Annotated in this window: 50 protein-coding genes and 2 tRNA genes; 30 read left to right on the top strand and 22 right to left on the bottom strand. The window is 56.4% G+C overall.

The window, feature by feature from the left end; genetic code table 11:
• The first annotated feature begins 305 nt into the window (after nt 1-305).
• The 5 genes from H598_RS0120940 to H598_RS0120920 are packed head-to-tail and all read left to right on the top strand — an operon-like array spanning nt 306 to nt 5,208.
• Nucleotides 306-1,766: a cytochrome c oxidase subunit II gene (locus H598_RS0120940; RefSeq protein WP_028114752.1), complete on the top strand. Its 1,461-nt coding sequence runs from the start codon at nt 306-308 to the stop codon at nt 1,764-1,766.
• A gap of 33 nt (nt 1,767-1,799) precedes the next feature.
• Entirely contained in the window at nt 1,800-3,566 is a 1,767-nt protein-coding gene (locus H598_RS25170) for a cytochrome c oxidase subunit I (RefSeq protein ID WP_051252925.1), read from the top strand.
• On the top strand, nt 3,563-4,219 hold the full coding sequence (locus tag H598_RS0120930; RefSeq protein ID WP_028114751.1) for a cytochrome c oxidase subunit 3: 657 nt from the start codon (nt 3,563-3,565) through the stop codon (nt 4,217-4,219). Before H598_RS25170 ends, H598_RS0120930 begins: the two co-directional genes overlap by 4 nt.
• A gap of 9 nt (nt 4,220-4,228) precedes the next feature.
• Complete coding sequence (locus tag H598_RS0120925) at nt 4,229-4,876, top strand: heme-copper oxidase subunit III family protein (RefSeq protein ID WP_035416380.1); 648 nt, start codon at nt 4,229-4,231, stop codon at nt 4,874-4,876.
• Nucleotides 4,877-4,884: 8 nt separating this feature from the next.
• A complete protein-coding gene (locus H598_RS0120920; protein ID WP_028114749.1) occupies nt 4,885-5,208 on the top strand; it encodes a cytochrome C oxidase subunit IV family protein in 324 nt (107 codons plus the stop codon).
• Between the two features lie 8 nt (nt 5,209-5,216).
• Here H598_RS0120920 and catB read toward each other — a convergent pair whose 3' ends face one another.
• Nucleotides 5,217-5,846 carry a type B chloramphenicol O-acetyltransferase gene (gene catB, locus H598_RS0120915; protein WP_028114748.1) on the bottom strand — a complete coding sequence of 210 codons (630 nt, stop codon included), beginning with the start codon at nt 5,844-5,846 and terminating at the stop codon, nt 5,217-5,219.
• 99 nt (nt 5,847-5,945) lie between these two features.
• Nucleotides 5,946-6,497, bottom strand: coding sequence for a hypothetical protein (locus H598_RS25165; protein ID WP_051252923.1), 552 nt, complete (start codon nt 6,495-6,497; stop codon nt 5,946-5,948).
• Between the two features lie 175 nt (nt 6,498-6,672).
• Here H598_RS25165 and H598_RS0120905 point away from each other — a divergent pair, with 175 nt between their 5' ends.
• Nucleotides 6,673-7,512 (top strand): 23S rRNA (adenine(2030)-N(6))-methyltransferase RlmJ, encoded by an 840-nt coding sequence (locus H598_RS0120905; protein ID WP_028114747.1) that lies wholly within the window; start codon nt 6,673-6,675, stop codon nt 7,510-7,512.
• A gap of 56 nt (nt 7,513-7,568) precedes the next feature.
• Here the strand turns inward: H598_RS0120905 and H598_RS0120900 are convergent, their stop codons facing one another.
• Nucleotides 7,569-9,263 (bottom strand): sensor domain-containing diguanylate cyclase, encoded by a 1,695-nt coding sequence (locus H598_RS0120900; RefSeq protein ID WP_028114746.1) that lies wholly within the window; start codon nt 9,261-9,263, stop codon nt 7,569-7,571.
• Nucleotides 9,264-9,521: 258 nt separating this feature from the next.
• A complete protein-coding gene (locus tag H598_RS0120895; RefSeq protein WP_028114745.1) occupies nt 9,522-10,046 on the bottom strand; it encodes a DUF2058 domain-containing protein in 525 nt (174 codons plus the stop codon).
• A 204-nt stretch (nt 10,047-10,250) separates the two neighbouring features.
• Here H598_RS0120895 and H598_RS0120890 point away from each other — a divergent pair, with 204 nt between their 5' ends.
• The 3 genes from H598_RS0120890 to H598_RS0120880 all read left to right on the top strand — a co-directional run bounded on the left by H598_RS0120890 (nt 10,251) and on the right by H598_RS0120880 (nt 11,886).
• Nucleotides 10,251-11,378, top strand: coding sequence for a M14 family metallopeptidase (locus tag H598_RS0120890; protein WP_028114744.1), 1,128 nt, complete (start codon nt 10,251-10,253; stop codon nt 11,376-11,378).
• Between the two features lie 116 nt (nt 11,379-11,494).
• Nucleotides 11,495-11,571, top strand: a tRNA-Pro gene (locus tag H598_RS0120885).
• 238 nt (nt 11,572-11,809) lie between these two features.
• Nucleotides 11,810-11,886: transfer RNA gene (locus tag H598_RS0120880), tRNA-Pro, on the top strand.
• Nucleotides 11,887-12,323: 437 nt separating this feature from the next.
• Here H598_RS0120880 and H598_RS0120875 read toward each other — a convergent pair.
• Nucleotides 12,324-13,016, bottom strand: a complete 693-nt coding sequence (locus H598_RS0120875; protein WP_035416378.1) for an LrgB family protein — start codon at nt 13,014-13,016, stop codon at nt 12,324-12,326.
• A 4-nt stretch (nt 13,017-13,020) separates the two neighbouring features.
• Nucleotides 13,021-13,482 carry a CidA/LrgA family protein gene (locus tag H598_RS0120870; RefSeq protein ID WP_084144568.1) on the bottom strand — a complete coding sequence of 154 codons (462 nt, stop codon included), beginning with the start codon at nt 13,480-13,482 and terminating at the stop codon, nt 13,021-13,023.
• 100 nt (nt 13,483-13,582) lie between these two features.
• Between H598_RS0120870 and H598_RS0120865 the strand changes: the two genes are divergently transcribed.
• Nucleotides 13,583-14,473 (top strand): LysR family transcriptional regulator, encoded by an 891-nt coding sequence (locus H598_RS0120865; RefSeq protein ID WP_028114741.1) that lies wholly within the window; start codon nt 13,583-13,585, stop codon nt 14,471-14,473.
• Between the two features lie 122 nt (nt 14,474-14,595).
• Here H598_RS0120865 and H598_RS0120860 read toward each other — a convergent pair whose 3' ends face one another.
• Nucleotides 14,596-15,129 (bottom strand): outer membrane beta-barrel protein, encoded by a 534-nt coding sequence (locus tag H598_RS0120860; RefSeq protein WP_028114740.1) that lies wholly within the window; start codon nt 15,127-15,129, stop codon nt 14,596-14,598.
• A 164-nt stretch (nt 15,130-15,293) separates the two neighbouring features.
• The gene (locus tag H598_RS0120855; protein ID WP_028114739.1) at nt 15,294-16,133 is read right to left on the bottom strand and encodes a BrxR family helix-turn-helix transcriptional regulator; all 840 of its coding nucleotides are present in this window, start codon (nt 16,131-16,133) and stop codon (nt 15,294-15,296) included.
• Between the two features lie 325 nt (nt 16,134-16,458).
• On the opposite strand from H598_RS0120855, the gene H598_RS0120850 reads away from it, so the two are divergent.
• From H598_RS0120850 to H598_RS0120835, 4 genes are read left to right on the top strand one after another with little or no spacing between them, the layout of a single operon-like run.
• Nucleotides 16,459-17,475: a hypothetical protein gene (locus H598_RS0120850; protein WP_028114738.1), complete on the top strand. Its 1,017-nt coding sequence runs from the start codon at nt 16,459-16,461 to the stop codon at nt 17,473-17,475.
• 56 nt (nt 17,476-17,531) lie between these two features.
• Nucleotides 17,532-17,936: a hypothetical protein gene (locus tag H598_RS0120845; protein ID WP_028114737.1), complete on the top strand. Its 405-nt coding sequence runs from the start codon at nt 17,532-17,534 to the stop codon at nt 17,934-17,936.
• A gap of 1 nt (nt 17,937) precedes the next feature.
• On the top strand, nt 17,938-18,831 hold the full coding sequence (locus H598_RS0120840) for a hypothetical protein (protein ID WP_028114736.1): 894 nt from the start codon (nt 17,938-17,940) through the stop codon (nt 18,829-18,831).
• Nucleotides 18,832-18,839: 8 nt separating this feature from the next.
• Nucleotides 18,840-20,648 carry a hypothetical protein gene (locus H598_RS0120835; protein WP_028114735.1) on the top strand — a complete coding sequence of 603 codons (1,809 nt, stop codon included), beginning with the start codon at nt 18,840-18,842 and terminating at the stop codon, nt 20,646-20,648.
• A gap of 48 nt (nt 20,649-20,696) precedes the next feature.
• Here H598_RS0120835 and H598_RS0120830 read toward each other — a convergent pair whose 3' ends face one another.
• The 5 genes from H598_RS0120830 to H598_RS0120805 form a co-directional block, all read right to left on the bottom strand.
• Nucleotides 20,697-21,677 (bottom strand): Solitary outer membrane autotransporter beta-barrel domain, encoded by a 981-nt coding sequence (locus H598_RS0120830; protein WP_281171333.1) that lies wholly within the window; start codon nt 21,675-21,677, stop codon nt 20,697-20,699.
• 441 nt (nt 21,678-22,118) lie between these two features.
• Nucleotides 22,119-22,715 (bottom strand): aspartyl/asparaginyl beta-hydroxylase domain-containing protein, encoded by a 597-nt coding sequence (locus H598_RS25160; RefSeq protein ID WP_035416377.1) that lies wholly within the window; start codon nt 22,713-22,715, stop codon nt 22,119-22,121.
• Nucleotides 22,681-23,715 (bottom strand): methyltransferase domain-containing protein, encoded by a 1,035-nt coding sequence (locus H598_RS25155; RefSeq protein ID WP_051252921.1) that lies wholly within the window; start codon nt 23,713-23,715, stop codon nt 22,681-22,683. Before H598_RS25155 ends, H598_RS25160 begins: the two co-directional genes overlap by 35 nt.
• A 6-nt stretch (nt 23,716-23,721) precedes the next feature.
• Nucleotides 23,722-32,499 (bottom strand): Ig-like domain-containing protein, encoded by an 8,778-nt coding sequence (locus tag H598_RS0120810; protein WP_028114733.1) that lies wholly within the window; start codon nt 32,497-32,499, stop codon nt 23,722-23,724.
• 81 nt (nt 32,500-32,580) lie between these two features.
• Nucleotides 32,581-33,201: a phage tail protein gene (locus tag H598_RS0120805; protein WP_028114732.1), complete on the bottom strand. Its 621-nt coding sequence runs from the start codon at nt 33,199-33,201 to the stop codon at nt 32,581-32,583.
• A 74-nt stretch (nt 33,202-33,275) separates the two neighbouring features.
• Between H598_RS0120805 and H598_RS0120800 the strand changes: the two genes are divergently transcribed.
• On the top strand, nt 33,276-33,782 hold the full coding sequence (locus H598_RS0120800; RefSeq protein WP_028114731.1) for a GNAT family N-acetyltransferase: 507 nt from the start codon (nt 33,276-33,278) through the stop codon (nt 33,780-33,782).
• Here H598_RS0120800 and H598_RS0120795 read toward each other — a convergent pair.
• The 3 genes from H598_RS0120795 to H598_RS0120785 form a co-directional block, all read right to left on the bottom strand.
• Nucleotides 33,742-34,068 carry a DUF6916 family protein gene (locus tag H598_RS0120795; protein ID WP_156897132.1) on the bottom strand — a complete coding sequence of 109 codons (327 nt, stop codon included), beginning with the start codon at nt 34,066-34,068 and terminating at the stop codon, nt 33,742-33,744. The two genes, H598_RS0120800 and H598_RS0120795, sit on opposite strands and share 41 nt — an antisense overlap.
• Before the next feature lie 193 nt (nt 34,069-34,261).
• Nucleotides 34,262-36,052, bottom strand: coding sequence for a DUF3413 domain-containing protein (locus H598_RS0120790; protein WP_035416376.1), 1,791 nt, complete (start codon nt 36,050-36,052; stop codon nt 34,262-34,264).
• 205 nt (nt 36,053-36,257) lie between these two features.
• Nucleotides 36,258-36,485, bottom strand: a complete 228-nt coding sequence (locus tag H598_RS0120785; protein ID WP_028114728.1) for a YejL family protein — start codon at nt 36,483-36,485, stop codon at nt 36,258-36,260.
• 77 nt (nt 36,486-36,562) lie between these two features.
• Here H598_RS0120785 and yejK point away from each other — a divergent pair, with 77 nt between their 5' ends.
• The 4 genes from yejK (at nt 36,563) to H598_RS0120765 (ending at nt 40,653) form a co-directional block, all read left to right on the top strand.
• Entirely contained in the window at nt 36,563-37,585 is a 1,023-nt protein-coding gene (yejK, locus tag H598_RS0120780; RefSeq protein ID WP_028114727.1) for a nucleoid-associated protein YejK, read from the top strand.
• 292 nt (nt 37,586-37,877) lie between these two features.
• Complete coding sequence (locus H598_RS0120775; protein WP_035416375.1) at nt 37,878-39,248, top strand: YjiH family protein; 1,371 nt, start codon at nt 37,878-37,880, stop codon at nt 39,246-39,248.
• A gap of 215 nt (nt 39,249-39,463) precedes the next feature.
• Complete coding sequence (locus tag H598_RS0120770) at nt 39,464-40,171, top strand: SIMPL domain-containing protein (protein WP_028114725.1); 708 nt, start codon at nt 39,464-39,466, stop codon at nt 40,169-40,171.
• A gap of 11 nt (nt 40,172-40,182) precedes the next feature.
• The gene (locus H598_RS0120765; protein WP_028114724.1) at nt 40,183-40,653 is read left to right on the top strand and encodes a hypothetical protein; all 471 of its coding nucleotides are present in this window, start codon (nt 40,183-40,185) and stop codon (nt 40,651-40,653) included.
• A 63-nt stretch (nt 40,654-40,716) separates the two neighbouring features.
• On the opposite strand, the gene H598_RS0120760 is transcribed toward H598_RS0120765, so the two are convergent.
• On the bottom strand, nt 40,717-42,063 hold the full coding sequence (locus H598_RS0120760; RefSeq protein ID WP_028114723.1) for a dihydroorotase: 1,347 nt from the start codon (nt 42,061-42,063) through the stop codon (nt 40,717-40,719).
• 81 nt (nt 42,064-42,144) lie between these two features.
• Between H598_RS0120760 and H598_RS0120755 the strand changes: the two genes are divergently transcribed.
• The 4 genes from H598_RS0120755 (at nt 42,145) to H598_RS0120740 (ending at nt 45,949) form a co-directional block, all read left to right on the top strand.
• On the top strand, nt 42,145-42,963 hold the full coding sequence (locus H598_RS0120755) for a M23 family metallopeptidase (RefSeq protein WP_035416374.1): 819 nt from the start codon (nt 42,145-42,147) through the stop codon (nt 42,961-42,963).
• Nucleotides 42,964-43,135: 172 nt separating this feature from the next.
• Nucleotides 43,136-43,333 carry a hypothetical protein gene (locus H598_RS0120750; RefSeq protein WP_028114721.1) on the top strand — a complete coding sequence of 66 codons (198 nt, stop codon included), beginning with the start codon at nt 43,136-43,138 and terminating at the stop codon, nt 43,331-43,333.
• Nucleotides 43,334-43,397: 64 nt separating this feature from the next.
• A complete protein-coding gene (locus H598_RS0120745) occupies nt 43,398-45,143 on the top strand; it encodes a GGDEF domain-containing protein (protein ID WP_028114720.1) in 1,746 nt (581 codons plus the stop codon).
• The gene (locus H598_RS0120740; RefSeq protein ID WP_028114719.1) at nt 45,140-45,949 is read left to right on the top strand and encodes an SAM-dependent methyltransferase; all 810 of its coding nucleotides are present in this window, start codon (nt 45,140-45,142) and stop codon (nt 45,947-45,949) included. The genes H598_RS0120745 and H598_RS0120740 overlap by 4 nt, the downstream gene beginning before the upstream one ends.
• A 65-nt stretch (nt 45,950-46,014) precedes the next feature.
• On the opposite strand, the gene H598_RS0120735 is transcribed toward H598_RS0120740, so the two are convergent.
• Entirely contained in the window at nt 46,015-46,935 is a 921-nt protein-coding gene (locus H598_RS0120735; protein ID WP_084144565.1) for a polyprenyl-phosphate transporter, read from the bottom strand.
• Nucleotides 46,936-47,019: 84 nt separating this feature from the next.
• Between H598_RS0120735 and H598_RS0120730 the strand changes: the two genes are divergently transcribed.
• Nucleotides 47,020-48,150 (top strand): MalY/PatB family protein, encoded by a 1,131-nt coding sequence (locus tag H598_RS0120730; RefSeq protein WP_035416372.1) that lies wholly within the window; start codon nt 47,020-47,022, stop codon nt 48,148-48,150.
• Here the strand turns inward: H598_RS0120730 and H598_RS0120725 are convergent.
• Complete coding sequence (locus tag H598_RS0120725; RefSeq protein WP_028114716.1) at nt 48,147-48,725, bottom strand: VOC family protein; 579 nt, start codon at nt 48,723-48,725, stop codon at nt 48,147-48,149. The two genes, H598_RS0120730 and H598_RS0120725, sit on opposite strands and share 4 nt — an antisense overlap.
• The gene (yfcE, locus tag H598_RS0120720; protein WP_028114715.1) at nt 48,715-49,260 is read right to left on the bottom strand and encodes a phosphodiesterase; all 546 of its coding nucleotides are present in this window, start codon (nt 49,258-49,260) and stop codon (nt 48,715-48,717) included. Before yfcE ends, H598_RS0120725 begins: the two co-directional genes overlap by 11 nt.
• A gap of 214 nt (nt 49,261-49,474) precedes the next feature.
• Between yfcE and H598_RS0120715 the strand changes: the two genes are divergently transcribed.
• The 4 genes from H598_RS0120715 (at nt 49,475) to H598_RS0120700 (ending at nt 51,839) form a co-directional block, all read left to right on the top strand.
• Entirely contained in the window at nt 49,475-49,816 is a 342-nt protein-coding gene (locus H598_RS0120715; protein WP_028114714.1) for a hypothetical protein, read from the top strand.
• A gap of 103 nt (nt 49,817-49,919) precedes the next feature.
• Nucleotides 49,920-50,408, top strand: a complete 489-nt coding sequence (locus H598_RS25800; RefSeq protein WP_051252920.1) for a hypothetical protein — start codon at nt 49,920-49,922, stop codon at nt 50,406-50,408.
• Between the two features lie 31 nt (nt 50,409-50,439).
• On the top strand, nt 50,440-50,937 hold the full coding sequence (locus H598_RS0120705; RefSeq protein WP_028114713.1) for an ATP-dependent zinc protease family protein: 498 nt from the start codon (nt 50,440-50,442) through the stop codon (nt 50,935-50,937).
• On the top strand, nt 50,937-51,839 hold the full coding sequence (locus H598_RS0120700) for a DMT family transporter (RefSeq protein ID WP_028114712.1): 903 nt from the start codon (nt 50,937-50,939) through the stop codon (nt 51,837-51,839). The genes H598_RS0120705 and H598_RS0120700 overlap by 1 nt, the downstream gene beginning before the upstream one ends.
• Nucleotides 51,840-51,911: 72 nt before the next feature.
• On the opposite strand, the gene H598_RS0120695 is transcribed toward H598_RS0120700, so the two are convergent.
• Both H598_RS0120695 and dmeF read right to left on the bottom strand, forming a co-directional pair.
• Nucleotides 51,912-53,102, bottom strand: coding sequence for a class I SAM-dependent methyltransferase (locus H598_RS0120695; RefSeq protein ID WP_028114711.1), 1,191 nt, complete (start codon nt 53,100-53,102; stop codon nt 51,912-51,914).
• Nucleotides 53,103-53,271: 169 nt separating this feature from the next.
• On the bottom strand, nt 53,272-54,276 hold the full coding sequence (gene dmeF / locus H598_RS0120690; RefSeq protein WP_051252919.1) for a CDF family Co(II)/Ni(II) efflux transporter DmeF: 1,005 nt from the start codon (nt 54,274-54,276) through the stop codon (nt 53,272-53,274).
• Nucleotides 54,277-54,532: 256 nt separating this feature from the next.
• Between dmeF and H598_RS0120685 the strand changes: the two genes are divergently transcribed.
• Together H598_RS0120685 and H598_RS0120680 are read left to right on the top strand one after the other, a co-directional pair.
• Complete coding sequence (locus tag H598_RS0120685) at nt 54,533-55,306, top strand: methyltransferase domain-containing protein (protein WP_028114709.1); 774 nt, start codon at nt 54,533-54,535, stop codon at nt 55,304-55,306.
• Nucleotides 55,307-55,439: 133 nt separating this feature from the next.
• Nucleotides 55,440-56,687: a peptidoglycan DD-metalloendopeptidase family protein gene (locus tag H598_RS0120680; protein ID WP_245595633.1), complete on the top strand. Its 1,248-nt coding sequence runs from the start codon at nt 55,440-55,442 to the stop codon at nt 56,685-56,687.
• Nucleotides 56,688-57,219 lie beyond the last annotated feature (532 nt).

Here is a 57,219-nt window from a genome sequence, read left to right as displayed (position 1 = left end):
TTATGGTTGTTGGTGTGGCTCTACGGCCGGCTTTCAGTGGCCCGAATGATACCAGATAATGGCCTCTGCTCCATCGGAGTTGTTGATATATTAGCCGTATTTTGGCAAACACAGTGTTCTCAAACTGGCGCTAATGTGCCGAATTCAGTCGACATTCCAAGGCGTTTTTGTGGTGCCGATCGCGTCGTTGATTGGCAGGAGTGCGGTTCTGCTTCTAGTCTTAGTGGTTATCGCTAGGGCGGAAACGCTAAGCAGTTCAGAGTTCTGCCTCGGCTTCCATTGCAAGCGGTTTTTGGATGTCGCCTATGACCATTGCCATCGCGCTGATTGCTCTGTTGTTGGTGTCCCTTTGGTTCCATTTCGCCGGTGGCTGGAGCCTGCCCCCTCTTGCGTCCAACTGGAGCGACATTGACCTAACCATTGGCATTACCCTCGCCATTACCGGTTTGGTGTTCATCGCGGTAGTGGTGTTCATGGCCTACGCCGTCTACCGGTTTCGATATCGCCGCCACAGCCGCTCTCAGTATCAACCCGAAAACAAACGCCTGGAGTTGTGGCTCACCGGATTCACTGCCGTGGGCATTACCGCCATGCTGGTGCCGGGCCTGTATGTGTACTCCGACATCGTCACGGTTCCCGACGAGGCTCACCAGGTCGAAGTGTTGGCTCAGCAATGGAGCTGGCAGTTCCGCTTACCCGGAGACGATGGCGTGCTGGGCAAAACCGACATCAAGCGCATCGGTCCCGACAACCCGTTTGGCATCGATCCGGTGGACCCCGCGGGTCAGGACGACCGCCTGGTGGTCGGTAACCGGCTGCACCTGCCGGTCGGCATACCGGTTCAGGTACTGCTGCGCTCCAAGGACGTGCTGCATGACTTTTATGTGCCTCAGTTTCGCAACAAGATGGACGCCGTTCCCGGCATCGTATCGTCGCTGTGGTTCACACCGGTGAAGCTGGGGGAGTTTGAGATTCTCTGCGCCGAGTTGTGCGGCGTGGGGCATTTCAATATGCGAGGGGCCGTTGTCGTTCAGGAGCCTGAGCAGTTTCAGCAGTGGCTGACCGCCTTGCCGACCTTTGCCGAAGGTGCTGCGACCGCGGCCAATGCCGGGCTGTCGCCACAGGCCCGCGAAGGGGAGTCGTTGGCTCAATCCCAGGGCTGCCTGGCTTGCCATGGCTTTGAAACCAGTCCGTTGGCACCAAGCTGGCTGGGGCTGTATGGCAAGGTGGAATCTTTCACTGATGGTTCGCAGCGCGTGGTGGACGATGACTACCTGATCGAGGCCATCGTCGATCCCGGTGCCTCGCTGGTGCAGGGGTACACCAATGTGATGCCGCCCTATGCTGCCCTCACCGAACTGCAACTGGCGGCGCTCATCGCCTACATCAAGGAGCGGGGTGGCGTCGCAACGGATTCCGCTGAGCCGGCAGCGGCCTCGCCAGCCAGTCCATCGCCTTCGGAGCCCGCCGAGGTTGAGGCGACCGAGTTGGATGGTGCTCAGCTGGCACAGGTTAAAGGTTGCATTGCCTGCCACAGCCTTGATGGTCGTGCCGGCATTGGCCCCAGCTGGCTGGGACTGGCAGGCAGTGAACGCACTCTGGCTGACGGGCGGGTGGTGGTGGCCGACGAGGCTTACCTGCGCCGGGCGATGCTGGAGCCGGCGGCGGAGTTGGTACAGGGCTATCAGCCGCTGATGCCACCGATGCCGCTTACCGAAAATGAGGTGCAGGCCCTTATTGATTACCTGAAGCAGTTGTCGCCCTAAGGGGCGGTGGCTCGGTGAACAACGGGAGAGACCATGAGTCAGGAACAGGCGCACCCGGAGCCCACGGGGTTCTGGCAAAAGTACGTATTCAGCCAGGATCACAAGACCATTGCGATTCAGTACACCCTGACGGCCATCGCGGTGGGTATGGTGGCGCTGGTGTTGTCAGGCTTGATGCGCTTGCAGCTGGGGTTTCCCGAGACGTTCGATTTCATTGACCCGGCCTCCTACTACCAGATGATCACCATGCACGGCATGATCATGGTGGTGTACCTGCTGACGGCGTTGTTCCTGGGGGGATTTGGAAACTATCTGATTCCATTGATGGTGGGCGCGCGGGATATGGTGTTTCCATTTCTGAATATGCTCAGTTACTGGACCTACCTGGTGGCCGTATTGATTTTGATGGCCAGTTTCTTTGTTACCGGCGGCCCGACCGGGGCCGGCTGGACCCTGTATCCTCCCCAGGCGATCCTGCCGGGCACGCCCGGAGTGGACGGCGGCATTGTGCTGATGCTGGTGTCTCTTGCGGTGTTCATCGTTGCCGCCACCATGGGCGGGCTGAATTACGTCACCACGGTGCTGCAGGCTCGCACTCGGGGGATGACGCTGATGCGCATGCCGCTGACGGTGTGGGGGATCTTTATCGCCACCATTATGGCATTGCTGGCGTTTCCGGCGTTGTTTGTCAGCGCGGTGATGATGTTGTTCGATAAATTGCTGGGCACCAGCTTCTTTATGCCGGAGCTGATTTCTCTCGGCCAGGCGACGGAGTTTGGCGGCGGCAGCCCGATTTTGTTTCAGCACCTGTTTTGGTTTTTCGGTCACCCGGAAGTGTACATTGTGGCCCTGCCTGCCTTTGGCATTGTGTCGGATCTCATTAGCGTCAATGCCCGCAAAACCATCTTTGGCTATCGGATGATGGTGTGGGCCATTGTCATTATCGGCGTGCTCAGTTTTGTGGTGTGGGCGCACCATATGTACGTCTCGGGCATGAACCCCTATTTTGGTTTTTTCTTTGCCGTTTCGACCCTAATCATCGCCGTGCCTACCGCCATTAAGGTCTACAACTGGGTACTGACTCTGTGGCGCGGCAACGTGCGGATGACGGTGCCGATGCTGTTCTCCATCGCCTTTGTACTGACCTTTGTGTTTGGCGGAATGACCGGGCTGTTTCTCGGCAACGTGGTGGTGGATCTGCCGCTGTCAGACACCTATTTTGTGGTGGCCCACTTTCATATGGTAATGGGGGTGGCGCCAATTCTGGTGATATTTGGCGGCCTTTATCACTGGTACCCCAGCATCACCGGCCGCATGCTGCATGATGGACTGGGAAAACTGCACTTCTGGATTACTTTCCTGGGTACCTGGGCCATCTACTTCCCCATGCATTACCTCGGAGTGCTGGGGTTACCGCGGCGATACTACGCCTACGACAATTATGACTTTATTCCGCCGGAAGCCCATGCCATCAACGCTTTTATCACCGTGGCGGCGCTGATTGTCGGGGTGGCTCAGTTGCTGTTCCTGTTCAATCTGGCCTGGAGCTATTTCCGTGGCCCGCTGGCGAAAGCCAACCCCTGGCAGGCGGCCTCTTTGGAGTGGCAAACGCCGACCTTGCCGCCGGGGCACGGCAATTGGGGGCCCAGTTTACCTGTGGTGTACCGCTGGCCTTATGACTACGGCGTGCCGGGTCATCCGCAGGACATGGTGACTCAAACCGATCCTTGGCAGGCCGGGAAAATCACGCCAACGGATACCGAGGTCCCCTTGGCACCGAACTCGGGAGGTGGGGCATGAATCCGCTGCAAATGCTGGCGACCAAGCCCTGGGAGCAGGGCGGTCAAGAGCTGCCGACCATGAGCCGCGGTAGCGCCGGGTCGGTGGGCTTGTGGGTGACGCTGGCGGTGATTACGTCGCTGTTTTTCCTGTTTGTGCTGTCGTCCATCATGCGGTCTCAATCGCCAGACTGGCAGCCATTGACCGAGCAGCCCTGGCAGCCATTGTTTGATCTGAAGCCGCTGTGGATCAACACCCTGATATTGCTCGCCTCCAGCATGACCATGCAACTGGCGTACTTGAAGAAACAGCAAGGGGAGGGACGCTGGGCGCTGTTGGTGGCATTGGTATTGGCACTGGGGTTTATTGGTGGTCAGTGGTCGGTCTGGCAGAGTTTTGCCGCGGCCGGCTTCGGCCTGACCAGTGGCCCCAGTGCCGGTTTCTATTACCTGCTTACGGGCTTGCATGCGCTGCATCTGCTGGCGGCGCTGCTGGTGGTGGCGTGGCTGCTGCCCCAGTTGTGGCAACCACAGCGGGGGAGGGCGTCGTTGCGGCTGTTGACCCGCTACTGGCATTACCTGTTTGGGCTCTGGTGTGCGTTGTTTGCCTTGGTGAGTCAGCCTCCTGGTCGTTATGAAACTCTGGCGGCCCTGTGTGGCATTGCGGTGAATTAGGAGTTGAGCATGGCTGATTTTCGGCAGTTTGTGACCGATTGGTCGGCGGATAAACAGACCTTTCGCGTGCCCTGGGGCAAGGCGATGATGTGGATTTTTTTGCTTAGCGACACCTTTGTCTTTGGGTCTTTCCTGGTCGGGTATATGGTCGCCCGCACCTCTACCATTGAGCCCTGGCCGTTGGCAACCGAGGTGTTTGCGCTGCAGGTCGGCGCGACCTCGGTGCCGCTGCTGCTGATTGCCATCATGACGTTTATTTTGATTACTTCCAGCGGCACCATGGCGATGGCGGTAAATTATGGCTATCGCCATAAGCCGGTCATTGCGGCACGGCTGATGTTGATTACCGCCATTCTGGGTGCCAGCTTTGTGGGCATGCAAGCCATTGAATGGACCAAGCTGATCAGCGAGGGGGTTCGGCCCTGGGCCAACCCCATGGGGGCATCTCAGTTTGGGGCGGCCTTCTTTATGATCACCGGTTTTCATGGCTTGCATGTGTCCATTGGGGTGATTTTGTTGTTGGTGGTGGCCAATCGGGTGCGTCGCGGCGATTACCTGGCCAGCGGTGACTATGGCATTGTCGAAACCACCGGATTGTACTGGCACTTTGTGGATCTGGTGTGGGTGTTCATCTTTGCGTTTTTCTATCTGTGGTAAGGGAGGCGATGATGGCGATGCAACAACCGGCTCAGCATCCGATAGGCCTGTATTTTAAGGTCTGGGGGCTGCTGTTTGTGCTCAGTGCGCTTTCCTACAGCGTCGACTATATGGCGCTGCAAGGCATGCTGCGCTGGAGTTTGATTCTGATATTCATGGTGCTAAAGGCCGGCCTGATCGTCGCGGTGTTTATGCACATGATGTGGGAGCGGCTGGCGTTGATCTATGCCATTTTGTTGCCGCCTTTGGCCTTGTTGGTGCTGGTGCTGTTGATGCTGCTGGAGTCCGATTACACTCACCTCAGCCGCCTGACCCATTTCAGTAGCGGCTGAGGACAGAGTTATTCCTTCCAGCTGAGCCACAACTGAAACAGCCCGTCGATGTCGGCGCTGCACAGCAGCGGCATCGCTTGCTGCACCTGGCTGTCGGGCCAGTGCCACCACTGCATCTGTTGCAGCAATGCGATCTGTTCGGGGCTGAAGCGAGCCTTAATCTCCCTGGCAGGGTTGCCGCCAACCACGGTGTAGGGAGCCACGTCTTTGGTCACCAGGGCGCGGCTGGCAACAATAGCGCCGTCGCCGATGCGGACTCCGGCCATGATCATCGCCTCTGAGCCTATCCAGACGTCATTGCCCACTTGCGTATCACCGGCGCGGGTAAAGCCATCGTTGGCACCGGCAAAGGCGGGATGGTTTTGATAGAAAAACGGGTAGGTGCTGGCCCAGTCGCTTCGGTGCCCCTGGTTGCCGGCCATCATAAATACGGCGCCGGAGCCAATGGAGCAGTAACGGCCGATGATCAGGCGGTCAACGTCGGTCCGGTCTGGCATCAGGTAACGGGCGCAGTCGTCGAAACTGTGTTGGTGGTAGTAGCCGGAGTAGTAGCTGTGCTCACCGGCGATGATGTTGGGATTGGTGATCTGATCCCGAATCAGAGTGCCCACAAACGGGCTGTCGAAATGGTTTTGCATAGGGTCGGTACTTGTTATTGAGTTTGAGGGGCGGCAATACCACCGAAGCGGCCACTGTAGCGCCGCTGGAGGCCGTTGTCTGTGCGATGATAAACGCTTTTACCACAAAGGGTGCCGCAGCCACCAGTGCTGAAGACGTACCGCACCTGACTCGACGCCGGCACCGGTGCCGGCCTGAGCCAGCATGGGGTGTTGGCTGATCACCTGTTTCAGGGGCGGTTCCTGAGCCTGCTCGATGTCGACCACCAGCAAGTGTTGGCCGCCGGTGATGGGGCGGTGAAAATCTCGCAACAGCTGATCCGGGGTACTGATGCCGATCAGGCCGCCCTCCCAGATGCAGAATCCCAGCAGGATGGCTGCCAGCATCAGAAAGGGGGACCAGCCATAGGCGGAGTTGCCGACATCAAACAGGCTGGCGGCCGCCAGACACAACAAGGCCAGCTGCAGTCCAATTTTGGCTCCCTTTAGGGTGCAGTGGGCTAATTCAAGAAACAGCAATGACGAGGCGGTTTGCAGATGAAAGCGGGCGGCCAGTTTGGGTTTATTACTGACCACATGGATCTGTGCCGGGCTTAATCCCTGGCGCTCCAGTTGCCGCTCAATCTGTTCCAGCTCCCACAGGCTGCTGGCAAGATAAAAGTGTCTGGTCATGGTCCTCTCCCACTGGGATCGTCCGTGATGTTGACAAAGAATGCCCAAAGCCAAACTAACAGTATAAACAGCACGGCGAAGTTCGTCTTTTTTGGCGCCAATGCAAAGATTCGTCCACCTGCATCGGTGCATCTTGGTATACTTGCCCGATTGCCAAACTCAAGAGCCCTATCTTATGCTGAGCTATCGTCATAGCTTCCACGCCGGTAACCATGCCGACGTGTTGAAACACACCGTTCAGGCGCTGATCCTGGAATCCCTGAAGCGCAAAGACAAGCCCTTCGTGGTTCACGATACCCACTCCGGAGCCGGTCGTTACGATCTGCACTCCGAGCATTCTGAAAAAACCGGTGAGTACGTCGATGGCATTGCCCGCATCTGGGGGTTGGATTGCCCGCAATCGATGCACCCCTACCTTAAGGCAGTAAAGGCGCTCAACCCCAATGGCGAGCTTCGCCATTACCCGGGCAGCCCGTTGCTGACCAAGACCCTGACCCGTGAACAGGAGCGCCTGGTGTTGACCGAACTGCACCCGACCGATTTTCCTCGTTTGCGCCAGGAGTTTCGTGGTGAGCGCAGGGCAAAGCTCTATCAAGAGGATGGCTATGCGCGTCTGAAGGCATCGCTGCCTCCGAAAGAGCGGCGCGGTGTGGTGCTGATCGACCCGCCTTATGAGCTCAAGAACGAGTACAAAGATCTGGTCAAAGGGATCAAAGAGGCGGTTCAGCGCTGGGCTTCCGGCACCTACGCCATTTGGTACCCAGTAGTGCGCCGTCAGGAGATCACCACCCTGGAGCGGGCATTGGCCCGTACCGGCATTCGCAATATCCTGCAGATTGAGATGAACGTCGACGCCGACAACATGGATTACGGCATGACCGGCTCGGGCATGATCGTAATCAATCCACCTTGGACGCTGGAGCAGCAGATGAGAGAGTTGCTGCCTTGGTTGACGCCGAAACTGGCTCAGACCGAGCTGGCCAGTCATCGGGTGCATTGGATTGTGCCTGAGTAAGGAAAACGCATTGATTGCAGAAACGCGGCCCGGTCCGCGTTTTTTTGTGCCCGACATCAGGCCAGGGTGGGGCTGACCTCAAACTGAGCGTTGACATCGCTGGCACAGACCCGGTTGCGGCCCTCTTTTTTCGCCTGGTACAGCGCCTTATCTGCCAGTTGATAGATCTGCCTGGAGGAGAGGAATTGACCCGGGTCGATAGATTTGATGCCGATGGAAGCGGTGACATTGAGGGTCATGTTATCCAGTTGCATCGGGGTGGAGGCCAGCTTACGTCGAATCAACTCGCATTGGGCCATCAGCCCCTGGGTATCCGGCGCCATCAAAATGGCAGCAAACTCTTCGCCACCGACCCGAAAGCTCTGACCGTGCACCAGTTGCACCGCCTGGCTGATGACCCTGGCTGCGTGCTTCAGTGCCATATCGCCAATGTGGTGGCCATTTTGGTCGTTGATCAGTTTGAAATGGTCCAGATCGATCAACACCAGAGCTCGGGTTTGGCTGCTGACCTCAATCTCCAGTTTGTCCAGCTCATAGCGAAAGCTGCGGCGATTGGCCAGGCCGGTCATGGAGTCTTTGTAGGCTTGCTCTTTGAGCTTTAGGTTGAGGGTCTCCAATTCGCGATTGCGCTTGAGCATGTCGCGGTTCACTTTGGCCGAATCGTTGGTTTTGGCAATCACCAAGTCGGTTTGCAGCTGGTGGAACTGGCGGGAGATCAGGAAGCCCAGCAGTTGCATCTCAAAGGCAAACACAAACGCCAGCAGGTATTTGGTGTCGAATGGCAGCAGCATCCAGCCCAGGGCGTTGGTAAAGCTCAATCCGATGCACAGCAGTAAGCAGGGCCAGGCCAGGAAAAACAGCGAGTTGGTCCAGCCGGGGCGCTGCCAGGTGGCGAAGGCAGCGCAGCCGCTCAGCAGCGCCAAAATGGTCAGCGACAGAGGCACCATCAGGGTCAGCGAACCCAGAGGTACCCCAGACAGAGTGGCAATCAGGGCGGCGATCAACAGGCCACTGAGTACCTGCAGTGTTCGATAGAGGGGGCGGGCTTGCTGTTTCAGTTCCAGAAAGCTCACCCCAAATCGGGTAGCGCTAAGGATCAGGGCGGTGAAGGAGATCTGCAAAGCCCAGTAGTTGACTTCAGGTAGGGTTGGCCACAGCCACCGGTAGCCAAATCCATAATAAACAAAGGTGCAGGCCAGTGCCGCCATCAGGTATTGGGCGTAACAACGGAAGTTGCGATTCTTCAGAATCAGCGACAAGGTCATGCCATACAGCAGCATGATCCCCAGGGAGCCAAAGAACATTCCGTACAGGAAGTTACGTTGCAGTTGGTGCCGTTGCCACTCCTCCGGCGAGTATAGATTGATGGGCAACAGCTCGAAAAACCCGTGCTTGTTGGTGAGCCGCACCCAGACCACGGAGCTGGTGTTGGCGGGGATCTCCATCTCTACCACCGGGGTTACGCTTTGGATGGGACGGTTGTCAAAAGGCTGCTGATCCCCCATGCGGAAATGGCCGGCCAACTCGGAAAACACTTCAATTTGATCTTGAGTGGCGGAGCGAAATTCTAGCAGTCGGTTTCTGGGGGTATTGGCTTGATTGGTGACGGTGATTTTTAACCAGAATGAGGAACGAGAGACTCCGAAGCGAGTGATGTGGCCATCAAGGGGTACCCATTGCTGCGGGTCGAGGCGAACCACGTCAGACACCAGCAGGTTGGACTGGCTGTCTTCGTAATAGGAAATGCGCATATTAACCGGCGCTGCCCGTAATAAAAAAGGCAGTAGCAACAGTGCTAATAGGACGAGCGGTGTCCGGTTCATCTCACATTTCACTCTGCCAAATCCATTGGCGAATACAATTTTTGTGAAATCTATCACCGTCAAAATTTTGATGCACCGTCAAAATTTCGCTTTGTGATCCAGGTCTAGGAAATGGGGGGATGGCTGTGACAGTGCTTATCGATTGTTGGCTGGCCTAATATTAATTAGGCCAGCAATATCCGCCACTTACCACATGAGGTCATCGGGGATCTGATAGTCCGCGTAAGGGTCGTCTTCGGCCACTTCGCTGCTGTCAGACTTAGGCAGTTCAATCACGATGCTGGGGTCGCGCTGGTTAATCTTGTCTGCCACCTTGGTAGGCACCAATTCGTAGCTGTCGCCTTTAACGACAATGGCTAACTGGTTGGCAATTAACTGCTGTTGCTGAGCCTTGGTGACGTAGATCTTGGTGATCTTACCATTGTGGCTGAAGTTATAGGCGATGTCGCCGCGGCTGCGATCTTGAGCGCTGGTTTCAATCAACTGCTTGATCTGGGCAACGATCGCTTTGGCGTCGGCTTCCTGCTTGCGCTGTTGGTTCAGTTGACGGTCACGCTCTTGCTGCTCTTTCAGGCGCTGTTCAGCAGCCAGCTTGGACTCGTCGGTGACAACCTGTTTGGATTTGCGCTGTTTGTGCTTCTCTTTTTTGGCCTTCTGCACCGATTTCTTATCGGCCAGACCGGCTTTCATTAGTTGGTCTGCTAATGACATGGGAACTCCTGCCATGGGAACAATGATCGTTTCTTGGCTGAAGTGTATCAGTTCCGCGGCTTTTGCCAACCGCAGCAGGCGCTAAATGGCGGTCTCTTGGTCGCTGCTGCACGGGGGGACTGGCTGGAAAAATCGTGGATTTTCGACTTCGACTGCCCTAGGGTGAACCATCTGCCGACTCATTGTGACAGGACCTTTTTTATCGTGACCACCGTTTCATCTGACACCCTTGTTGTAGGACAGCAAGCCACCGGAGCCGATATTACGGTTCCGGTGATCCGTTTCACCGGTACCGGCGCGGCCCCCAGCGTGTACATTCAGGCCAACATTCATGGTGCGGAAGTGCAGGGCAATGCGGTCATTCAGCATCTGGTGGAACTGTTCAAAGCTCATCCTCCTAAAGGGGATGTATGCCTGGTTCCGATGGCCAACCCCTTGGGCATTAACCAAAAAAGCGGAGAGTTCACTCTAGGTCGGTTCGACCCCATCACCGGAGAGAACTGGAACCGGCAGTATCATTTTGAGGCCAGCCTGATTGAGCAACTGCTGCAAACTCATTTGAACGCCCCTGAAGCCGAGGTTGCGGCAGCGTTGCGTCAGGCGATGGCGGCGCAGATTGACGCCAAACTGGCATCGCCCTTTGGGGTGAAAAGTGGCCAGCATCTGGCGCTGAGATTGCAAAAGATGGCCCTGCAGGCCGACATTGTACTGGATCTGCATACCGGCCCTATCTCTGCCCGGCACTTGTATGTGCCCAGTTATGCTCAAGAGCGGGCACACCTGTTTAATATTCCGCTGAATATCGTGATTCCCAGTGACTTTGCCGGCGCCTTGGATGAAGCCAGCTTTAGTCCGTGGTGGCAACTGAGCGAGGCCATGGCCGCCCAAGGGCGAGCGCTGCCGGTGATGGTGGATGCGTTTACCCTGGAATTGGGGTCTCAGGAATATCTGAATGTGGCCGCGGCCCGCAATGACGCCATGGGAATTGCTCGCTACCTGCAGCATCGTGGAGTGCTGGGGGCGTTTGATTTGACCCTGCCGGAAATCCCACAATACGCCTGCACGCTAGAGAACTACCGCGCCATCTACAGTCCTTGTGGTGGTCAGATCGAGTATCTGGCGCCGCTGGGGGTGCCCGCCAGCGCCGAACAGGTTTTGGCCAGAATCTGGCATTTCGATGCGCTGGCCACCTCACGGCAGCAGAGCCGCGAGTTGCGCTTGCCAGAGGATGTGATTCCGGTACTGCATTTCGCCTCTGCCAGTGTGCGTCAGGGAACGGAGTTGTACAAAGTGCTGACACACTATTACCCCTTAACGGGTGCCGATGGTTAATTGGCGGGAGCCTGGTTATCATCTGAGCGACTGAGCCGTGGTCTGGTGAAAGAAAGCGCAGTCGGCCTGTCAGCGCTTGTTTTTCTGCCGAGACAGAGTATTGTTTGCGTCGTTGTCGGCCAGTAGCGCAGCCTGGTAGCGCACCGTCATGGGGTGTCGGGGGTCGGAGGTTCAAATCCTCTCTGGCCGACCACTTATTTTAGAGAAAGGCTCTGATCGTCTAGGTCAGAGCCTTTTTTGCATCTCCGCCCCTTAAAAAGTGCTGCGCACTTTGGGGTCGGACCGGGACGCCGGCCAATGGTGCGCCGCGCCAACGGATTGGCTTTGTGGACAAGTTGTGGTGTGTGGTGGGGTTAATTGACCAAAGAAGAGGCACTTAACTTTACAGCCCTTGCTTTTCCTTCGGGACAAGGTATTATCGCTTGCGTTGTCGGCCAGTAGCGCAGCCTGGTAGCGCACCGTCATGGGGTGTCGGGGGTCGGAGGTTCAAATCCTCTCTGGCCGACCACTTATTCAGAAAAAGGCTTCAGTCGTGAGATTGAAGCCTTTTTTGCATCTCCGCCCCTTAAAAAGTGCTGCGCACTTTGGGGCCGGACCGGAGCGCCGGCCGGGTTAAATCCTCTCTGGCCGACCACTTATTCAGAAAAAGGCTTCAGTCGTGAGATTGACGCCTTTTTTGCATCTCCGCCCCTTAAAAAGTGCTGCGCACTTTGGGGTCGGACCGGGGCGCCGGCCGGGTCAAATCCTCTCTGGCCGACCACTTATTCAGAAAAAGGCTTCAGTCGTGAGATTGAAGCCTTTTTTGCATCTCCGCCCCTAAAAAGTGCTGCGCACTTTAGGGTCAGACCGGGACGCCGGCCGACGGGAGAAAATCCATTCTGGCCGACCACTTATTTTAGAGAAAGGCTCTGATCGTCTAGGTCAGAGCCTTTTTCCATGACGGCGTTACACCAATATCGCGGCAAACAGCGGTGCACTCAGTACCATGGCAACGCCGGTAAATATCATGGCGAGGCTGGCGATAACGCCTTCTTGCTGGCCCATCTCTGTGGCCTTGGCCGCGCCGGCGCCATGGGCACTGGCACCCAATGCCACTCCGCGCGCCAGGGCTGAGCGAATTCCTGCCAACTTCAATATTGGTTCACCAATCAGCATGCCGATGATCCCCGTCAGCAGCACCAAGATGGCGGTCAGGTCAGGTATGCCGCCGAAGGCGGTGGTCGCCTCGACCGCAAAAGGTGTGGATACCGACCGAACCAGCACACTGTGGACCACATCGTCAGGCATCGGAAACAGCTTGGTGGTACACCAGGATGACAGCAGTCCAAACAGTAGCCCCGTTGCCACGCCCAGAGACAGGGTCAGGGGATACTGACGAATTAACTGTCGTTCCCGGTAGATGGGGACGGCGAAGGCGATGGTCGCCGGTGCCAGCAGTGCCATCAGCCAGTGGGTGTACACGTAGTAAGTCGGCAGTGGGATGGCCAGCAGGCTGACCAGACCGATCAGCGTCAGCGGTGCCAGGATAATGGGGGCTAACCACCATCGACGCCGTCGACGATACAGAGCTTTGGCGCCGTAATAGCTGGTCAGGGTTAGGAGCAGGCTCATCAGAGCCAGTAGGCTGATATGGGGCATGGCATTAATGGCTCTGTGGTTGCTGTGAAAGCCGTTGATTGCGTCGCTGCTCAAACCGGAACAGACGCTCCACCACCAGGGCGGTGGCGGCGATAACCACCATGGAGCCGGTGATCAGGCTGACGATCAAACTGGCACCATATTGTTGAAATAACGCATCGTACTTCAGCACGCCAATGACCGAGGGGATGAAGAACAACATCAGATCGCCGATCAACCAGGCTGCGCCCAGTGCCAGGGCGCGCTCAGAGCAGAGTTTCAGTTTCAGGGCCAGTAGCAACAACAGCATTCCCAGGACACTGCCGGGGAAGGGCAAGCGCATCCAGACCGCCAGTTGTTGGGTGAGCCAGGCCAGAAGACAGAGTGCTGCGGTTTGCAGCAGGGTCAGGCAAAGGCGTTTGCCCAGTGCCCGGGGCGATGATGAATTGTGGTGGGAAGGCTGGGTAGGGCGAGCATGACGGGTCATATGGGTGTGTCTTAATTTCAATGGATCGACAGTGTAGCCTTGCTAACAATATAAAAATAATGAATATTAATTATGGATTAAATAACCAAAGGTTTATGAGTTGGATCTGAAAGTCATTCGTTATCTGGTGGAGATCATCGACCATGGCGGCTTTGCGAAAGCTGCCGAAGCGATTCACATCACTCAGCCAGCCCTGTCCAAAGCCATACGTCAGCTCGAGCAGGAGTTGGATTTGGTGTTGCTGGAACGGGGACGGCGCGGCAGCCAACTGCGGCCGACCGTCTACGGCCAGGTGGTGTATCAACATGGAAAAGAGCTGCTGAACGTGCGGCGGGCGATGCTTCGGGAGTTATCGGCCCAGCGAAGCCTGACCTCCGGTGAGCTGCACATCGGCTTGGCCCCGCTGGGCAGTGCTGAGTTGTTTGCACCGGTGATCGCCAAATTTCGACACCTGTACCCCAAGGTGCACATGGATTTGATGGTCAGGGGCGGGGTGGAGCAAACCAGTGCCTTGCTCAAAGGTGAGATCGAGTTGGCGACCGGTATCATCGACTTTGGCGATGAATTTGACGGAGTGTTGATTCGTCAGGATCCCATGGTGGTGATTCTACCCCGGCAACATGAACTGGCCGTTCGCCCACAACTGACTTTGAGCGAGTTGGCGGACTCGCCGCAAATTTTGTTTGAACCTGAGTATGTGCTGCACGAATTGGTGGCCAATGCCTGTGTTCGGGCTGGGTTTACTCCCAAGGACGTTACTCGGGTTAGCCACCCCGATTTTGGTATCGCCCTGGTGGCGGCGGGCACGGGAGCGATGATATTGCCCAGTTTTATTGCCGAACGTCATGCGGTCGCTGGGGTAGTTCGTATTCCCCTGGCTGCCAGCGATCTCAGTTGGGAGTTGTCCCTGTTCTGGCGCCGTAACCAGCCGTTGTCCTTTGCGGCGCAGGCGATGGTCAGTTTGGTTAAAGAGCAGTTGGCGACGGATTAAAGAGAGTGTTCTGTTGCGTGGTTTGTCTTGCTCATCGGAATTGGTGTGTATCGAAGTTTTGGCATCTTTGAATCGAAACCAGCAAGTCGCCTGAATGACGACTTGCTGAACCGAAGGCGGATTTAGAAGGTGATGGTGGCACCGATGGTGTACATCCAGGTGTCGTCGAGCACATCCAGGTACTCAACTTCACCACGAATGGCCAAGCTGCCCAGTTCAAATTCAAGTCCGACGCCAGCGGCGACATCGAAGCCGTCGTCACTGACCTTATCGCCATCGTCGGTCAGATCCGAGTCCCAGTAGATGCCGCCCAGTTTACCGAAGGCGCGAACCGGCCCCAAAGGAATGCCGGCAACGGCAAACAGGTCCAATCCATAGGGATCGACTTTGGTACCAGAGCTGGAGGGGGAGCCTAAATCAACGTAACCGCCTTCCAGCGCAAACAGGCCGTTAAACTGATAGCCACCAAAAATTTTCCAGGCAAAATCATTCTCATCGAAGTCGAAATCGCCAATGTCCGGATCCGATCCGCTCTGCTGAATGCTGGCCGAGCCGATGGAGGCCCCGACATAAAAGCCTTCGTCTTTGGCGTGCGCGGTAGCACAAGCCGTTGCCAGCACGACAGCCAAACTTAGCGAATTTGTCCATTTCATCATCATTTACTCCTCGGTTTCTTGCGTCCTTGTCGCACATTGCCCCGTTGGCGTGTGCGAATCCTCTGCAACCCTTCACACTGTGGTGAATTTGTTGCGATTTGAGCGTAGTAGACAACCAGATAAACGCAAGTTTGCCGACGTTGATGACAGTTTGGTGCTGTTGATCAGCTGGTTGCTACCACCACATGTTGATATTCGGCAGGTAGGGAGTCGTTGTAGGGATCCGATACTGCCCATCGGCGCAGGTAATAGGGAAGCAGTGCTTTGGAAACCTGATGGGTCAGTGACAGGCTGTCCATGTCCATACCATAGTCTCGACCGATGATGACCTGCTGGCGTTGACTGAGTCTGGGGTTGGGGATCAGGGTGATGGCCTGCAGCGTGTTCCATTCCTCATCCTGGGCTTTCTGCTTGGCTGCGGGTTTGTCTTCGATGCTCAGTTGGCCACGAAAACGACTGATGACAAAGTCACGAAACTCCTGATTCTTCTCGCACCATGCCCGAACGTGCCAGCGGAAACCGTTAAAAACCAATGTGTGAGGAGCAAAAAGACGACCGGGATCGTCGTCTGGGCTGGGGTGAGCCAGGGAGTCATAATGGCCTTCCAGCGTCAGGTTGTTGCGGGCGGCCTTAATCAGAGTGCGGATGATGTGGGGTTCAACATAACGGGAGGGGGCATCCATGACATGGGTGCCGCCACTTTGAATGTGGGTCAGTGACAACATGCCACCCAACTCATCGTGTTTGTCCAACAGTTGCAGGTATTCGTGGGCGTGACCTTCACAGAACTGGGGTTTAAAGCCGTCGCCCGGGGTATAGCCTTTGAGTTGACGGTCGTACACCAGCGTCGTACCAGAGAACTCCCGAATGTAGGTGTTGATGTCTTTGGACGCTTGTTGGCGGCCAATGTCAAAAGCCTGGCACAGGTGGTTGGTGGTCAATCGGCCCTCCCATAGGGCGATGATCTCTATCAATCGATATCTCAGTTTCTGGTCTACGCGCATGCTTAAGGTTCCTACCTGCCTGAAAAGTTTACATGTTCATGTAGCCAGTGATGACATGTCGCCCCTGAATACATATCATGCAGCTTAACAGATTGAGCGGCAAAGTCCGACTGGGGCGTCGGTGGTAGCGACGCAACCGCTAGGAGAGTATGAATGGGAGAACAAATGGCTGGTCTAATTGTGTTTTTGGTACGGTATGCCGGAGTTAGAACGGATATTGAAAAAGGAATGAAATAAACACATTTCAAATCACTGTTTTTCGACGGTCATTACGTCATTATATGGGCTTGTCCCGCCTTATTTCATTGAACAATAAGTAGTCATTATGGAAATTTCTTCAATTCAGATCGGCATTGCGACCGTCAGTTTTTGTGTCATTAATTTTATTGTTTGTATCTATCTGGTGGTGCAGTTGAATGCAGTAAAAGAACGACAGATGCAGCACCAAATTGATGCCGATTCACAATTAAAAGAGGTATCGGGGAATCTTTCCTCGTTGATCGCCAACTTTGGTTCCTCTCTGCAAAAGGTCATCAGCGAAGATAATCGCGGCGTCCTGAAGACCCTGGCTGAGCAAAATCAGGCGCTCAAGCACAGTGACACGGCTCTGGTGGCTACCCTGAAGCAGTTGCACCAGGAGGGGGCCGAGCGTCACCGCCAGAGTGAGCAACGACTGCTCGAGTCTGTTGCCGATAGTCAGGAGCGTGTTCAGCAAGCTCAGACTTTACACACCCAGGAATTGGCGCTGAAGGTGCAGCAAGGGGCGCAGCAGGTTGGCGGTGAACTGTCTGATGCCAAAGAGGAATTGCTTAAGCAAATGGGTATCGATCGCGAAGCGAATGCGTTGGCGGTGCACGGCGTGACAGAGAGCATTGCTCAGCATCATCAACAGTCGCAGCGGGCATTGAATGAACTGGTGCAAGCGGGCGAGCGGAATCAGAAACAGAATGAATTTGGTCGTAAGCAGAGCGAACACAGCGTGATAGAGCAGTTGTCCGGGGTGATTCAGGCACTGAAGATCGAGAACGCCATTGAGTTGACCAATGGACTGGCGAACGGCAAGGAATTGAAGGTTGAGACGGCTGACTTCATTAAACATCTGGGTGACTGCAAGGTTACTCGAATGGAGGACAAAGCCTCAAATCAGGTGACCGAGATTATCTACAACCAAGGCAAAAAAGTCGCCTCGCAGACCTTTGCTGACGGCCTGCTTAAATATCAAATGACTTTTGGTTCTGATGGAAAATTGACCAAGGGCGAAGAGTTTGATGACCAGGGAAATATTGTATTCGAGTATCAATACAATGCTGCTGGTGAAATTACGAACCGTATTGATTTTTAACTTCGGCGAGTGTTCTTTTGCCATCACGGCACTCAGATTGAATAAGGTAATGAAGCATGTTTCTTAATGTACTGGCGAAAAACGATCGCAAACACTTTCTGAATCTGGCGCGTTTTGCCATGGGGTTGAACGGTGAAGACAAGGCCGAAGAGGTTCAGATTTTTCAGTCGTTCGTCCATGAGTGTGAACTGCACGGCTACCAGGCTAAAACCGCTGAACCGGAGATAGAGGGGTCGATTCAGGCGTTGACGCACCTGGCTGTCGGGCATAAGCGTGCGGTGATGATTGAGCTGTGCGGCATCATGTTGGCCGACAGCACCATCTGTGACAATGAGCGTGCCTTTATGGGGCGCCTGGCGTCTGCCTTTGAGCTGGAAGAGTACGAAGTTAAAAAGATCGAGCGTTGGGTCTCCGCCATGAACGATATGGTGGCCGAAGGTTACCAGATGGTAGGAGCCTGAGATGCTGGGACGAGTATGGAACGCAGTCAGCAGCGGAGTATCGGCGGTTGTTGATAAGGTTAAGCAGAGCTGTTCAAAAGCCTGGAATGCGGTGACCGGTAAAGACAAGTTCTTGGAAGCGGAGCGTTTGCACAAACAAACCATTCGTCGGTTTGAGAAGGAGCAGCGCCGCTATCAGGAGGCGGTGCAGTCCAAGAGCCTGGAGATAGAAAACCAGCTTAAGGCCATCAATGGCTTTAAGCTGAGCATTTTTGAACAGCAGTTTCCCCGTTTCGTGGCGCTGGCGAATCGTCTGCATAACGTTCGGGTGGCCGGCAGTCATTTCGAAGAGTTCTTTGATGACAATATCCTCGAAGTGACGTCGGGCACTGGCGTGCGCAGCAAACAGCAGCTGTTTGAGATTGATTTTAACAACCTGTCGTTTAAGGAGCTGGCACTGTCGATTCTCACCTTGGGCATCTTCTCTCGAAAGAAGGCGGCTGAATCGCTACAACAAGTGAAAGATGAAGCCTGCCGTATCGACGAAGAAATCGCCAAGATGACCGCGCAATTGGCGAAGATCGACCAGGTTGTCACATCCATCGATACTGTCGCGCTCTATTTTGAGCGCCTGATCAGCAACTATGCGGCGCTGTTGGAGCGATTCGAGTACGGCATCAATACCCAGCGTATTGTTCAGATGGGAGTGACCCCGGAGTTGTTTCGCGAAAAGCTGGATTTTCGCCTGCTGCCGGTGGCTCACATCGAGGAGTTTCAGGCATTGTTCAACCTGTCAGTGGTGTTGAAGCAGATGTCTCAGATGGCGTACTTGAGCGAACAGGGAGAGGTGGTGCACGGGGATACCGAGGCTGCCCAAGCGCTGTTTGACAAAGCCCAACAGATTCAGGCCGCTTAGGATCAAGCATGACTCAGCAGCATCAGCAAATAAAATTTGAAGTCAATCAGGTCACTAAGGCCTTGTCAGGGGCCTCTCCGTTGCAGGCCAGTCGGGTTCTGATTGATATGGAGTTGTATGAACAGCAGGATTCGCTGGCGGTATTGAATGACATCTATCAGGAGTTTGAGTCCAAAAGTAACCTGATGGAGGAGCTGGTAACGCCGCTGGCGCTGAGCGTTCTTGATGGAGTCATCAGCCACAAGGATCTCAAGCTGAATCGCACCGGAGTCAGTGCCAGCCGGGTTTGGCAGGAGATTCAGGGCTTTGACTATGGCGATAACATCCATGTTGTTGATACCGCTGTCAGTAAGAAGCAGCAACTGGAGGCGATGCGTCAGCCCCGTGAATACAGCAAGGAGGTGCGCAAGACCATGTCGAAGCGTAAGCACCTTGAACAGAACAAGGACCGCCATTTCAAGGGTAACACTCAGGCTTACAGTTCCATTGAGTACAACGAGGATGGCAGCCGCATTACGGTCTACCGGAAGCAGGCGGTGGCTGAGAACAAGGGCCATAAGTGGAAAGCCTCCGATACGGACCATGTGATTCCGGTAAAGCAGATCAATGACTACTATGCCAACAATGCGTTGCTGACCGAGAGTGATCTGATGGCCATCACCGATGGCGATCATAACTTTATTGAGATTTCCAACAGCTTTAATCGGGCCAAAGGGGCCAAGAATTTCTCTGATATGCAGCAACAGAAGCAATCCCTTGAGTCTAAACAGGCTCGCGGAGAGAAGCTCAGCAGGGAGGAGAAGACGCAGTTGAAGAAACTCTCTCGGCACAGCGATAAGAGCATTGAAGAGGGGGTTCAGAAACAGAAGGAGTCTGAGCAGGCGATCTTGAATAAGGCGCGGGAAAAGGCGCTGCACAATGTCAAAGAGCAGAAGTGGCAAGTGGCGAAGAAGGCGGGCGGTCAGGCTGCGGAGCAGACCGGATACCAGGCGCTTGGTCATGCCATCATCCTGTTCATCAAGCCGCTGCTGTTTGAAGTGACCGATGCCATTCAGAATGGATTTAGCGAAGGTGTGGGAAAGGCGTCTACTCTGGACGGGCTGAAGTTTCGTTTTACTCGGGTTATGGCCTATCTGAAGCGACAAGTGCTGCCAATGCTGCTTCAGGGCGCCAAAGATTTCCTGCAGAATTTTGCCAAAGTGATGATCGAGGCGGTGGCCGATCTGGTTACTGGCATGTTCAAGAGCGTCATGAAGGTGATCTCCGAAGGGTTCTCGGCCCTGATCGGGGCCGCCAAAATTCTGAGTAGCAGCCGCGAGCAGATGAGCCGGGCGCAGAAGGCCGATGCCATTGTGAAGCTGTTTGCTGCAACGGCGGTGACCTTTGCGGTGTTTACCTTTGAAAACACCCTGCTCAAAGGGCCGCTGGCGGCAATGCCAGACTTCGTCAAAGAGATCGCCCTGACGACCTTGAGTGGCGTCGCGTCGACCATCGTGGTTTACCTGCTCGATAAGGCCGACATCTTCTCAACCAAAATGGAATTGCGTTCCAAACGGGTCGCCGAAGTGTTCGAATACCGGGTCGAGCAGATTAAGATCAACACCGATGCCTTCAGCGCCGAGAGCGTTCGTAAATTGGCCGAGGATAAACTGCGCTTTAAGGCCATTGATGAGCAGATGCAACAGGCCATCGACGCCGATAAGGACGTGAATCCGGCAGTGTATGCCCTGGCGGATCAGTTCAAGATTGACTTGCAGATTAAATCCACCGACGATTTTCTCCATCTGCTTGAGAGCAGCGACGCCCTGGTGGTGTGATCGGCGGACGATGGTGATTGCGGCCGGCCCCTGTGGCCGGCTTTTTTGTCAGTCGACGTTGTATACCAGGATCAGGCTGGCCCCTTTGAGGGCGCTGCCGTAATTCAGCAGCAGGCCGATGCCGATGTTGTCCAGCAGTGGCAGGCGGTTTTCGGTATTCAACAACCACTCGGCGCTGAATTCGTAGTAATGATGGGTATCGAAGGGACGCACGCTGTCGCCACCAATGTCGATGCGATTGAGGCTGAGTCGATAATCCTGATGGGTCATCAAGGCGGGAAAAGGGCGGCGCATGGAGACGCCGTTGAGCCAACGCCAGGACTCAGGGTCGGCCTGCAATGCCGGGCGGTCCACATCAAAACTCTTTCCCCATAGGTAGTTGAAGCTGGTTTTGTAATGCCAGTAGGAGCGGCCTCGTTCAAATCGGTAGTCCAGGCTGACTTCAGGTTGAAGCATCCAGGCATTGACCGACATATTGGTCAAGGAGCCATCCAGCTCGGGCTGCAATTGCTTACTCTTTGAGTTGCGGAAGGTGAAATCGTTGTCATAGCGCATCAGGTGGCTGCCAACTCCCAGCTGAAAGCGCCAGCGTGAACTCAAGGGGTAGCTGAGCCCGGGTTGAATGAACAGCGAGTAGATGCGGTCGTCATTCAGATCCAGAGTGGGGTCGTCCAGGATAAACAACGACAGCTCTTGTTTGCTGCGGACATAGCTCAGGCGGGCTTTCACTCCCCACTGCCAGTTCTGCCACCGTCCCAGGTTCCAGGTCCAGGGTAGGGTATAGACCTCCAGTTCGTTGCGCAGTGCCACCGAGTTGCCATCGCCGAAATCCGGATTGTCGATGGGCAGGTATTCATTGGGATCAAAATTCAGAAAGCCCAATCTAAGCGCATCGGAATCGGTCAGCAGGGCGGTGGTGGCAAATACTTCGTTTAACTGCTGACGAGCGGCAGCCTCGAGGCCTGGCAGCGGTGCCGCCTGAGCCATGCTTGTGCAAAGTAAGCCTATGTAAAAAAGTCGAAATCCCAAAGATTACATCCTGTAAGTAGGGCAGCAATCTTTACTATAGCGGCAATGATGGAGTTTGAGTATCGGGCAGGAAACAGGGCCGTCCCTGGCCCAGGGGAATTAGCTGATGCCGGCCAGCAACGCCAGGATGAAGGCCGGGCAAAAAGCGGCGAAGGCCACGGCGATCCAGTCGACCATCTGCTGGGTGTTTTTGTTTGACATACATGCTCCCTGAGCAAAGAAACGGATCCCGGCGCCGTCTTCGATGAGCGGAACGCTGGGTGCAGCGATTCGAACAGCTAAGCCATTAATTTTCTGAGTGCAATTGCCAAATAAGAATTGCTTAACAGTCTGCGTAAATCTGGTTTGCATCATAACTGGTTGTGGCCAGATAGTGGATTCGGTTATCCGTTGGTTATGACTCGGGGCTGCGACCTTTGCGAATACTGGATTGGATTTAGGTTATTGATGTTGGTGTTGAATTAGCGGCGCAGTTTCTATGAGTTGCCTGAGGGGGCCGGTAACCTGGCAGTCCATTACCAGGCTGGTGCGTGGCCGCTGGCCGCAATGGCAGACCTCATGCGGCAGATCGGCATTGATGTACCAAAGCTCACCAGCCGCCATCGGCACGGTCTGACCATCGACAATGAATCTAAGATCTTCCGGCATCTCCAGGCACAGATGCAGCCTGGCTTGTTGATGCTCCAGCCCAAGCCCGTGATCCCGGTGAGGCAGAATGTGTGCGCCAGGGTCCAGGCGCAGCAAACGCGCCGCCCCTACCGGAGCCACAAACTCTGACAACCACCTCGATAATGAGGGTAATCGTTCTAGAACTGGCAGATCCACCCAGTCGCTGACGCCCTCCAATTGGTGCAGTTGCAAAATCGGATGGCTATGCAAAGTGTGGCGGCCACACCGAAGTGCCAGCCCCTGCCACCTGCCGCGATAGTCCTGATGATTGACGTGATCCTGCCATAGTTTGGAGCCGGCCACAGTGGCGATTTCCGCCTGAAACAGCTCGGGATCAAGCCTGTGAAGACGGGCTGAGACGATGGTCATGGAGTGGTTCTCCCTGGCACTGAAACTCAAACCGCGGATCGCTGCCCCAGCGGTACTCAAACTGAATCTGGTCGAGACGTCGCCATTGATTCAGGGCATGATAGCGGGTCAGATTCAGGCTGCACTGGTTATTGGTCAGCCAGGTGTCCCGGTATACCTGAATGTCGGTGGCCAGAGCCAGTTGCAGCGGCGGCTGACGGGTGGGGATCGCCAGCTGACCATGAATGCGGGGTGCCGTCGATGCGGCCAGTTGTTGTGCCGAGTGGCGATTGAGTTGAAAGAACACGCCCAGTGGCAACCACTGCTCGGTGGGGGCATCGGTTCGGCTATGCACCAGGTGGGCACTGAGATCCACCGATTGTGGGATCAAGGTGCCATCGGGGTGCAACCATCGGATCAGGTTACGAATGATGCTGATCTGCGGTTCTTGCTCGAACAGCGCCTTCATGGTTTCAGACACAATCAGGTCATAACGGCTATCGGCGGCTGGCGTCCACTCCAGAGCATCGGCGTGTACGATCTCGTCGATAAAGTCGGTCAACTCGAGAGCGGTCAGCAGCTGGGTCAGGCGGTCGAGGGAGTCGGCATGAATGTCGAGAAACGTCACTTGCACCTGTCGTGGTTGCAACAGCAGTAGCAGCGGCACCACCAGGCTGCCCAGCGGACCGGTACCGGCATACAGTAACTTCAGAGGTCGCTCGGGCTGGCCGAGATCCCTGATAGCCCGGTGAATGCCGCGTTGAAACTGTTGTACTCGCATAAACTCCGCCGAACACTGGGCCGCCACCTGGGGAGAACAGGCGCGTCCCTGAGCGGTGGTGGTGTGGGCGTTGTCGAGAAAAGTCTCGGGGAACAGTGGCAACTCAAGCAAGTCGCACATGAGCGTCAGGTAGGCGTCCTGCCAGGCCTTGATTTCACCGGGATGCTGTTCAGAGGCGGTTTCCAACTGTTGCATCAGGGCTCGGGCCTGATGATGCACCTGTTTGATGGTGTGTTTCATTGGCGTTTAAAATACCCAGTTTAGACGAACAAAGCCGTTATCGATGTCGCTGTTGTCCAGCTCAAAGTGTTGCCAGCCGGCCGCCAGAGACCAGTTTGGATTCAGTTGCCAGGACAGGTTCAGGTCGCTGAACCAATCGGTGCCGCTGTCGCTGCTGCTCAGGGTTTGCAAAGCTGAGACGCTGTCCATGTCACTGTCCCAGAACCAGGCACCACCCCCGAGGTTAATGGCCCAGTCCGGGGTGAACGACCAGCGGTAGTGCAGGCCGAGATTAACCCCGGAGGCCGAGGTCGGGCCGAGTGTGGCCAGTTGCTGTTGCGTCGACTCCGGATCCAGCGTGGTTCCTCGGTAGCTCAGGCGGTATTCACCGAGATCCTGAAAGCCGACTCGCACCTGCCATTGCGGCAGGAACCGGTAGCCTAACTCCGCTCCCCAGCTCCAGGTGTCGGTGTCCTGGCTCAATGAGGCGACCTGAACCCCGGCAGCCTCCAGAGCGGCCGTTATGCTCTGTGTGTCGCTGTCGGTGTGACTGTAGCCACTTTGCAGGTGCAGCGACCACTGGGCCTGGGCGGTGCTGGCGATGGCGGTGGTGCTCAGCAATGCCAGCAGGGCCCGTCGGCGTCGCAGCAGCATCAGCAGGCTCAGCAGGACTCCGCCCGACAAGCTCAGGGCTCCGCCGCTGCTGGTCTGAGTAACAACGATGGGCTCATGGGCATCGACGGTGACGATGAGCGTCGCTTCCGCCTCTGAGCCAAGGGCATCCTGGATGCGATAGGTCACGCGGTCTTCTCCTTGATAGCCGGGCTGTGGCTGATACCACAGGGTGTGATCGGGGGTGATGGAGACTTGCCCGTGCTCGGCCTCGGCCCAGATCAGGGCCAGGCTGTCGTTGTTCGGATCCTGGTCGTTGGCGAGCACGTCGACGGTGATGGCAGTGCGATCGTCGGTGCTGGCGTAGTCGGTGATGGCCAGTGGTGCATCGTTGGCCACCACGGTCACCACGATCTGGGCGGTGGCGGTTTCGCCCATGCCATCGCTGACGCTGTATCCGATGCGATCTTCACCGAGGAAATCGGCGGGTGGCTGATAGGTCAGCGTGCCATCCGGGTGCAGGGTTAGTTGACCGTGGGTGGCCTGGGCTGCCATTACGACCAGGGTGTCACCATCGGGATCGCTGTCGTTGGCCAGAGGGGTCAGCAACAGGCGGGTGTTGGCGATCATGGTCTGAGCGTCATCGGTCAACTGGGGGGCGAGGTTGCTACTCTGGGGCACCGCCACGCCGCCGGGATCGCTGATGCGATGATTGGCCACTCCGTCGGCATCGTTGGGGCCGCCATCGGTCAGGGTCAGTTGTACACACCAGCTGCCTTCATTGAGGCCCGGTTGCCACAGGGCGCTGCCCGGTGGTGGGCAGTAACCCGGTTCTCCCTGAGCCGAGTGAACCTGGTTGTTCTGATCTTCGACAAAGTCATACCATCCCTGAGATTCACGGTACTTGCGATACACGGCGTTGGCCGGAATGGCTTCGCGCTGAGGCAGCACTAATCGGTAGGCCTGGCCCAGTTGCGGCAGGCCAACGGCGATAAAGTCAAAGGTGCCGCCGTGGAGACGGTGCTGGTCATCAGCGGGAAGAGGATCCTGCTCATCCAACCAGGCACTGTTACGAATGCCGCCTAACGCCATATCGCCGCTACGCAGGCAGATCCCGGCTTCTCCTTCAAACAGGTATTGGGCTTGCTGTTGTACCTGTTCCGGTTGCAGGTTGCAGTCGTCCAGCGCATCCAGGTAGTTGGCAATGCCGTCGTTGTCATCGTCGCCATAGCCTTCCAGGTTATCCGGCAGCAGATCGCCGTCGCTGTCCTCTTCGCCCAGATTGGCCAGGGTCTCAACCACGGTCAGAGTCAGGCTCTGTTCTACGGTCCATTCGCCGTCGCTGGCGCTGGCTTCGATGCGGTAACTGCCTGGAGCCAACATCGCAGGATCGAAGCTCAGGGTGTGGTCCTGATAGTCCGTATCCACCAACTCGGGGTAGTCGTGGTGCCAGTCCAGAGTCAGGCTGTCGCCCGGGTTGGGGTCGCTGGCTTGAGCCATCAGTTGCACCTCGCCCTGGTCTTGGGCCAGTACAATGCGCATCTCCGAAGACTGTTGAGCAGACAGAGTCAGGGCTGGCGGCAGGTTGGCTTCGGTAATGACAACCTGATGCTGATGGCGGCTGCCGGCATTGATGTTATCGCCAAAGCCGATGAGGATGGTTTCATCCCCCTCCGCCAGACCATCGTCCAGTAGGGTTAGCTCTATGCTGGTATGGCGGCCACTGTCAATCTGCACCTCGCTGGCACTGATCAGGTAGTCCTCACCCTCCACTGCCGTGCCGGACAGGGTTAACGCCAGGGTGACCGGGTAACTGACGGCGTCGCCATTGAGCGAGATGCCGACGGGGATGGTGCTGCCTTCGACCGCCAGCTGATCCTTGTGGAAATTGACCATTGGGTGCACCTTCACCACCTGGCTGGCACTGGCCTGTTGACCGGCGCTGTCGGTGGTTTCCCAATACACCTGGTGCAGGCCGGGTTGGAACAGGGTGTGGCCCCGAATCAGGCTGACGGCCAGGGGCGTCCCGGCACTGTCCAGCGCGGTGGCAACGCCAAGATCCACCCGGGTAAACAGGGCATCCGCCTGGACCTCCACCGGCTCAGGCAGGGTCAGTATCGGCAACCCGGCATTATCGGTGTCGCCAATAGAAACCTGAACCGAGGCTTCTACCGGCTCACCCTGGCCGTCGCTGAGCAGGTACTGGAGAGCCACTTTGCCGCTGAATCCATTGTCCAGATTCAGCACCAGTGCGTCGCCGTCGATGTGAGCATTGCCCAATGTGGTGCTGGTTTGCAGCAGCGTCAGAGTATCGTTGTCCACATCCGAGTCGTTCTCCATCACCGCCAGGCGATACTGGCCATCGTCGCGGTAATCCAGTTCGAAGTCGTCGTCCACTGCGACCGGCAGATCGTTCACCGGCAGCACTTGGATGCGTACCGTAAAGGGACTGGAGTCCTGCTTACCGTCGCTGGCGACCATGGTAAAGCTGATGTCACCATGGAAGTCGGTTTCCGGTTCATAGTGCCATTGCTGGCCCAGCAGGCTTGCCAGGCCCTGTGTCGGTGCCGATACCAATCGGAAGCTAAGGGCATCGCCGTCATCATCCTGGCCAACCAGAGGCAGTAATAGCGACTGGTCCTCCTGAGTGGTCAGGCTCAGATCGGCGGATACCGGCTGGTCGTTGGTATTGACCACTTCAATGGAGAAGGGCGGCAGGCTGTCACTGGCACCACTGGCATCGGTCACGCCGATGACGATGTCGCTGTAGAGGCCCACATGACTGTTGTCTGGTGTGCCACTGAGTGTGCCGTTGGCGCTGTTAAAGCTGGCCCAACTCGGCAGGCCGCTGATGCTGAACAGGTGACTGTCCCCGGCATCGGTATCGATCAGTTGGGGCTGGAACTGGTACAGGCTGTCTTCATCAACACTGGTGGCCGGGGTACCACTCAGCAGTGGTGCGGCATTGTACTGCTTGAGAACGGTGTCCTGAGCATCAGCGCCCTGGTTACCGACATCGTCGGTCAGTGTCAGAGACAGGGTCAGGGTGCCTTCGGCCAGTGTGGAGACGTCCAGGTTACTGATGGTCTGCTCGGCAGCACTTAGAGTACCGCTGTCACTGATGGTCTGGGCGCCGTCGTCGCTGATCTGGAATTGATAGCTGAAGCCGGCCTGGCCGCCGCTGATGATGAAGCTCATGGAGGTTTCGTTATCCGCGTCGATTCGATTCTGCACTATGTCGACGCTGTAGTCGGCTGGGGCCTGAGTGTCGACAGTAAGAATCTGTTCCAGTGCGATGACCTGGCTGTTGCCCGCTTTATCCACCGGTGTCAGCTCGGCGTCGTACACGCCGTCGCCCAGGCTTTGGCCGATGGCATCGTCCTGCCAGCGGCCTGAGTCGAGGCTGTCGGCATTAAAGGGACCGAATTGCTGGCCGTCTTGATCAGTCAGGGTATAGCTGAGGCTGGCAATGCCACCTAAATCCGTGTAGTCACCGCCGATCATCGGCATGGCCGTGGCGGTGTTGCCCGTATCCAGTGTGGCGGTCGGGGCGATGTCATCGTGAGTCAGGGACACCAGTCCCACCTGGGCAGAGCGGTTGTCGGCGTCGTCTTTGGCCTGTACGACGTAATCAGACACCTGGTTATCGGCCAGGGTCAGGTCGAACTGCCAAAGATTGCCGCTTACCGTAGTGGTGGCAATGGCGGTGTCGTTGTCGGCCACACCATTGTTGTCACTGTCTGCCAGTAGTATCAGAGTAATGCCGTTTTCGCTGTGGCTGCCCTGAAGGGCGACCTGAGGCGTCGCGGTGTACAGATCTTCCAGCGGTGACAGCACCAGCGGCGACTCAGGCAGGGTGGAATCTTCCTGGTAGTTGCCAATGGCTCGGTCGGTGCTATTACCGGCAGCATCACTGCTGCGCAGCACGAAGTAGTGATCTGCGTTTTGATTCAGCGCCACATCCAGGCTCCAGTGGCCGCCATTGACGGTATCCGAGGCCAGTGGGGTGCTGTTGTCGGCGATGCCGTCGCCATTGGCGTCCGCCAACAGTGCGATGGTGATGGCCTCTTCGCTGTAGCCGGTTTGCGACAGGGTGAGGCTGTCGCTGTTGAGTACCTGGGCCGCCTGTTCCGGGGTCGCCGCTGCCGGCGTCTGTGTGTCCACCAGCAGGTTGGGTTCGGTCTGGGCAGTAAAGCTCAACACCGCGTCGTTGTCGTTGCCATCTCGGGCGAAATCGCCGTTGGTCTGAATGGCCGTGACCGTGACGCCATCGTTGTCGTTGTCGCCCGCCTGGACGGTGTAGCTGAATTGCAGTGTGCTGCTGTTATGGCCACTGACATACGCAGCCTGACGGTTGTCGCTGCCGATGGTCAGGCTGGCAGTGATGTTGCTGCCGGTCAGGACTACCACATCATCAAAGCTGGCGGTCAGGGTAATGACCCCGCCGGCCTTAAACTGGCCTTGGTTCAGCACCAGAGACTGGATCACCGGTCCAACGGCGTCTTTGGCCACGGTATCTACTGCGGCGGTTCCGGCATTGCCTAAGGCGTCGGTGAGCGTTACCGACAGGGTCAGAGTACCGTCACTGAGGCCGGAGACATCGATGCCGGTGATCTGATCGCTGGTTCCTGTCAGGGTACCGGAACCGGTGACCACCGCGGAGCCACCGCTGCTGCTGAGGCTGTATTGATAGTGGGTTGTTGCTTCGCCGCCACTGAAGGTAAAGCTCAGGGCGCCGACGTTGGCGGCGTTGATCTGGGCCTGATCGATGTTGACGCTGTAGCCGGAAGGGGCCTGAGTGTCTTTATCGGCGGTGTGGTTGACCGTTGTGGCGGCGTTGCCGGCGGCGTCGCTCAGGGTCGCCGATGCAGTGAGGGTGCCATCGGTCAATGTGGTCAGATCAAAGGGGCCCAGTGCCTCGGTACCACTGGCTAGGGTCGCGTTGCCGCTAATGGGGGTACCGCCGCCGCTGGAGGCGATGCTGTAGGCCGCAAGGCTGCCGATTTCGGCGCCGCTAAAGCGGATCTGGACCGACTGGGCATTGCTGCCGTTAACGGTTGTGGGGTCAAAGACGATGCTGTGGCCACTGGGGGCCTCGGTGTCCACCTCAATGGTTAGCGGAGTACTGACGGCGGACTGATTGCCGACGGCGTCAGTCTGATAGGCTTTGAGGTTGTGGCTGCCCTGGGTCAGGGGGCCCAAGGCCGTGCTCCATCCGCCGCCGCTGACACTGGTGGTCGCTGTGGCTTCTCCGCCGTCGAGGCTGTCGTTACCGTTGCTGTCAACAAACAGGGTCAGGGTGGCTCCGGTCTCGCCGCTGCCTGCGATGGTGACCGTGGTTTGCTTGGTCAGGTTGTCGCTGTCGCTGCTGCCACTGTCGAAGGCGGTCGCCAGATCCAGTCCGGTGGGGGCCAGGGGAATCTCGGTATCTTTGGTGGCGGTGTCTGTGGCGGTGGTCGCAGCATTGCCGGCCGCATCGGTGACCACGGTGGATAGGGTCAGCGTGCCGTCGCCCAGCGAGGAGAGATCCAGGGGTCCAATGCTGTCGGTGGCTGACGCCAGGGTGCCCGATCCGGTCAGTGGCGTGCCGCCGCCGTCAGAGCCGATGGTGTAGCTGAATTCGGCACCGGTTTCGGCGGCGGCGAAGGTCAGGGTGATGGCGCCTTTATTGGCGGCAATGACCGGGTTTTGGCTGAAACTCAGGCTGTGGCCGCTGGGGGCGGTGGCATCCACCTCCACCGATAGCGGGGCGCTGATGGCTGAGTCGTTGCCTGCGGCGTCGGTTTGGTAGGCCTTAATGGCGTGGGTAGTTTCGGTCAGCGTGCCCAGGGAGGCGGTCCAGGTGCTGGCGCTGACGGTGGTTGAGGTGGTGATTTCGCCGCCATCGAGCAGGTCATTGTCGTTGCTGTCGGCAAACAGGGTCAAGGTGGCGCCGGTTTCGCCATTGCCGCTGATGGACAGGGTGGTCAGTTTGGTCAGGTTGTCGCTGTCACTACTGCCACTGTCAAAGGCGGCACCCAGATCCAGGCCGGTGGGCGCTGCCGGCGCGATGCCATCGTAGCTGACGCGGTTGTCGGTGCTGGTGGCCGCCTTATTGCTGGCTCCGCCGGCATCGGTGGCGACTCCGGCGGGCAGTGAGACCAGCAGATCGCCGTTGCCACTGCTGATGGTAACGGTGGCCTGATAGCTGCTGCCAGAGCCGCTCAGGCCGGTGACGCTAGCACTGACGTCGCCACTGACACTGATGTCCGAGGTCGTCAGACCGGATACGCTTTCGCTGAAGATCAGATCAAACACCACCGCCGAGACGTTGGTGGGGTCTGCTTGTGATGCTCCCTGGTTAATGGTGACAGTCGGCTGGGCGTTGGTGCTCAGGGTCAGGGTGTAATTGCCCGATGAGTCGTCACTGCCGTCATTGACGGTGAAGGTCAGGCTGTCACTGCTGGTGCCTGAGGGCATAAACGTGAGCAGATTACTGTCCAGAGTGGCCTTGGAGATGCTGCTGCCGTTGGAGACAAGGGTTTCGGCGCCATTGTGGCTGCCGTTGCCGTCGCTGTCGAGCCACAAGGTGCCGCTGGCCGGGATCTGGCTGATGGTAACGTGGTCCAAACCGCTCCCTTCAGGGTCGCTGTACCCAAACTCCGAGGTGGCAATGGCTGTGGCGGCGCCTTCATTAACATTTAGGCTGTTGTTGGCGGCGGTGGGCAGATCGTTGACCTGGCTGACGGTCACCGTGAGATCCTGGTTGGCACTGGTGCCAGCATCGCCATCGTTGACGGTGATGCGCACGTTGCGCGCCCCTGGGGTGGGCATCAGCGTATCGCTGTTGGCGTAGGTGAGGGCTCGCAACAGGGATTGAATACGCGCCACAGTGGCATTGGCATTGAAGTTCACCACAAAGTCGTTGCCGGCGGTGATGTTGTTGCCCAAGGTTCCAATAATGGTGGCGGATACCGTGACGCTGCTGCCGGCGGTCGTCCCTCCCAAGGTCACGCTACCTGTGTCTACCGACAGGGTGTCTTCCCCGGCGTCTTCGCCGGAGGTGATGGTGACCGTCAGGTTACCGCCATTAAAGTCCGCCGAGTCCACGTCTGACAGGGTTACGGCGGTGCCTTGATCCAGCACCACTTTGCCGTCGTCCTCCTGGTAGCTGAGGCTGTCGCCATTCAGGTTCGACAACGCGGGGACATCGTTGCTGGCGGCAACGGTAACGGTAATGTCGTTGTTGCTGCTGCTACCGTCGCCGTCGTTGACGGTCAGCCTCAGGTTGCGGGCGCCGGTGGTGGGGTTGTCGGTGTCGCTGTTCTCATAGCTCAATGCCCTCACCAAAGTCTGGGTTCGGGCGGCTGTGGCATTGGCGCTAAAATTGATCACCAGATCGTTGCCGGCGGCGATGTTATTGCCCAGTGTACCGACCACGGTGCCGCCGACGGAAACATTGCTGCCGGCGGTGGTGCCGGCCAGGCTGATGCTGCCGGAAGTGTCGATGGACAACCGATCTTCGGCGGCGTCTTCGCCGCTGGTGATGGTCAGGGTCAGGTTACCACCGCTGAAGTCGGCGCTGTCGGCATCGGTGACCGTGGCGGCGGTGCCCTGGTCGATGATCTGGGCGCCGTCCCCTTCGGTGTAGGTGAAGCTGTCGCCATGAAGATTGCCAATGACCGGCGCGGCGGCGGGCAAAATTGCTGGCTCTACGTCAATGGTGTCGAGGTTAATATTGAAATAGTTGGCAAGGTGGTCGTCATTTTCGATACGAATCTCGTCGACATTGTCAAAAAAGGCGGTAGTGACAGTGAACGTGACAAAGGTGCCGTAACCTATGCTTTCTATATCAAAAGGTTCGCTGCCGATCAGGCTGCCATCTCGATAGCCGTCAATTCGGAAGATTAGTGCGCCCTGATACCCCTGCAGATCAAATGAGATGAGCTGAAACTCGCTGCCGTCGGTGGTTTTGAAGATGACGTTGTTGTTGTTGTAACCGTTTCGGTCGCTACCGATGGCGTCAGTACCGGCGTCCAGCGCGAGGAAATAGCCATCGACGTTCTGATCGAAGGTGAAGTCACCATGAACATAGGGTTGCCCCAGATTTCCTGCGCCAGAGATGCCATCAAAATTCTCATCGTTGGCCGCCGTCAGAGAGGCGGAAAATGCAATGCCGAACATCAGGCTGCTAAGCCGGGAAAACCTGTCCATGGTGTGATCCTGTATTGGGTCAAACTGCGGGGCAACTCCCTGGCCCCGCATTCGATGCTGTGCTGTTGTCTCAGTGGTGAGTTAGTTTCGTGATGGGAAGATGCCCATCAAGGCGATGACGTAATTCATCGCGATGGACGGCTGCATAATGGAAAATGCCTGACTGCCGCCGGTTAGCAGGGTTTGCCCGGTGAGTGCGGCGGTGCCGGAGACCGTCGCCGGGAAGGCCTTCATGGCCGAGTCTGGGGCATCGGAGTAAGCCTTTGTTGCTCGGCCCGGAGCGCCGATAATGGCAGGCACATTACCCTTGGGCGTGTCCTGATTAGCGCTCTCATTGGACGCCGGTGGCTCGATATTGGCAGTGCCGGTAAATGCGACGTTATTCCCCTGAATCTGGTGGTTGTGGCTTGGCAGCTCCAGAACGTTCAATGTGTGGGTCGTCGTTCCTGTGAATTGACCTAGCCGCCAGGTTGGTTGGCCGGGACCTGTGCCGGCGTTGCCGCCGCAGTGAAGCGGAACCCGGCCCCGCATTTCCGGCAGGCCGAACGTGGTGCGACCATCGCCGCCATAGGTGGTGCCCAGCAGGGAGAACAGCGCAGTATTCTGGGCAATGGCCATGATTTGACCGTTGCAAAACGCCCAGCCTCTGGGGGCAAAATTGAAGCCCACCATCTTGATTTCACCGATATAGGGTTCTGACATGTTCACATTCCTTGTGTTGTTTGCATTGCATCGATTGGGTAAGGTGAGCGTTCATTTCAGACAGGATGTCCCTAATGACCGACCGCGCAACCTTACCCCTAACTCTTCGTCGCCATAGTGAGGCGGACTTGCCATTCTTGCGTCGCCTCTATGCCGATGTGCGCCGGCAGGAGCTGGCGGCGGCCCAGTGGCCCGAGGCCCAACTGCAGGCGTTTTGCGAGTCTCAATTCGAGGCCCAGTATCGCCACTACCAACAGCATTATTGCAGCGACCGCTTCGACATCATCGAACTGGATGGCAAGGCCATCGGGCGGCTGTTTGTGGATGCCTGGTCCACTGAGCTTCGTATTGTCGACATCTCTCTACTTCCCGAATATCGCGGCCGGGGCATTGGCAGTCATTGCTTCCGGCGCCTGTTTCAAGAGGCGCAGAGCAGCGATCGCACCGTAACCATTCATGTTGAGCGTAATAACCCGGCTCGAAAGCTCTATGAGCGTCTGGGTTTTCGTCTTAAAACCGAGACCAATGAGATCTATCTGCTCATGGAGTGGCAACCGGCTCACGCTCGCGGGAAAAAATGACCTCGTAGCTGCCGTTGCCCAGCGGCACGCACAGCAGTGGTTGTTTGCCGGTGCTGGCATGTTCGAGGTAGTACACCCCTTGCTCAAACGCCAGTGATTCGTCGCCCTGAAGCACCACGCTCAGGCTTTCAAAGCGGCTGTTGGGAAGTTGGCTGTGATTGACCTGGCTGATCAACAGCGATTGTTGAGTGCCATTATCGTCACTGACGGTGAGGGTTTCCCCCTCAAGCTGCATAAAAGCGGCAAAGGCGGTGCGTGGGTCTGAAGAGACAGAGTCTGTAGTCACGTGAGAGTCCTTTCGCACGAGTTTGCAAATGATGGTGGTTCAAGACCATCTTAGGTTTGGGGCCATTGTAGTCAAGTTTTGGCGGCCGAATCGGCCAAAATTCATCAATATTGATGAGCACTCGCAAGGGAACCGACAAAAAAATGCCCCGGACGCTGAGCGGACGGGGCGTTGTCTTAAACCCGGGTGGCGATCACTTAGCGAACAGGCGGCGATTTTCCTTCATCACTTTCAGCAATGTCGGCGCGTCCAGTTTGGCGTCGCGGACGCGGCGATTTTGCCGATTATAGACTCGGTAGTCGCCGCGGTTGTCGATGACCGTGGTGGTGGAGTCGGTTTTAATGGCGAAATAGCGCTTGTTGCCCACGACTAAGAAGTCGGTGTCCGACGGGCTATAGAGGGTGTCGCCTGAGCTGTATTCGCGGGTGTTATTGGTACAGCCTCCGAGCAGCGTCAGCAGCGTCGGTGCAACACCATAGTGGCTGCTGCGGTAGTTGATGGTTCTGCCGCTTTCCCCAGGCCAGCGGATGATCATCGGTACCCGCAGGGTGGCGTCGGAGAAGTTACGGCTCAATCGGTTGTCCAGGCTGGTAAATTCCTGACCGTCGGTACCGGTAATGATCACCACGGTATCGCTGTCTAATTGGCTTAGCAGCTGCTTTAACTGGCCATCGAGGAAATGAATGGAGCTGCGATACTGGTTGAACAGCACCGCCTGGGCTTCGTTGATGGCCATCTGCGGTTTGACCGTGGGCAGGCCGACGAAGCCGACCGGGGTGCTGTACACCGAGGGTGAGTGATATTGAATCAGGGTAAAGCTGGGTGAGTGGCCGTTTTGCATCAGCTGCAGCGCCTGCTGAGTGCTGTTGATGTCCCGATCGGCAGCGGAGTCAAAGGCGGCCTCTGGGTGTAGGGTCATGCCTTTGAACATCACCGCCATCTTCGGCTCGCTGGCACTGACAGTGGTGCCGACCACATTCAGTCGATAGCCCTGCTGGGCCAGCACCGAGGTCAGGATCGGCTGATGCTGGTCTGCCTGCAATGAGTCTTCGTAGGCGGGCAGCAAGCCATAAAACAGGCTGCGCAGGCCCTGGTCGGCGTCGTTGCTGCCACTGTAGTGGTGGCTGAAGACATGGCTGCCCTGGCTCCACTGGCTCAGGTAGGGCATGGTTTGTTCATTGACCAGGTCCTGCCTCAGGGCGTCGATTGCGATAATGACCACATCGGGCGAGTCACTGGCCTGGCACTGCATCGGTTTAACCGGGTAGTTGAGCTGTGACGTGGGGCGCGCCGTCGAGGTGCGCTCTGCCAGGGTCTCCTCATCGACAATGCCACGACTGGCCATAAAGCTGCGGGCGGTGGCCGGGTAGTGCAGGGGCAGCATCTCATCCATTTTGGTGATGGGTTGGTACACATTGGCGTCGGCCCAGATGTGAATCAGGTGGCCGCCCAAAAAGGCACTCAGCATCACGGTGGCAATCTTTCCGCCCCAGTTACGCCGGTTCAGGCGTTCGATGCGTTTCCATAGGCCGTTGGCGACCAGCAGTTGTATCGCCAGCATGGCCGCAGGAAGAATCAGCAGCCAGGGGGTACTAATCAGCTGTGGCAGATCGGAAAACGAGATGTCGAACACAAAGGGATTCAGGTGCAGGCGGTAATGGTCGAACACCAGAATATCGTACACCAGCACCGTATGAGCCAGCGTGGCCAACAGTGCCGCGTAACCCCGAAGAATTTTTGAGTAGGGTAAAATCAGCGTCAGTGGAAACAGACACAGCAGAAAAACCACAAAGCTGACAAAGGAGAAGTGGCCAAGCAGGGTGATGACTGAGTAAAACTGAGCCAGCAGGGTGTCGGGCCAACCAATGAGCTTGACGTAGCGCACGGCGATGGCGCTGGCCAGCAGTCCATTAAAGAAGGCGAACCAATGGCCCCAGGTGACCAGGCGGGATACTTTGTCTCTTTGCAGATCGGATGCGTGCATGAACGTCGTAATTTACCTAAATTTGAGCCCATATCCTAAGCGGAAAAAAGGCGCTATACCAGCAAGCTAGTGTAAATCTACCGGTTTGGAAACGGTTTTTGCTCTACAGGCAGGAATGAGTGCGGCTAGCCGCTGCGATTATGGCTATGTGTGAGTGGCCGAATCCGTGTCGGTTCAGGGCGTACCCTGAACCGAATGCCTTGAATCAGGCGTCGGCGCGGCTGTCGACCGAGGCGGCCAGGGCCTGACCGAACTGCTCGGCAATTCGCTTGCGGGAACCGGGAGCGATGTTGCGGTTGATGATGTCAGTGGCGGCATTTCCCAGTACCATCAGAGCGAGATCCGTAGGGGTCTCATTCTTTTCCAGTACCAGAATCAGCTCGTTCAGCAAGCTTTCTACGTCGTCGTTGCTGTATTTAGACAGAATAGCCATGGCTTTTCCTGTGATGTTGAATTAAAGGCGCAGTATAATAGCGGATCTGAACGCTAACCACTAACACCAGGAAAAAGATGATTAAGATCGAACAAGCAATATTGCATGCGGTGCAGCGGGAACCCGATGGCCAACTGCGCTGCCGCTTGCGTCCCCAACCCCTGAATCACTCAGATGCACTGGATGAGCTGCTTGCGGAGCTGCATCGTCTCTACACCGCTAAAGCCGGTAAGGGCTTCGGCTATTTTGGTGTCCCTGAAGGGGATGGCGAGGCCAATGAGGCGTTTAAAGAGGCGTTGACTCAATGGCGCACTGGCAACCTCGGATTTGTGGAATACAGCGGCCAGGCCAGTCAATTACTTGAGAAAGAGTTGGCCAAATACGACTTTGCTCAGGGTGGCTACCTGCTGATGGCGGCCTACAACCATGTGGCGTGTGACTACCTGTTTGTGGCCCTGATGTCGCCTAAGCCGAGCGTTTCCGTGTCTCAGGAGATGGAGGTTCACGGCAGCGAACACCTGGATCTGTCGAACCTTCAGCTGGCGGCGCGTATCGATCTGACTGAATGGCAGGCCGATCCAAGCTCGAAAAAATACATCTCTTTTGTCAAAGGCCGGGCGGGCCGCAAGGTAGCCGACTTCTTCCTCGACTTTATGGGCTGTGTCGAAGGGGTCAACACCAAGACTCAGAATAAGCAGTTGGTGCAGGCACTGGAAGACTATGTGGCGACCACGGATCTGGATAAGGATGAACAGCAGCAGTGTCGAGATGCGGTGTTTGATTACTGCAAAACTCAGATTACTGCCGGTGGTGAAGTGCAGTTGAAAGACATTGCCGATGAGTTTGCCGATCATGGTGCGGAAGAGTTCTACCAGTTTACTTCTGCCGGTGAATATGACCTGGAAGAGGCGTTTCCCGGCGATCAAAGCACCCTACGGCAACTGAAGAAATTCTCCGGCACCGGCGGCGGGGTATCGGTGAGTTTTGATGCCCATCATTTGGGGGAGCGGGTGGTCTGGGATCAGCGCAATGACACTCTGACCATCAAAGGGGTGCCACCAAATTTGTTGGATCAGTTGCAAAGACGCTTGAAAGCGTGAGCGAGATCGCATAAAAGAGGGGGCCCTGAGGATAACTCAGGGCCCTTTTTGTTTATAAGGTGTAAAAATTAACCGCTACAAAACCTTGCTGGTAAAGCGAATTTTTATTCATTATTTATATTAATTGGTGTTTTGGCGCCATAATTATGCAAATTGGAAGAATTTATATTTTACAACCCCTCATCTTTGGGCTAATCTGCGCAGCAACTCGTGTTATACGAATCGCAATTCGGCGCTGCGCAGGGCTCACAGGGGCCGGCAGACGCATAAGATAAGAATGAAAGGCACAACCATGCACAAGCAAGCAACAAACGACGCTCAGTTGAAAACCAGCAGAAACCTGCTGCTGTTTTTGCTGCCCTCCCTGATGGGGGTTCTGTTATTCATGACTCCGGTCATGTCAGGAGAGGGATTGACCATCCCCATCGCCATTTTGGCTAATGGTCTGAAGTCCGTTATCGGTGAGTCTTTGCCGTCGGTAGTGGCCGTGGTGGTGGTTCTGATGGGGGTGCTGACCATCCTGACTAAATTGCTGCGTCCGGCGTTTGTCACCAACAACAGCTTTCTCAATGGTCTGTTGAACGTATCGCCGCTGTGGTTTGTGACTCGCCTGCTGGGTGCGGCTTTTGTGATCATGGTGGTGACTGGCAGTGGCCCAGAAATGGTCACCAGTGGGGATACCGGTGCCTTTGTGTTCGGTGACCTGCTGCCCACTTTGTTCTCGGTATTTATCTTCGCTGGCTTGCTGTTGCCGTTGCTGACTCATTTTGGTTTGTTGGAGTTGATCGGTACGCTATTGACGAAGATCATGCGCCCGGTGTTCAACCTGCCTGGCCGTTCCGCCATTGACTGTCTGGCCTCCTGGTTGGGGGATGGCAGTGTCGGCATTCTGATGTCCAGCAAGCAGTATGAAGACAAGTGCTATACCCAGCGTGAAGCCGCGGTGATCGGCACGACCTTCTCTGCGGTTTCCATCAGTTTCAGCCTGGTGGTGATTGCCCAGGTCAGCCTGGAACATCTGTTTGTGCCTTTCTACGCCACTATCTGCATCGCCGGTTTTGTGGTTGCCGTGGTGGTTCCTCGCCTGCCGCCACTGCGCAACAAGAAAGACCTGCTGATTGATGGCAGCAAGCGTCCTGCGGATGCGGAGATGATCCCTGCCGGTCACAGCGTCCTGTCTTATGGCTATCTTAATGCCCTGAAGACGGTGGATAAAATTGACAGCCCGCTGAGCGTGGCTAAAGAGGGCGTGAAAAATGCCGTCGACATGGTGTTTGGTATTTTGCCCGTGGTTATGGCGATCGGTACCGTCGGCCTGATCATTGCCGAATACACCCCATTGTTTGCCTGGTTAGGGGCCCCTTTTGTGCCGCTGCTTGAGTTGCTGCAGATCCCCTTTGCTCAGGAAGCGTCTGAGACCATGGTGGTTGGCTTTGCCGACATGTTCATCCCTTCGGTGATTGCCGCTGGCATCGACAATGAGATGACCCGGTTCGTGATTGCAGCGATGTCGGTGACGCAGCTTATCTACATGTCTGAGGTCGGTGCACTGCTGTTGGGTAGCCGGATTCCAATCAATGTATTTGAGCTGTTCGTTATCTTCCTGTTGCGTACCCTGGTGTCGCTGCCGGTAATCGCATTGATGGCACACCTGATTTTCTGATGATGCTCACACTCCTAAAGGCCAGCGCAATCGCTGGCCTTTTGTTTTTTAATGCGGTGGTCGCTGTTGAGTATTAGTGGGCGGTGATCCCCCCTTGCGGGGACTGCCCCGTGGATAGGGGAGGCATGAACTGCTCGCCCATGATATAACTGTCGTGGCCTCTACGGCTTTAGACCCTGATAAAACATATAACTAACTCTTTTGGGAGGAAAAGGATGTCTAACCGCTCGTCTTTAATTCTCGGCCTCAGTTTGGCCGTGGCCATGGCTCTGGCAGCACTGATTTTGAGTCAAGGAATGCAGCAATTTAAGCTGCTGGATCGCACCGTGGTGGTCAAAGGGTTGGCTGAGCAAGAGGTGGACGCCAACATTGCCATCTGGCCGATTCGTTTCTCCGTCGCCGATAACGACCTGACTCAGGTATACGACTCTTTGGAGCGACAGGCGGAGCAGGTGAGGGCGTTTTTAGCGCGCCAGGGCTTTGGCGATGGCGAGATCACCCTCAATACCCCGGAAGTCACCGACAAGCTGGCACAGTCTTATGGTGCCGAGCAATCGCCGCTTCGTTACAGCGGTACCGCCACCGTCACCTTATACACCAACAAAGTTGCGACCGTGATCACGGCCCGTCAGCAGCTGTTTACCCTGGCTAAGCAAGGGGTCAACCTGGCATCGGAAGATTACAATGCGCGAACCGAGTTTCTGTTTACTGAGCTTAACCAACTGAAACCCCAAATGATTGAGCAGTCCACCCGCAATGCACGGGAAGTGGCAGAGCGGTTTGCTCAGGACTCCAGCAGTGCATTGGGGAAGATAAAACGGGCCCAGCAGGGCATTTTCTCGATTCGTGACCGAGATTCAACTACCCCCCATGTGAAAAAAGTTAGAGTAGTTTCCACCGTGGAATACTACTTGGTCGATTAGGGGGCAGGCTGATGCGATATTGGATTTTGGTGTTGGTCACCGTGCTGGCCGGCTGTGTGTGTGCCCCACCGGAACAGCAGTTCCTGCAGCCGACGCAGGTGCTGTCAGCGGTGGAGGCCGACGAGTTTGAACTTTGCTTTAAGGTGCCTGTTGGTAAGCACTTGGCCGGACCGGTGATGACCAAGGTGAGTTACACCGATGCTAAGGGGCACCATAGGGAAGCGTTTTTGCCGATGGAGTATGCCTCGAAAGATTATCTACCGGCACTGAAGGGCATTCTGATGTTCCGCAAGCCTGAGTACGAGTACCACTACCGACTCACAGAGCAGGGGCAGCAGACCTGGAAGGCGATTCAGGAACTGGTGAGCCAGGCGGGTACCGAGGCGCAACTGGTGCCTTATCCTGAAAATGGCATGTGGCACCATCAGAGTTTGGCCCCGGTTTCTGCCAGTGCCGATGGCAACGATAAGCTGCGGTTGTAGACTGGCACGGAGAAAACAAAAAAGCCTGAGCATTGCTCAGGCTTTTTTGATCGCGGCAGGGAGCTAACGGTCGAACTGCAGCCGCTGGCCGACCGGCTCGCTGGTGGCGGTACTGCCATCGAAGACTCGAACGCCGCCTACCCAGGTAGAAGCGATGGTGGAGCGGAAGGTGCGGCCCTCAAACGGACTCCAGTTGCACTTGTACAACAGGTTGTCTTTGTTGACCGTGTAGGGCTTATCCAGATCCACCAACACCAGATCGGCATGGTAGCCTTCGCGCAGGTAGCCACGCTCCTTCAAGTTGAAGCGTTCTGCCACGGCGTGACTGGTTTTCTGGACGATGGTTTCCAGGCTCAGGTTACCGTCATGATAGTGTTCGAACAGCGACTGCAGTGCGTGCTGTACCAGAGGCAGACCAGATGGCGCCTTGAAATAGGTGTTCTGCTTCTCCTCCCAGGTATGGGGGGCGTGGTCGGTGGCGATAATGTCGATAACATCGCGCTTTACTGCGTCCAGAATCGCTTGGCGATCCCGTTCGGTTTTCACCGAGGGGTTGCATTTGATCTGACTGCCGAGCGTGTCGTAATCGCCGTCGGAGAAGAACAGGTGATGGACGCAGGCTTCGGCGGTGATGTTGGCCCCTTTCAGGCTGTCCAGAGACTTATGGGCCTCAAACAGGGCCAACTCTTCGGCAGTGGTGATGTGCAGTACATGCAGCCGAGCACCGTGCTTTTTCGCCAATTCAATCGCCATGCGCGAGGACTTGATGCAGGCTTCGCGGGAGCGAATCTCGCCATGGAGTTTCATCGGTACCGCGTCACCAAACTTGGCTCGGGCCGCTTCCTCGTTGGCGTCGATCATCGGCGTGTCTTCGCAATGGGTGGCGATGGGCACCGGCGCGTTGGCAAAAATGGCTTCCAGCGTGTCCTTGTTGTCCACCAGCATGTTTCCGGTCGACGCCCCCATGAAGATTTTAATGCCACAGGCGGCCTGGGGATCCAGGTTTTTGATCTGTTCGAGGTTGTCGTTGGTGGCGCCGAGATAAAACGCGTAGTTGGCCACAGACACCTCTGCGGCGCGTTGGTATTTGGCTTCCAGCGCATCGATATTGGTGGTCTGAGGATTCACATTGGGCATCTCCATAAAACTGGTGATGCCGCCGGCGACCGCAGCTCGGGATTCGGTGGCCATACTGCCTTTTTGGGTCAGTCCCGGCTCACGGAAATGAACCTGGTCGTCGATCATGCCGGGAATGAGCAGCTTTCCGCTGGCGTCGATGACGTCGGCCCCGGCCGGGGCGTCAATGGCGGGAGCGATTCGGGCGATGCGTCCTGCATCGATCAGCAGGTCACTTTGCTGGCGAATGCCCTCGTTAAGCAGGGTCGCATTTTTTATCAATGTGGTTTTCATGGCGGCGTTTATGCTCTTGTAAGGGTGTAGGCGCCGCTTATAATAGCGGACTGGGCTCGGTTTCGCCTATAAGGAAGTGCGATGATATTCAGGTTGATTGTTGTTATTTTGTCAGTTTTTGCTTCACAAACTGCTGCTCTCGAGCTGCAGGGGGCGCTGACACAGGGCTCGTTAATTCGGGCTAAAGTTGCCCCGGGCAGCCAGGTGTGGTTGAACGACAAAGCGGTGCGGGTGGATGCCGATGGCAATCTGGTGATGGGCTTCGGACGTGACGCGCCCCTGAGTCACAAGTTGAAAGTGACTGGCCCAAACGGCGGCACTGACACCCATGATATAGAGCTCAGTCAGCGCAGTTACCGGACTCAGAGCATCGAAGGCATTGCTAAGAACATCATGGAGCCGGACCCCGAGGCCATCGCCCGGGCCCGTAAAGACAGTGCCCAGGTGAGGCAGGCTCGGGCCACCGATTCCGACGCCCTGTACTGGCAGCAGCAGTTTATCTGGCCGCTGACCGGCCCCATTACCGGCGTGTACGGCAGTCAGCGCATCTACAACGGCGTCCCTAAACGTCCTCATTTTGGCGTCGACGTGGCGGCGCCCACCGGTACTCGGGTGGTGGCGCCCGCCGACGGGGTGATCACTCTGGCGGTGCCGGACATGTTCTATTCCGGCGGTACTCTGATCATCGACCATGGCTATGGAGTCTCCTCCACATTCTTGCACCTGTCTAAGCTGCTGGTGACGCCGGGAACCCGGGTCAGCCAGGGCCAGGAAGTGGCCGAAGTGGGCGCCACCGGGCGAGTAACCGGTGCGCACCTGGACTGGCGTATCAACTGGTACGGTGAGCGGTTGGATCCCCAGTTGCTGGTTCCAAAGATGGCAGAGAAACAGAAAAAATGATTTCAGAATCAACTTAGTGGTTGAGCATCACTGAGCTTGTTGATAGCATCCAGATGTCGACCTCTGACGGCCATTTGCTCTGAGGAGTGCCTGAAATAGGGATATTTCTCAGGCTGTAGCGGGCCAGATGTGGCGACATCTTTTCTTTTTTCAATTGCACAAGGAGTGTGTGATGTCTACCAAAGCACAACAGTTGTTAATCAAGTTGGGTTTGGACGCGGAGTTGAGCCAGCGTTTCTCTGTGGATCCGAAGCAGGTATACCAAGAATTTGAATTGGAAGCCGAAGGTCAGCAGCAGATTGAACAGCTGATTGCCAGCGGCGATGATGATTCTTCACTGAACGGATTGTTGCTTTTCGTTCATTTTTAAAGAGTCTAGATGGTGATCTTCGCTTATTTAACATCGTGACATTGTGAACCTGGGATATCAGCAAATGCGTTATGTGTGGTTTGTCGTATTAGTTTGTTGCCTGTCCCTGCCGGCATGGTCTGCCGAGAATGATGTTAACGATAAAAGCCAGCAGTTGGAGTTTCTTTTCGATCTGGCAAAAGAAGATCCTAAGAGTGCGCTGCAGCAAACGGAGTTGTTGTTGCAGCGCTTTAATTATCTGAAGCCCAACGAGTTTTGTAAGGCGCTGCAGGTGGCGGCAGTGAGCCATTTAGGGGTAGGGCAGTATCGGCGCTCCTATGAGCGGGCGCAACTGGCGGCCCAGTGTGCGCTGGAAAATAAGTTGTATAAAGAGTTTATCTACAGCAGCAAGATACAGGCCATTAATGCTGCCGCCTTAGGTGAGTTTGTCGAGTCGATCCGGCTTTTTCTCGATGCCTCAAAATATATTGATCGTGTCGATGATGATGCGATTAAATTCGATCTGTTGTCCACCATTGCCAATCATTACACGCTTATCGATGACTATGAGAGTGCCTCTTATTATATGGAAAGGGCGAAATTGTATCGCCAGAAAGGGGCTGAATCCACTTGTATGGAAAGCATGGTTGATCAGCATATTTTAAAACTCAAAGGCAGTTATAAAGAAGTATTGGCGAAACTAGAACAATCTCGTGAGCGGTGTCATACGGATGGTAATAATTACGAGATTATCATGTGGAAACTGTATTACGCCGATGTGAAGATCCACTTTGAAAAATACGACGAAGCGTTGACTGTTCTGGCGGACTCTGAACAACTCTATACTGAAAATAATATCGATTACGCCAGAGACTCGTTGCACCTGCTGTACGCCAAGGCCTATCTCGGCAAGGGCGATCTGGCTCTAGCCAGAGAGCACATTGATGACTCCGCGAATGAACTTAGGTACTTGGCTCAGGATAAATCGTCGTACGAAATTGAAGTGCTGAGGGCCAAAGTCAGTTTTGCCGCCGGTGAGTTTAAACAGGCGGCGGAGTATTATGCCGCGGCTCTTGAACTGAAAGAGCTGTATCTGAAAAAGCTCAACTCAATCACCTTTGCGGTGCAAAAAATTGAGATGAACGCATTGCAGCAGGAGAATCAGGTCAAGGAAGCGCAGGCCCTGCAGCGGGCTCAGGAAGCGCAGCTAATGAGTGAGCGCAATCGCAGTCGCGGGGTCATTGCCGTCAGCGCCGCCGTGGTAATTGGCTTGCTGGGCATGTTCATTACTAACCGCCGAATGGGACGCAGTCGTGACCATTTTCGCAACCTGGCTCATTACGATGCCATTACCAGGGGCATGAGCCGAACCTTCTGGCTGCAAAGCGCCGCCGGACAGTGCGCCAAACTGGATCCGTCCACGCCCATCTCGGTATTGATCCTCAAGGTGGACGGTCTCAGGGACATCAATCTTGAGTACGGCTATGGCGTCGGTGATGATGTGCTGGCCAGGATCAGCCAGGTGGTGGACCGGCATGGCAGCAGCGACAGTCTGCTGGGCAGATTGGGCGGTAACCAGTTGGCGCTGCTGTTACCCGGAGTATCGCGGCCCAATGCGGAATCCATCGCCGAGCAGATTCGGTTGGAGACAGAAGCGATACCGCCGGAAGAGCTGGAATTGAGGCAGGCCGTTACCGTCAGCGTTGGCGTGTGCGGTTACAACCGTCAGAGGGATCTGGCAGAGATGATCCTGAGGGCCGATCGGGTGCTGGATGAGATTCGCGACGGCGGCGGTAATCAGGTACAAACCTTTAAAGGAAGCTACGCATGACACAGGGACGTTTGGATGTGGTGGGCCTGGGGATCAGCATTCCCCGTCATACCAGTAAGTTCACCGAGAGTCAGATTCGCCATGCGGATCAGGTCTATTACTTGGTGGCGCACCCGGTGGCAGAGGAATACCTCGAGGGGCTGAACCCCAAAGCGCGTTCGCTGCAGCGCCATTACCATGAGCAATCTTCTCGGCCTAAATCCTATCGAGCGATGACCGACGAGGTGGTCAGTGCGGTGGCCGCCGGGCAGCGGGTGGTACTGGCCTTGTACGGTCACCCGAATGTGTTTGCGTCGATCTCCAAGTGGTCGGTGAACGAGGTGCGGGCACTGGGCCTGCCGGCACAAAACCATCCAGGGATCGGTGCCGACGATTGCCTTATCGCCGATTTGAACATCGATCCCGGTAATCGGGGTATGAGTCATTTTGAGGCCGGGTTTCTGTCGATGTTTCAGGTGCCGCCCACGCCACACTGTTACATGGTGCTGTGGCAGATCGCGGTTGCCGGCGACACCAGTTGCACCAGCTTTGAAGGGGACGCGTCGCAGCGGCAGGTGCTGGTGGATAAGCTATTGAAGTACTACCCGGAAGATCACCCGGTGTGTTTGTATGAGGCGGCCACTTTGCCGGTGACTGAGCCGAGAATGGACTGGGTTGCCCTGAAAAATCTGGCCCGGGCGCCGATGAAGCAGTACACCACGGCAGTGATGCCGCCGTGTGAAGAGCTGGTTCCCGATGAAGAGGCTCTGGCTCGTCTTGGGGCCACCGTGGATGACATTCGAGAAAAGATCAGCAATCGCAGCTGATCTCGACGCAATAAAAAAGCCTGAGCAGTGCTCAGGCTTTTTTTATGTTGATTGGTTTTGGGGGGCTAATGGTGTCGTTGCCCCACTTTCTCCAGTACCAGCACCACCATAAAGCCTACGACGGCGCAGGCCAGCGCCAGATAGAGTTGATGGGGCTCGCCGGTAATGGACTCAAACTGGCCCGGCAACAGGTTTTCCTGCAGCAGTGGCACCTGGTCTCCTTTGGAATTTACCCGCCAGCTCAGTGTTTGCTTCCAGGGCCAGATTTTGCCCAGAGTACCGATCAATAATCCGGTTAGAAACGCCAGCGTGGCACCGTGAAAGCGGCGTAGCAGGAACGACAACAGGTGAGAGAAGCTCAGCAGTCCCAGCACACAGCCGCACAGGAAGATGGCTATGGTAGTCAGCTCGGCGCTTTTCACCGCACCGAGCACCGGCGCATACAGCCCCAGCAGCAGCAGAATAAAGCTGCCGGAGATGCCTGGCAGAATCATGGCGCAGATGGCGATCATGCCGCCGATCAGAATATTGACTGGCGTCGGGTCCAACGCCAGTGGGTTGGCCACCGAGATCAGGTAGGCGAAGCCGGCGCCTACCAGCAGTGACAGCAGCAACTGCGGCGACCAACCTTCAATTTGTTTGCCGATGTGGACAATGGAGATCAGAATCAGGCCGAAGAAAAAACTCCACAGGCCGATGGGTTGATTCACCAACAGATAGGAGATCACCTTGGCCAGTGACGCGATGCTGATACCGATGCCGGACAACAGAGTCACCAGAAAAGAGCCGTTGATGTGATTCCATACTGCCTTAAAGCCTTGCTGACGCCAGAGACCAAATAGGCTGGGGTTGATGCGGCGAATGCTTTCCAGCAGCGTGTCGTAGATGCCGGTAATGAACGCGATGGTACCCCCGGATACGCCGGGCACTACATCGGCGGCGCCCATGGCCAGTCCTTTCAGGAAGGTTTTTATATCCAATGTCATAGAGAAAGCTGTAACTGAGTAAGATAGTCGGCATTATAGGGGCTGAATGTCGAAAAGTCGTGGATGGACAAGGGGAAGCCGCAGATGGAGTTTGAAAAATACATCGACCGTCGCCAGAGTGACAGCCTGAAGTGGCAAAAGTACGCCGGCCGGGATGTGCTGCCGCTGTGGGTGGCCGATATGGATTTTGCCATTCCCGAGCCGGTGACCCAGGCGTTGCAGGCAAGGCTGAAACACGACATTTTTGGCTATGGGGTGCTGTCTCAGGGGACCAAGCAGGCGGTGTGTCAGTGGTTACTCCGCCGCTGGCAGGTGGAGGCAACGCCGTCGCAGTTGGTGACATTGCCGGCAGTGGTGCCGGGGCTGAATTTCGCGGTGGAATCTCAACAGTTGTCAGACATCGGTTTTTTCTCGCCCGTCTATCCCCCCATTCGTAAGGTGGCAGAAAACCTCAATATTCGTGGCCGGGCCTTTGAATTAAAGATGGAAGCGGGTCAGTACCGTTTGCCATTAGAGCAGATTGAGCAGGCCGCAGCCGATGGCATGCAAGGGTTGATACTGTGCAACCCCCACAACCCTGGCGGCACGATCTGGACCGAGGCCGAGCAGCAACAACTGTTGCGGTTAGCTCGTCGCTACCAACTGCTGCTGATCAGCGATGAGATTCATGGCGATCTGATTCTGCCCGGGCATCGGCATCGTTCGCTGTCGGCACTGGCGCAGGAGCAGGATCGGGTCATTACCCTGGTATCGGCTGGTAAGAGCTTTAATCTGGCGGGCTTGCCCATGGCCTTCGCCATCGTCAAATCCCCGGTTTTGCGCCAGAGTCTGAAGGGGTGGTTGCAGGGGCGCTGTGCCACTCATAATGTGCTGGCAGCGGTGGCGATGGAGGCGGCCTTCAGTCAGTGCCAACCCTGGCTCGATGCGCTGATTGAGTATTTGGGCCAGAACTGGCAGTTACTGGAACAGACACTGTCGCCGGTGACGGGACTGACCCTGATGGCGCCACAGGCGACTTACCTGGCCTGGATTGATTGTCGCGCCCTGGGATGGGAAACCCCGTCTAAGGTGTTCACCGACTATGGGGTGGGCTTGTCTTGTGGCACCGAATTTGGGGCGCCGGGGTTTGTACGGTTGAATTTTGCCTGCCCGAGAGAGACTTTGGAGCTGGCCCTGAGCCGAATGCTCAAGGCCATCGAGACGCATCGGCCTTAGTTGGCAGCGGGCGCAGGCTGAGCGCCAATCACCTGACGAATGTCATAGGGGTGCAGTTTGATGGTGAGGTGGTTGCTTTTAAACGACACCGAAGGGTTAGGCAACGGCTCGTCATCGGCTTTAGAGTCGCTGGATTTGACCGCGATCTCCAGGGTGCCGTCCTCAATGACCGGCCATTTGGCGGTAATCACTGGCAGTTGTTTGACCGCCTTCATCAGCTGCTGTTCGTTCTCTGCTCCGCAGGGCAGGACAAACTCGATGTGTTCCCAGCCATCACGGCGTTTGCGGCCATCGGGGAAGGGCAGTTCGATGACACTCACCTGCCAGGGGCCGACGCTGAGCGGTTGCTCCAGCTCAATCAGGTAGATCGGGCGACCGTTGATCACCTTATCCGACAGAATGGTGCCTCGTTTTTCGAACTGAGTTTTCAGGTGCTCGGCATCGCTCTTCTCGGTGACCCGTAGGGCAATGTGATCCACCTCCAGCTGCGCCTGAACCAGCCCCAGGCGGTTGGCGAAGATGGTGATGTTATGGCCAAACTCGGGCAGTTTGGCGATCAGCTGTTCAAAATTCATCGATGCTTGCCTGCTCTATGACGTTGCCGTCCAAATCCATGACTGTCAGAAGCTTACCATCAAAATGACCCAGGCTGGGGGCGAATCCGCCTTTTGGCAGGGTGATGGAGCCGGGATTGAACATCAAACGCTTTTCCTGCCAGCGGGCCATGGGAATGTGGCTGTGGCCAAAACAGAACAGGTCACCGTCGGCCAGGGGAGGCAGTTGGCTGTCGTTCCACAGGTGACCATGAGTCACAAAGGCGCGTTTGTTACCCAGCATCAGGTTGTTGTAGTCCGCCATCAAAGGAAACTGACACAGCATCTGGTCCACTTCGGAGTCGCAGTTACCGCGAACCGCCAAAATCCGGTCGGCCCATTGGTTGAGGCGCTCGGCGACGGCAGGGGGATTGTATCCCTCGGGTACCGGGTTGCGGGGACCGTGGTTGAGAACGTCTCCAAGAAGGATAAGGTGACGGCATGATTTGCGCTGCGCCCACTCCAGCGCGCGTTCCAGCGCAGGCAGGCAGCCATGAATGTCAGAGATAAACAGCATCAGTGAAACTCGGCAGGAAGGAATGACGTCAGTGTAACTGCCACCTGTTAACAACGCCAGCTAAGCGGGGTTTAAGGGCGTCAGTGTGTGAACTGTCTTTATAAAAAGGCGGTTGCTGGCGGGGATTTGGCTTTTCAATGCTCGGTAGCTAGGGTAACGTGATTCGGTCATCTTAGGGAAATTAGAGAGCCGTGATAAGCGGATGGGAGGGAGTATGCACAATCAGCACAGACTGACGCAGGGGGCTCAGGACGGCCAGACTCCGGTGATGGAAGTGCCAAGCAAACAGGTGGCCACCATGTGGTTGTGCCTGTTGGCGACTTTGACTAAGGAGCAGGTTCAGGCGTTGGGGGACTGCAATATGGCCCTGGCGTTTGATCTGGGGGTGGCGGTCAGAATGGCTGAGGAGGAGCAACAGTCACTGACACTGGTGATTTCCGAGGTGTTGGCCTTTTATAACGACAAGTTGGGCCTGGCTCTGGACTCGTTGACTCTGGCGCCGGCCATCGCCACCGGGGTTTATCGCAGCCAACAGGTTCAACATAAGCGGCACTAGTGAGGGGGATTGGGATCCGCTTCGCCGAATTGGTCTGAGGTTCTGGTGTTGCTGGCTTCGCCCTTGTAGGCTCAACCTTTCCCCAGTTTCAGAGTGGATTAGTTTGCGCGAGACTCTGCTTATCGGTGTCATCTTGTGTGTGCTCATTGCGCCAGCCTCGGCCGGTATCGAGCAGTTGGATGCGGCATTTTCTGATCAGTTCGGACATCCCTGTCACCTGAACCATGAGGTGACCTGGCTGCTGTTTGCCCATGATAAGGCCGGCTCGCATCTGGCCATGAAGGCGCTGGAATCCACCGCTGCCCTCAACGATCCTGGTGGACGTTACTTGGTGGACACCAGCGCCATTCCCGGTTGGGTGGCAAGCTGGTTTGTGTTGCCTAAGTTACGGGAGCTGCCCTACGCCGTTTGCCTGGATCCTAAGGGCGAAACCGCCGAAACGTTGGCGGGTGAGCCTGGTACCGTTCAGGTGTATCGCCTGCACCGGCGAGGTCTCCAGCAACGTCAGGAGTTTTCACAACTGTCGGCCCTGGAGCGACACCTGAGGTTACTTATTAGCACAAGCCCAGAAGCCAAACCCTTGCTACAATAGCGGTTTTAGAGACTTAAGGCGCAGCAGCAATATGGCCAGATTCATCCAAGCGATAGTATTGGCATCGGTGGTGTGGATGGTGGCCAGCCAGGGGCACGGCATGACGAAATCCGTAGTAGGACCGGTTGAGTACCTTACCTTGGGTAAGGCGTCGGTTCGCTATCTGGCCCGCATCGATACCGGTGCAGCCACCACCTCTTTGCACGCCATCAACGTGCGAATCGATTCCTCCTCTTCCCGAGCATCCGACAACATCGGCAAGGTAGTGCGCTTTTCCAGCGGTAATGAACTGGGACAGACTCAATCTCTGGCTGCGGTGGTGGTTGATGTGATTCGGGTACGCAATGCTCAGGGCACCGAATCTCGCTATGTGGTGGAATTGCCGCTGACATTTAACGGCCATACTCGGGAAGTGCGGGTCAATCTTCGCGACCGGAGTCGAATGAAATACAAGCTATTGCTGGGGCGAAACTGGCTTAGCGGTCACCATCTGGTGGACGTGGATCGTCGCCCGGCCGGAGAGGAGTGATGCGCTACCTGATGCTGGTGACGTTGCTGTGGGCGTTCTCCTTCAGTCTGATTGGCGAATTTTTGGCGGGGCGGGTCGACCCTTGGTTTTCGGTGCTGGTTCGTATCGCTCTGGCATTAATGGTGATGCTGCCCTGGTTGCGGCCGCGGCGATTGTCTCTCTCCTCGAGTTTGGTGTTGATGGCCATCGGTGCTTGCCAACTGGGGGTGATGTACGGCTTCTATTACCACTCGTTTGAGTACCTGAGCGTGGCCGAAGTGCTGCTGTTTACCGTTATGACGCCGGTGTACGTTACCCTGTGGTACGACTTACTTCATGGCCGTTTCTCTCCCTGGTACCTGCTGACGGCGGCCATTGCCGTGGCGGGCACGGCGGTGATCAAATACGCTTCGGTCAATGCCGATTTCCTGCTCGGGTTTGCCGTGGTGCAGGGCGCCAACCTCTGTTTTGCCATCGGCCAGGCCAGTTACAAGTGGTGGATGGAGAAGCAGTCGCAGACGCTGCCTCAGCATCAGGTGTTCGCGTTGTTTTATGTCGGTGCCTTGCTGGTGGCTCTGCCGGCTTATCTGATGCTGGGAAACTCGGACCGGTTGCCACAGACCATGACTCAATGGGGTATCTTGCTGTGGTTGGGAGTGGTGGCGTCCGGCCTCGGGTATTTTTTGTGGAACCGGGGGGCGTGCCAGGTGGATGCCGGAGCACTGGCCATTATGAATAACCTGCTGGTACCGGCGGGACTGCTGGTGAACCTGGTGCTGTGGCAGCACAATCTGCAGTGGGGCCGGTTGATGGTCGGAGGCGGGTTGATTCTTGGTTCGCTGTGGTTGAATGAAGCCTGGGTCAAGCCTCGGGTTGAAGCCGCTCGGGCGATGGCATTGGCCCGCTCTGCCGGGCAGGGATGACAGGTTACTGCCAGTCCAGAGAGAACGAAAACAGGGGCCAACTGGCCCCTGTTGCTGGTGTGCAGTTTCGGATTACCAGACCCGTACCGCCAGTCCTTTCAGGTAGAAGCCTTCTGGAAAGGCGCTGCCGATGGGGTGATCCCCGGCCTGGCTCAGGCGCTCGATGATTTGCGCATCTCGACCGGCATCGATGGCGGCATCGGCGACAATCTTCTGGAACAGGTTGGATTCCATCAGGCCTGAGCAGGAGTAAGTCAGCAAGGTGCCACCGGGCTTGAGGATCTGCATGGCCACCATGTTGATGTCTTTATAGCCCCGGCAGGCCCCCATCAGCTGGGCTTTGCTGTCGGCAAACTTAGGCGGATCCAGAATGATCACGTCAAATTGAACCCCTTGATCCCGATACTCTCGCAACAGCTTGAATACGTCGGCTTCGACAAACTCGGCCTTGGACAGGTCCAGACCATTGAGCTCGGCATTCTGTTTGGCCAGAGCCAGAGCCGGAGCGGAAACGTCGGCATTGACCACGTGCGAGGCACCGGCTTTCAGGGCATAGGTGCCGAAGCCGCCACTGTAACTGAAGCAGTTGAGTACGCTGCGACCTTTGACGTAACGACTGGAGGCGAGACGGTTGTCACGTTGATCCAGGTAGTAGCCGGTTTTGTGGCCGGTAACGACGTCCACCAACAGCTGCAGACCATTTTCCTTGATCGCCATCGGCTGTGGTGGCAGTTCGCCCTTGAGCAGGCCGGTGGTGGGGGCCAGCCCCTCTTTCTTGCGCACGTCCACATCGGAGCGCTCATAGATGGCACATTCTGGGTACAGGTCACTCAATACCTTGACCAGAGTGTCCCGCCAGGCATCGGCCCCGGCGCTCAGAAGCTGGCAAACCAGCACGTCATTAAAGCGATCGATGGTGACGCCGGGCAGGCCGTCAGACTCGGCCGCCACCAGTCGGTAGCCGCTGATTTCGTGCTCTCGGGGCAAGGCATTGCGCCCGGCCTGGGCACGCTCAATGCGGCGACGAAAGAATGACTCATCGATGTTGTCATTGGCATCGAAGCTCCACAGTCGCACTCGAATCTGGGATTGCGGCGAATAGGCGCCGCGACCCAGCCAGCGTCCATCGTGGGACAGTACCTCAACGGTGTCTCCCAGGCCGGGGTTGCCATTGACCTTCTTAATCCCTTTGGAGAATACCCAGGGGTGGCGGCGTTGCAGAGATTTCTCCCGCCCTTTCACCAGCACGACGCTATTTTGCATAGTCATTTCCAAGATTTCATGATTGGCGCGGATTGTAGGTGCCATGGCAGGCTGAGGCAAGGGCGAAGGTGAAAACCTGGGCCCGCGCAGGGCGTTTAACATTGCAGAGTAGGGCGGCAGCCAGTCAATGGCTGACAGGCTGCCGCGAAATTGCGTTTACAGGCCGGGCTTAATCCAGGCAGGGGGTGTCGTGGCAGTGATGCACTTCGACGGTAATGTGGCTCAGCTCAGGCACATCCTTCAGTAACTGTTTATAGTGCTCAGGATCTTGCGGGTGGTGGGTCACCAGACTGATGATGGCGGCGCTGTGGTGCCCGCTGACTTTCCACAAGTGCAGATCGGCAATGCGGTTATCCCGATCCGCCTCAATGCGGTGACTGACTTTTTCCGCCAGAGCGTCATTCGGGCAGCGATCCAGCAGGGTCGGATAGGTGTCTTTTATCAAGCCCCAGCCCCAGCGGGTAATGATGATCGCGCCGACCACCCCCATGATGGGATCCAGGCCGGGCATGTCGAAATAGCGTGCGGCCAACAGGGCAAAGATGGCCGTCAGCGAGGTCAATGCATCGGCGATGACGTGCAGATAGGCGGCGTACAGGTTGTGGTCGTGGCTGTGTCCATGGCTATGGGAGTGACCGTGCTGGTGATCGTGGTCATGGTGACCGTGTTCATGGGAATGACCGTGGCTGTGTCCGTGGGAGTGGCCATGATGGTGATCCTCTCCTTGGTGTAGCAGGTAGGCACAGACAACGTTAATCACTAAGCCGACAACCGCCACAATCAGGGCGTTGTTGTAATCGATGGCCACGGGTTCAATCAGGCGCCAGATGGATTCAATGGCCATCATGGCCGCCACCAGTACCAGCGCGACCGCGCTGGTGAAACCGGCCAGGATATTCACTTTGCCGGAGCCAAAGCTATAGCGTGCGTCTTTAGCGGCTTTGCGGGCGAAGCTGTAGGCGAACAGCGTCAATCCAAACGCCGCCACGTGGGTGGCCATGTGCCAGCCGTCGGCCAGTAGCGCCATGGAGCCGGTCAGGTAACCGGTGACGATCTCGATCACCATCATGGCGGCGGTAATCAGTACCGCATACAGGGTGCGTTTTTCGTTCTTTTCCTGCTGCTGGGCAAACTGGTGGCTGTGTTGCCAGCGATGAAGACTGTGACTGTGCATGGTAGTGAGAATCAGTTTTATTATGGTTTGCTAATTTTAGCCAAGCCACTGCCGGAAAAACATGCGACAGCTCATATTTTTAACCCCATATTTACCATGGGTATACAAACAGAGTCCCTACGGGTGTCGCGGCGGGAGTGTTGATCGGTTTTTATCCTGATGGCGGCGCTCGGGCCTTTGGGCGCTTTACAGTTGCCGCAGGATAATGACAATGTGCGTTGGCACCTTTGGGTCAACGATTCGGTGAGAGGCAGCAGTGGCAGACGTTAACTTTGACACCCGGGCATCAAAATTTGCTCGAAACATATACGACAGCAGCAAAGGAAAAATCCGTGAAGCGGTGGTGATGCGGGAGTTGACCCAACATATCCTGCCACACCTGGCCGACACCTGCCCGGTTCTCGATGCTGGGGGCGGTCAAGGCCAGTTGTCGCTGCAACTGGCTCAACGGGGGCACCCGCTGTTACTGTGCGATCTTTCCGGCGAGATGCTGCAGCAGGCACAAAGCCGGGCAAAGGCATTGGCTGTCAGCGATCGCCTAACCACCTATCACGGACCGATTCAGAGCCTGGGAAGCGAATCGAATGGCCCCTATTCATTGGTGCTGTGTCATGCCGTGATGGAGTGGTTGGAACAGCCTCAGCAGACCATCATCGGCCTGCTTGAGCAGGTGGCGCCGGGTGGCTATTTGTCGCTGATGTTCTTTAACTATCGAGGCATGGAGATGCATAACCTGGTTGCCGGGAATTTCGATAACCTGGGTCATACCATGGTGCACGGTAAAAAGAAGGTTAAGTTGGCGCCTCGGCATGGCTTTGATAATCAGCAGGTGATTCGGTGGTTGACCGACGCAGGCATGGTGCTGGAACGGCAGGTGGGGGTCAGGGTGATTCACGATTATCTGCGGGATAAAGGCCGTCAGGAGCAGTCGTTGTCCCGTTTGCTGGAACTGGAGTTGGAGTACTCGGAAAAGCCAGTGTTTCGTGATTTGGGCCGCTACACCCATTTGATCCTGCGAAAGCCGGTTTAATCCTTTTTTTCTCCTGAAATGGGAACCGTTTACTGTGTTCCCGGTCAGATCTTTGGTCATCCTTTTTGACATTCCCCGGGCGACGGGGCAATTTGTCCTGCAGATTTTACGAATTATCGTTATGGAGTGAGCCGTGCGACAGAAGTTACAGGCTTTGGATTTTCGCGCCATTCAGCCTTGGTGGCTAATGGCTGGCGCACTCAGTATTGCCCTGTACGCATTGCTGCCAACGTCTCAGCATGGCCAGATCGTGCTGCCGGATCTCACCACCGAACCGGTTCCGGAGCTGGTTAGCCTCGACAGCGTTACCCTGCCGGAAACCCTCAGTTATGAGATCGCCAAGGGCGACAATCTTAGCCGTATTTTCTCTCTGATTGGCATCAGTCAGAAACAGATGTATCAACTGCTGGAGGCGGATTACTCGGTGCTGGCGCTCGATACCCTGAAAGTCGGTGATCGCCTCAATTTCTGGCTCGACGAAGCCGATAACGATCTACAGAAACTGGAACTGGTGTTTAATCCGGCTCATAAGGTGCGTTTCACCCAGGTGGCTCCCGGAGAGTACGAGGTGGAAGAGATTCGCCTCGAGGGCCAGTGGCGTTCCACCGGCGTTCATGGTGAAGTTAAAGGCAGTTTTGCTCGAGTAGCTCAGCAGGCGGGCCTGAATGCCAACGATGTGGCCGAGATTGAAAACCTGTTTAAGGACAAGTTGAATTTTCGCCGCGATCTGCGAGCTGGCGACCAGTTCGGAGTGGTTCGTCGCTCCCAGTTTGTGGATGACGTGGCCACCGGGAATCATGAGATTCTGGCGGTCAGCTTTGTGCTCAGAGGCAAAGAGGTGGATGCGTTCCGCCATACCGATGGTCAGTTTTACGATGCCGATGGCAACAGCCTGCAACGTGCCTTTCTGGCGCGGCCCTTTAATGGCAAATACCGCATCAGTGATCATTTCAATCGCCATCGCAAGCACCCGGTAACCGGGCGAGTAAAACCGCATAATGGCACCGACTGGGCGTTGCCCAGCGGTACTCCGCTGCTGGCGGCGGGAGATGGGGTGGTCACTCGCGTGGAAAATCATCCTTATGCAGGCCGTTACGTGGTGATTGACCACGGTGGTCGATACCGCACCCGCTATCTGCACATGTCCAAGATTCAGGTTCGCAAGGGCCAGCGGGTCAGTCGCGGGCAGCGTATCGGCCTGTCTGGTGCCACCGGTCGAGTAACCGGTGCTCACCTGCACTATGAGTTCCACATCAATGGTCGCCCCGTGGATGCTCTGAAAGCCGATATTCCTATGGCCTCTTCCATGGCGAAAAAGGAACGCCAGGCTTATTACGCCCAGGCACACCAGTATCGAGAGATGATGGGAATGGTTCAGTAACGATGAAAAAGAGCGGCAATTGCCGCTCTTTTTTTGTGGTTGCGGTTAACCTAAAATCAAAGTCACTGAGCCCTCGCGTTCGCAAGGGCGACACGGCGAGGATGGGGTGGTAGCGGTATGGTATTTGGCTCGCAGGGAGGCGCAGTTGGCACTCAGCATCAAACAACCTTCCGTCGTGCCCGCGGACGCGGGTACCCAGTGTCTGTTCTTAGGGAAATACCAAGCCACTGGGCCCTCGCGTTCGCAAGGGCGACAATGCCTCTTATGTCTTACCCGCGAAGGCGGGTATCCAGTGGCTTTTGCGGTCAACTTAAAATCAAAGTCACTGGGCCCTCGCGTTCGCAAGGGCGACAATTCCTCTTCTGTCTACCCGCGAAGGCGGGTATCCAGTGGCTTTTGCGGCCAACCTAAAATCAAAGTCGCTGGGCCCTCGCGTTTGCAAGGGCGACACGTTGAAGTGAGGTGGTTGTGGGGGATAGGACGGACGCCATCTGGCTTACGGTTTCCTTAATACTCGAATCCACCTTCCGTC

It is taken from the genome of Ferrimonas kyonanensis DSM 18153, assembly GCF_000425405.1.
Lineage (GTDB): Bacteria > Pseudomonadota > Gammaproteobacteria > Enterobacterales > Shewanellaceae > Ferrimonas > Ferrimonas kyonanensis.
The sequence above is the reverse complement of the archived record's forward strand: the minus strand, read 5'-3'. Positions and strand labels throughout refer to the sequence as shown.

Excerpts from the sequence above, each read along its gene's own strand:
- H598_RS0120940 (WP_028114752.1), top strand. The coding sequence starts at position 306 with ATGACCATTGCCATCGCGCTGATTGCTCTGTTGTTGGTGTCCCTTTGG.
- H598_RS25170 (WP_051252925.1), top strand. The coding sequence starts at position 1,800 with ATGAGTCAGGAACAGGCGCACCCGGAGCCCACGGGGTTCTGGCAAAAG.
- H598_RS0120930 (WP_028114751.1), top strand. The coding sequence starts at position 3,563 with ATGAATCCGCTGCAAATGCTGGCGACCAAGCCCTGGGAGCAGGGCGGT.
- H598_RS0120925 (WP_035416380.1), top strand. The coding sequence starts at position 4,229 with ATGGCTGATTTTCGGCAGTTTGTGACCGATTGGTCGGCGGATAAACAG.
- H598_RS0120920 (WP_028114749.1), top strand. The coding sequence starts at position 4,885 with ATGATGGCGATGCAACAACCGGCTCAGCATCCGATAGGCCTGTATTTT.
- catB (WP_028114748.1), bottom strand. The coding sequence starts at position 5,846 with ATGCAAAACCATTTCGACAGCCCGTTTGTGGGCACTCTGATTCGGGAT.
- H598_RS25165 (WP_051252923.1), bottom strand. The coding sequence starts at position 6,497 with ATGACCAGACACTTTTATCTTGCCAGCAGCCTGTGGGAGCTGGAACAG.
- H598_RS0120905 (WP_028114747.1), top strand. The coding sequence starts at position 6,673 with ATGCTGAGCTATCGTCATAGCTTCCACGCCGGTAACCATGCCGACGTG.
- H598_RS0120900 (WP_028114746.1), bottom strand. The coding sequence starts at position 9,263 with ATGCGCATTTCCTATTACGAAGACAGCCAGTCCAACCTGCTGGTGTCT.
- H598_RS0120895 (WP_028114745.1), bottom strand. The coding sequence starts at position 10,046 with ATGTCATTAGCAGACCAACTAATGAAAGCCGGTCTGGCCGATAAGAAA.
- H598_RS0120875 (WP_035416378.1), bottom strand. The coding sequence starts at position 13,016 with ATGCCCCATATCAGCCTACTGGCTCTGATGAGCCTGCTCCTAACCCTG.
- H598_RS0120870 (WP_084144568.1), bottom strand. The coding sequence starts at position 13,482 with ATGACCCGTCATGCTCGCCCTACCCAGCCTTCCCACCACAATTCATCA.
- H598_RS0120860 (WP_028114740.1), bottom strand. The coding sequence starts at position 15,129 with ATGATGAAATGGACAAATTCGCTAAGTTTGGCTGTCGTGCTGGCAACG.
- H598_RS0120855 (WP_028114739.1), bottom strand. The coding sequence starts at position 16,133 with ATGCGCGTAGACCAGAAACTGAGATATCGATTGATAGAGATCATCGCC.
- H598_RS0120850 (WP_028114738.1), top strand. The coding sequence starts at position 16,459 with ATGGAAATTTCTTCAATTCAGATCGGCATTGCGACCGTCAGTTTTTGT.
- H598_RS0120845 (WP_028114737.1), top strand. The coding sequence starts at position 17,532 with ATGTTTCTTAATGTACTGGCGAAAAACGATCGCAAACACTTTCTGAAT.
- H598_RS0120840 (WP_028114736.1), top strand. The coding sequence starts at position 17,938 with ATGCTGGGACGAGTATGGAACGCAGTCAGCAGCGGAGTATCGGCGGTT.
- H598_RS0120835 (WP_028114735.1), top strand. The coding sequence starts at position 18,840 with ATGACTCAGCAGCATCAGCAAATAAAATTTGAAGTCAATCAGGTCACT.
- H598_RS25160 (WP_035416377.1), bottom strand. The coding sequence starts at position 22,715 with ATGACCATCGTCTCAGCCCGTCTTCACAGGCTTGATCCCGAGCTGTTT.
- H598_RS25155 (WP_051252921.1), bottom strand. The coding sequence starts at position 23,715 with ATGAAACACACCATCAAACAGGTGCATCATCAGGCCCGAGCCCTGATG.
- H598_RS0120810 (WP_028114733.1), bottom strand. The coding sequence starts at position 32,499 with ATGGACAGGTTTTCCCGGCTTAGCAGCCTGATGTTCGGCATTGCATTT.
- H598_RS0120805 (WP_028114732.1), bottom strand. The coding sequence starts at position 33,201 with ATGTCAGAACCCTATATCGGTGAAATCAAGATGGTGGGCTTCAATTTT.
- H598_RS0120800 (WP_028114731.1), top strand. The coding sequence starts at position 33,276 with ATGACCGACCGCGCAACCTTACCCCTAACTCTTCGTCGCCATAGTGAG.
- H598_RS0120790 (WP_035416376.1), bottom strand. The coding sequence starts at position 36,052 with ATGCACGCATCCGATCTGCAAAGAGACAAAGTATCCCGCCTGGTCACC.
- H598_RS0120785 (WP_028114728.1), bottom strand. The coding sequence starts at position 36,485 with ATGGCTATTCTGTCTAAATACAGCAACGACGACGTAGAAAGCTTGCTG.
- yejK (WP_028114727.1), top strand. The coding sequence starts at position 36,563 with ATGATTAAGATCGAACAAGCAATATTGCATGCGGTGCAGCGGGAACCC.
- H598_RS0120775 (WP_035416375.1), top strand. The coding sequence starts at position 37,878 with ATGCACAAGCAAGCAACAAACGACGCTCAGTTGAAAACCAGCAGAAAC.
- H598_RS0120770 (WP_028114725.1), top strand. The coding sequence starts at position 39,464 with ATGTCTAACCGCTCGTCTTTAATTCTCGGCCTCAGTTTGGCCGTGGCC.
- H598_RS0120765 (WP_028114724.1), top strand. The coding sequence starts at position 40,183 with ATGCGATATTGGATTTTGGTGTTGGTCACCGTGCTGGCCGGCTGTGTG.
- H598_RS0120760 (WP_028114723.1), bottom strand. The coding sequence starts at position 42,063 with ATGAAAACCACATTGATAAAAAATGCGACCCTGCTTAACGAGGGCATT.
- H598_RS0120755 (WP_035416374.1), top strand. The coding sequence starts at position 42,145 with ATGATATTCAGGTTGATTGTTGTTATTTTGTCAGTTTTTGCTTCACAA.
- H598_RS0120750 (WP_028114721.1), top strand. The coding sequence starts at position 43,136 with ATGTCTACCAAAGCACAACAGTTGTTAATCAAGTTGGGTTTGGACGCG.
- H598_RS0120745 (WP_028114720.1), top strand. The coding sequence starts at position 43,398 with ATGCGTTATGTGTGGTTTGTCGTATTAGTTTGTTGCCTGTCCCTGCCG.
- H598_RS0120740 (WP_028114719.1), top strand. The coding sequence starts at position 45,140 with ATGACACAGGGACGTTTGGATGTGGTGGGCCTGGGGATCAGCATTCCC.
- H598_RS0120735 (WP_084144565.1), bottom strand. The coding sequence starts at position 46,935 with ATGACATTGGATATAAAAACCTTCCTGAAAGGACTGGCCATGGGCGCC.
- H598_RS0120730 (WP_035416372.1), top strand. The coding sequence starts at position 47,020 with ATGGAGTTTGAAAAATACATCGACCGTCGCCAGAGTGACAGCCTGAAG.
- H598_RS0120725 (WP_028114716.1), bottom strand. The coding sequence starts at position 48,725 with ATGAATTTTGAACAGCTGATCGCCAAACTGCCCGAGTTTGGCCATAAC.
- yfcE (WP_028114715.1), bottom strand. The coding sequence starts at position 49,260 with ATGCTGTTTATCTCTGACATTCATGGCTGCCTGCCTGCGCTGGAACGC.
- H598_RS0120715 (WP_028114714.1), top strand. The coding sequence starts at position 49,475 with ATGCACAATCAGCACAGACTGACGCAGGGGGCTCAGGACGGCCAGACT.
- H598_RS0120705 (WP_028114713.1), top strand. The coding sequence starts at position 50,440 with ATGGCCAGATTCATCCAAGCGATAGTATTGGCATCGGTGGTGTGGATG.
- H598_RS0120700 (WP_028114712.1), top strand. The coding sequence starts at position 50,937 with ATGCGCTACCTGATGCTGGTGACGTTGCTGTGGGCGTTCTCCTTCAGT.
- H598_RS0120695 (WP_028114711.1), bottom strand. The coding sequence starts at position 53,102 with ATGCAAAATAGCGTCGTGCTGGTGAAAGGGCGGGAGAAATCTCTGCAA.
- dmeF (WP_051252919.1), bottom strand. The coding sequence starts at position 54,276 with ATGCACAGTCACAGTCTTCATCGCTGGCAACACAGCCACCAGTTTGCC.